54 protein-coding genes and 3 tRNA genes (1 of these 57 running past the window's edge) are annotated in these 54,665 nt (G+C 70.1%); 42 read left to right on the top strand and 15 right to left on the bottom strand.

The genetic code is table 11. From position 1 onward, the window contains the following. Nucleotides 1–682, bottom strand: the 5' portion of a protein-coding gene (locus M0L44_RS15845) for an AraC family transcriptional regulator (RefSeq protein ID WP_252770783.1). 173 nt of this gene lie to the left of the window's left edge; 682 of the gene's 855 nt are visible here — the first part of the coding sequence; the start codon lies at nucleotides 680–682; its stop codon lies off the left edge, out of view. A gap of 40 nt (nucleotides 683–722) precedes the next feature. On the opposite strand from M0L44_RS15845, the gene M0L44_RS15840 reads away from it, so the two are divergent. The 4 genes from M0L44_RS15840 (at nucleotide 723) to M0L44_RS15825 (ending at nucleotide 4,420) form a co-directional block, all read left to right on the top strand. Beyond that, on the top strand, nucleotides 723–1,514 hold the full coding sequence (locus M0L44_RS15840; RefSeq protein ID WP_252770782.1) for an ABC transporter ATP-binding protein: 792 nt from the start codon (nucleotides 723–725) through the stop codon (nucleotides 1,512–1,514). Next, a complete protein-coding gene (locus tag M0L44_RS15835) occupies nucleotides 1,507–2,298 on the top strand; it encodes an ABC transporter permease (protein WP_252770781.1) in 792 nt (263 codons plus the stop codon). The genes M0L44_RS15840 and M0L44_RS15835 overlap by 8 nt, the downstream gene beginning before the upstream one ends. Nucleotides 2,299–2,410: 112 nt before the next feature. Next, entirely contained in the window at nucleotides 2,411–3,262 is an 852-nt protein-coding gene (locus M0L44_RS15830) for an SDR family oxidoreductase (protein WP_252770780.1), read from the top strand. A 96-nt stretch (nucleotides 3,263–3,358) separates the two neighbouring features. Beyond that, a complete protein-coding gene (locus M0L44_RS15825) occupies nucleotides 3,359–4,420 on the top strand; it encodes an ABC transporter substrate-binding protein (protein ID WP_354004135.1) in 1,062 nt (353 codons plus the stop codon). A 42-nt stretch (nucleotides 4,421–4,462) separates the two neighbouring features. Here M0L44_RS15825 and M0L44_RS15820 read toward each other — a convergent pair whose 3' ends face one another. From M0L44_RS15820 to M0L44_RS15810, 3 genes are all read right to left on the bottom strand, one after another. Continuing rightward, the gene (locus M0L44_RS15820) at nucleotides 4,463–5,728 is read right to left on the bottom strand and encodes a hypothetical protein (RefSeq protein WP_252770779.1); all 1,266 of its coding nucleotides are present in this window, start codon (nucleotides 5,726–5,728) and stop codon (nucleotides 4,463–4,465) included. Nucleotides 5,729–5,941: 213 nt separating this feature from the next. Continuing rightward, nucleotides 5,942–7,216, bottom strand: a complete 1,275-nt coding sequence (locus tag M0L44_RS15815) for a TolB-like translocation protein (protein WP_252770778.1) — start codon at nucleotides 7,214–7,216, stop codon at nucleotides 5,942–5,944. A 296-nt stretch (nucleotides 7,217–7,512) separates the two neighbouring features. Next, nucleotides 7,513–10,314, bottom strand: a complete 2,802-nt coding sequence (locus M0L44_RS15810; protein ID WP_252770777.1) for a TonB-dependent receptor domain-containing protein — start codon at nucleotides 10,312–10,314, stop codon at nucleotides 7,513–7,515. A gap of 331 nt (nucleotides 10,315–10,645) precedes the next feature. Between M0L44_RS15810 and M0L44_RS15805 the strand changes: the two genes are divergently transcribed. Genes M0L44_RS15805 through M0L44_RS15765 form a run of 9 tightly spaced genes read left to right on the top strand, consistent with a single transcriptional unit; the run spans nucleotide 10,646 to nucleotide 19,273 of the window. Continuing rightward, entirely contained in the window at nucleotides 10,646–11,935 is a 1,290-nt protein-coding gene (locus M0L44_RS15805) for a cyanophycinase (RefSeq protein ID WP_252770776.1), read from the top strand. 45 nt (nucleotides 11,936–11,980) lie between these two features. Further along, nucleotides 11,981–12,760, top strand: a complete 780-nt coding sequence (locus M0L44_RS15800; protein ID WP_252770775.1) for an ABC transporter substrate-binding protein — start codon at nucleotides 11,981–11,983, stop codon at nucleotides 12,758–12,760. Nucleotides 12,761–12,787: 27 nt separating this feature from the next. Continuing rightward, nucleotides 12,788–13,474, top strand: a complete 687-nt coding sequence (locus M0L44_RS15795; RefSeq protein ID WP_252770774.1) for an ABC transporter permease — start codon at nucleotides 12,788–12,790, stop codon at nucleotides 13,472–13,474. A gap of 13 nt (nucleotides 13,475–13,487) precedes the next feature. Then, on the top strand, nucleotides 13,488–14,177 hold the full coding sequence (locus M0L44_RS15790) for an ABC transporter permease (RefSeq protein WP_252770773.1): 690 nt from the start codon (nucleotides 13,488–13,490) through the stop codon (nucleotides 14,175–14,177). A 19-nt stretch (nucleotides 14,178–14,196) separates the two neighbouring features. Then, the gene (locus M0L44_RS15785; protein ID WP_252770772.1) at nucleotides 14,197–15,327 is read left to right on the top strand and encodes a succinylglutamate desuccinylase/aspartoacylase family protein; all 1,131 of its coding nucleotides are present in this window, start codon (nucleotides 14,197–14,199) and stop codon (nucleotides 15,325–15,327) included. 10 nt (nucleotides 15,328–15,337) lie between these two features. Continuing rightward, nucleotides 15,338–16,114, top strand: a complete 777-nt coding sequence (locus M0L44_RS15780) for an ABC transporter ATP-binding protein (RefSeq protein WP_252770771.1) — start codon at nucleotides 15,338–15,340, stop codon at nucleotides 16,112–16,114. A 12-nt stretch (nucleotides 16,115–16,126) separates the two neighbouring features. Further along, nucleotides 16,127–17,218: a GlxA family transcriptional regulator gene (locus M0L44_RS22210; RefSeq protein ID WP_252770770.1), complete on the top strand. Its 1,092-nt coding sequence runs from the start codon at nucleotides 16,127–16,129 to the stop codon at nucleotides 17,216–17,218. Next, on the top strand, nucleotides 17,199–18,278 hold the full coding sequence (locus M0L44_RS15770) for an arginine N-succinyltransferase (protein ID WP_252770769.1): 1,080 nt from the start codon (nucleotides 17,199–17,201) through the stop codon (nucleotides 18,276–18,278). The genes M0L44_RS22210 and M0L44_RS15770 overlap by 20 nt, the downstream gene beginning before the upstream one ends. After that, the gene (locus tag M0L44_RS15765) at nucleotides 18,275–19,273 is read left to right on the top strand and encodes an arginine N-succinyltransferase (protein ID WP_252770768.1); all 999 of its coding nucleotides are present in this window, start codon (nucleotides 18,275–18,277) and stop codon (nucleotides 19,271–19,273) included. Before M0L44_RS15770 ends, M0L44_RS15765 begins: the two co-directional genes overlap by 4 nt. Here M0L44_RS15765 and M0L44_RS15760 read toward each other — a convergent pair whose 3' ends face one another. Continuing rightward, entirely contained in the window at nucleotides 19,274–20,263 is a 990-nt protein-coding gene (locus M0L44_RS15760) for an NAD-dependent epimerase/dehydratase family protein (protein WP_252770767.1), read from the bottom strand. Nucleotides 20,264–20,361: 98 nt separating this feature from the next. Here M0L44_RS15760 and M0L44_RS15755 point away from each other — a divergent pair, with 98 nt between their 5' ends. Beyond that, complete coding sequence (locus tag M0L44_RS15755; protein ID WP_252770766.1) at nucleotides 20,362–21,276, top strand: LysR family transcriptional regulator; 915 nt, start codon at nucleotides 20,362–20,364, stop codon at nucleotides 21,274–21,276. Here M0L44_RS15755 and M0L44_RS15750 read toward each other — a convergent pair. Further along, nucleotides 21,237–24,869 carry an indolepyruvate ferredoxin oxidoreductase family protein gene (locus M0L44_RS15750; RefSeq protein WP_252770765.1) on the bottom strand — a complete coding sequence of 1,211 codons (3,633 nt, stop codon included), beginning with the start codon at nucleotides 24,867–24,869 and terminating at the stop codon, nucleotides 21,237–21,239. The genes M0L44_RS15755 and M0L44_RS15750 overlap by 40 nt on opposite strands. A gap of 199 nt (nucleotides 24,870–25,068) precedes the next feature. Between M0L44_RS15750 and M0L44_RS15745 the strand changes: the two genes are divergently transcribed. From M0L44_RS15745 to M0L44_RS15735, 3 genes are all read left to right on the top strand, one after another. Beyond that, entirely contained in the window at nucleotides 25,069–25,596 is a 528-nt protein-coding gene (locus M0L44_RS15745) for an Lrp/AsnC family transcriptional regulator (RefSeq protein WP_252770764.1), read from the top strand. 75 nt (nucleotides 25,597–25,671) lie between these two features. After that, a complete protein-coding gene (locus M0L44_RS15740) occupies nucleotides 25,672–26,841 on the top strand; it encodes a GGDEF domain-containing protein (RefSeq protein WP_252770763.1) in 1,170 nt (389 codons plus the stop codon). A gap of 77 nt (nucleotides 26,842–26,918) precedes the next feature. Further along, on the top strand, nucleotides 26,919–27,599 hold the full coding sequence (locus tag M0L44_RS15735; RefSeq protein WP_252770762.1) for a hypothetical protein: 681 nt from the start codon (nucleotides 26,919–26,921) through the stop codon (nucleotides 27,597–27,599). A 37-nt stretch (nucleotides 27,600–27,636) separates the two neighbouring features. Here M0L44_RS15735 and mltA read toward each other — a convergent pair whose 3' ends face one another. Further along, entirely contained in the window at nucleotides 27,637–28,779 is a 1,143-nt protein-coding gene (gene mltA, locus M0L44_RS15730) for a murein transglycosylase A (RefSeq protein WP_252770761.1), read from the bottom strand. A 49-nt stretch (nucleotides 28,780–28,828) separates the two neighbouring features. Here mltA and M0L44_RS15725 point away from each other — a divergent pair, with 49 nt between their 5' ends. Beyond that, nucleotides 28,829–28,966: a hypothetical protein gene (locus M0L44_RS15725; RefSeq protein WP_199899038.1), complete on the top strand. Its 138-nt coding sequence runs from the start codon at nucleotides 28,829–28,831 to the stop codon at nucleotides 28,964–28,966. A 15-nt stretch (nucleotides 28,967–28,981) separates the two neighbouring features. On the opposite strand, the gene tlpB is transcribed toward M0L44_RS15725, so the two are convergent. Together tlpB and apaG are read right to left on the bottom strand one after the other, a co-directional pair. Next, the gene (gene tlpB / locus M0L44_RS15720; protein WP_252770760.1) at nucleotides 28,982–30,976 is read right to left on the bottom strand and encodes a transporter-like protein TlpB; all 1,995 of its coding nucleotides are present in this window, start codon (nucleotides 30,974–30,976) and stop codon (nucleotides 28,982–28,984) included. Further along, nucleotides 30,976–31,350, bottom strand: coding sequence for a Co2+/Mg2+ efflux facilitator ApaG/CorD (gene apaG / locus M0L44_RS15715; RefSeq protein ID WP_252770759.1), 375 nt, complete (start codon nucleotides 31,348–31,350; stop codon nucleotides 30,976–30,978). Before apaG ends, tlpB begins: the two co-directional genes overlap by 1 nt. Before the next feature lie 73 nt (nucleotides 31,351–31,423). Here apaG and rpe point away from each other — a divergent pair, with 73 nt between their 5' ends. Further along, nucleotides 31,424–32,107, top strand: a complete 684-nt coding sequence (gene rpe / locus M0L44_RS15710; RefSeq protein ID WP_252770758.1) for a ribulose-phosphate 3-epimerase — start codon at nucleotides 31,424–31,426, stop codon at nucleotides 32,105–32,107. Nucleotides 32,108–32,126: 19 nt separating this feature from the next. Here the strand turns inward: rpe and yfiB are convergent, their stop codons facing one another. The 4 genes from yfiB to M0L44_RS15690 form a co-directional block, all read right to left on the bottom strand. Further along, on the bottom strand, nucleotides 32,127–32,639 hold the full coding sequence (yfiB, locus tag M0L44_RS15705) for an outer membrane lipoprotein YfiB (protein WP_252770757.1): 513 nt from the start codon (nucleotides 32,637–32,639) through the stop codon (nucleotides 32,127–32,129). A 20-nt stretch (nucleotides 32,640–32,659) separates the two neighbouring features. Further along, a complete protein-coding gene (gene dgcN / locus M0L44_RS15700) occupies nucleotides 32,660–33,889 on the bottom strand; it encodes a diguanylate cyclase DgcN/YfiN (protein WP_252770756.1) in 1,230 nt (409 codons plus the stop codon). Further along, nucleotides 33,886–34,458 carry a regulatory sequestration protein YfiR gene (gene yfiR / locus M0L44_RS15695; RefSeq protein ID WP_252770755.1) on the bottom strand — a complete coding sequence of 191 codons (573 nt, stop codon included), beginning with the start codon at nucleotides 34,456–34,458 and terminating at the stop codon, nucleotides 33,886–33,888. Before yfiR ends, dgcN begins: the two co-directional genes overlap by 4 nt. A 151-nt stretch (nucleotides 34,459–34,609) precedes the next feature. Next, nucleotides 34,610–35,017, bottom strand: coding sequence for a hypothetical protein (locus tag M0L44_RS15690; protein ID WP_252770754.1), 408 nt, complete (start codon nucleotides 35,015–35,017; stop codon nucleotides 34,610–34,612). A gap of 245 nt (nucleotides 35,018–35,262) precedes the next feature. On the opposite strand from M0L44_RS15690, the gene M0L44_RS15685 reads away from it, so the two are divergent. From M0L44_RS15685 to gph, 4 genes are all read left to right on the top strand, one after another. Continuing rightward, nucleotides 35,263–35,640: an aldehyde dehydrogenase family protein gene (locus M0L44_RS15685; RefSeq protein WP_252770753.1), complete on the top strand. Its 378-nt coding sequence runs from the start codon at nucleotides 35,263–35,265 to the stop codon at nucleotides 35,638–35,640. 22 nt (nucleotides 35,641–35,662) lie between these two features. Continuing rightward, nucleotides 35,663–36,058, top strand: coding sequence for a hypothetical protein (locus tag M0L44_RS15680; RefSeq protein WP_252770752.1), 396 nt, complete (start codon nucleotides 35,663–35,665; stop codon nucleotides 36,056–36,058). Then, a complete protein-coding gene (locus M0L44_RS15675) occupies nucleotides 36,055–36,699 on the top strand; it encodes a hypothetical protein (RefSeq protein ID WP_252770751.1) in 645 nt (214 codons plus the stop codon). Before M0L44_RS15680 ends, M0L44_RS15675 begins: the two co-directional genes overlap by 4 nt. Before the next feature lie 77 nt (nucleotides 36,700–36,776). Then, a complete protein-coding gene (gph, locus tag M0L44_RS15670; protein WP_252770750.1) occupies nucleotides 36,777–37,478 on the top strand; it encodes a phosphoglycolate phosphatase in 702 nt (233 codons plus the stop codon). A gap of 15 nt (nucleotides 37,479–37,493) precedes the next feature. Here the strand turns inward: gph and M0L44_RS15665 are convergent, their stop codons facing one another. Then, complete coding sequence (locus M0L44_RS15665) at nucleotides 37,494–38,456, bottom strand: energy transducer TonB (protein WP_252770749.1); 963 nt, start codon at nucleotides 38,454–38,456, stop codon at nucleotides 37,494–37,496. A gap of 346 nt (nucleotides 38,457–38,802) precedes the next feature. Between M0L44_RS15665 and trpE the strand changes: the two genes are divergently transcribed. The 10 genes from trpE to M0L44_RS15615 all read left to right on the top strand — a co-directional run bounded on the left by trpE (nucleotide 38,803) and on the right by M0L44_RS15615 (nucleotide 48,643). Continuing rightward, nucleotides 38,803–40,278: an anthranilate synthase component I gene (gene trpE, locus M0L44_RS15660; protein WP_252770748.1), complete on the top strand. Its 1,476-nt coding sequence runs from the start codon at nucleotides 38,803–38,805 to the stop codon at nucleotides 40,276–40,278. Nucleotides 40,279–40,437: 159 nt separating this feature from the next. Next, complete coding sequence (locus M0L44_RS15655; protein WP_252770747.1) at nucleotides 40,438–41,439, top strand: AraC family transcriptional regulator; 1,002 nt, start codon at nucleotides 40,438–40,440, stop codon at nucleotides 41,437–41,439. Nucleotides 41,440–41,635: 196 nt separating this feature from the next. Continuing rightward, nucleotides 41,636–42,193: a DUF6160 family protein gene (locus M0L44_RS15650; protein ID WP_252770746.1), complete on the top strand. Its 558-nt coding sequence runs from the start codon at nucleotides 41,636–41,638 to the stop codon at nucleotides 42,191–42,193. 133 nt (nucleotides 42,194–42,326) lie between these two features. Further along, entirely contained in the window at nucleotides 42,327–43,136 is an 810-nt protein-coding gene (locus M0L44_RS15645) for a hypothetical protein (protein ID WP_252770745.1), read from the top strand. Continuing rightward, nucleotides 43,136–44,014 (top strand): hypothetical protein, encoded by an 879-nt coding sequence (locus tag M0L44_RS15640; protein WP_252770744.1) that lies wholly within the window; start codon nucleotides 43,136–43,138, stop codon nucleotides 44,012–44,014. The genes M0L44_RS15645 and M0L44_RS15640 overlap by 1 nt, the downstream gene beginning before the upstream one ends. 1 nt (nucleotide 44,015) lies before the next feature. Further along, on the top strand, nucleotides 44,016–44,501 hold the full coding sequence (locus M0L44_RS15635; protein WP_252770743.1) for a hypothetical protein: 486 nt from the start codon (nucleotides 44,016–44,018) through the stop codon (nucleotides 44,499–44,501). A gap of 28 nt (nucleotides 44,502–44,529) precedes the next feature. Further along, nucleotides 44,530–45,294, top strand: coding sequence for a C39 family peptidase (locus M0L44_RS15630; RefSeq protein ID WP_252770742.1), 765 nt, complete (start codon nucleotides 44,530–44,532; stop codon nucleotides 45,292–45,294). Then, nucleotides 45,291–46,346 carry a transporter gene (locus tag M0L44_RS15625; RefSeq protein ID WP_252770741.1) on the top strand — a complete coding sequence of 352 codons (1,056 nt, stop codon included), beginning with the start codon at nucleotides 45,291–45,293 and terminating at the stop codon, nucleotides 46,344–46,346. The genes M0L44_RS15630 and M0L44_RS15625 overlap by 4 nt, the downstream gene beginning before the upstream one ends. A gap of 19 nt (nucleotides 46,347–46,365) precedes the next feature. Next, the gene (locus M0L44_RS15620; RefSeq protein WP_252770740.1) at nucleotides 46,366–47,967 is read left to right on the top strand and encodes an OmpP1/FadL family transporter; all 1,602 of its coding nucleotides are present in this window, start codon (nucleotides 46,366–46,368) and stop codon (nucleotides 47,965–47,967) included. A 37-nt stretch (nucleotides 47,968–48,004) separates the two neighbouring features. After that, a complete protein-coding gene (locus M0L44_RS15615; RefSeq protein ID WP_252770739.1) occupies nucleotides 48,005–48,643 on the top strand; it encodes a DUF2059 domain-containing protein in 639 nt (212 codons plus the stop codon). Between the two features lie 31 nt (nucleotides 48,644–48,674). Here the strand turns inward: M0L44_RS15615 and M0L44_RS15610 are convergent, their stop codons facing one another. Continuing rightward, nucleotides 48,675–49,091, bottom strand: coding sequence for a hypothetical protein (locus tag M0L44_RS15610; RefSeq protein ID WP_252770738.1), 417 nt, complete (start codon nucleotides 49,089–49,091; stop codon nucleotides 48,675–48,677). Between the two features lie 452 nt (nucleotides 49,092–49,543). On the opposite strand from M0L44_RS15610, the gene M0L44_RS15605 reads away from it, so the two are divergent. The 9 genes from M0L44_RS15605 to M0L44_RS15565 all read left to right on the top strand — a co-directional run. Further along, nucleotides 49,544–50,143, top strand: coding sequence for an aminodeoxychorismate/anthranilate synthase component II (locus M0L44_RS15605; RefSeq protein ID WP_151125702.1), 600 nt, complete (start codon nucleotides 49,544–49,546; stop codon nucleotides 50,141–50,143). After that, a complete protein-coding gene (ltaE, locus tag M0L44_RS15600) occupies nucleotides 50,140–51,234 on the top strand; it encodes a low-specificity L-threonine aldolase (RefSeq protein ID WP_252770737.1) in 1,095 nt (364 codons plus the stop codon). Before M0L44_RS15605 ends, ltaE begins: the two co-directional genes overlap by 4 nt. A gap of 21 nt (nucleotides 51,235–51,255) precedes the next feature. Continuing rightward, nucleotides 51,256–52,293 (top strand): anthranilate phosphoribosyltransferase, encoded by a 1,038-nt coding sequence (gene trpD, locus M0L44_RS15595; RefSeq protein ID WP_252770736.1) that lies wholly within the window; start codon nucleotides 51,256–51,258, stop codon nucleotides 52,291–52,293. Beyond that, on the top strand, nucleotides 52,290–53,090 hold the full coding sequence (gene trpC / locus M0L44_RS15590) for an indole-3-glycerol phosphate synthase TrpC (protein WP_252770735.1): 801 nt from the start codon (nucleotides 52,290–52,292) through the stop codon (nucleotides 53,088–53,090). The genes trpD and trpC overlap by 4 nt, the downstream gene beginning before the upstream one ends. A gap of 4 nt (nucleotides 53,091–53,094) precedes the next feature. Further along, the gene (locus tag M0L44_RS15585) at nucleotides 53,095–53,925 is read left to right on the top strand and encodes a uracil-DNA glycosylase (protein WP_252770734.1); all 831 of its coding nucleotides are present in this window, start codon (nucleotides 53,095–53,097) and stop codon (nucleotides 53,923–53,925) included. A gap of 45 nt (nucleotides 53,926–53,970) precedes the next feature. Then, nucleotides 53,971–54,056: transfer RNA gene (locus tag M0L44_RS15580), tRNA-Tyr, on the top strand. A 31-nt stretch (nucleotides 54,057–54,087) separates the two neighbouring features. Beyond that, nucleotides 54,088–54,161 (top strand) — tRNA-Gly (locus M0L44_RS15575). 97 nt (nucleotides 54,162–54,258) lie between these two features. Further along, nucleotides 54,259–54,333: transfer RNA gene (locus M0L44_RS15570), tRNA-Thr, on the top strand. 47 nt (nucleotides 54,334–54,380) lie between these two features. Continuing rightward, nucleotides 54,381–54,665 (top strand): GTP-binding protein (locus M0L44_RS15565; protein ID WP_252770733.1); only part of this gene is annotated, 285 nt, incomplete at its 3' end.

Genomic DNA, 54,665 nt, shown 5'->3' with positions numbered 1-54,665 from the left:
CCATCAGCCACTGGTGGGGGCTGACCTGGTGGCAGGCGCTGAAGCTGCGCTGGAAGTGGCTGGGGCTCATGCCGGCCAGGGCCGCCATCTCCGCCAGGCGCCAGGGGTGGGCCAGCGCTTCGCGCAGGCGGGCCTGCAGGCGCGCGAAGCCGCCGCGTTCGACGGGCGGCGGCGCGGCCTGGGTCAGCGGAGCCAGCAGGCTCAGGCAATGCGCCAGGGCGGCCTCCTGGGCGGGGTGATCGCCTTCCTCCTGGGCGGCCCACAGCGCGCCCAGCCCGCGGCCGAAGTGCCGGGCCCGCGCGGCGTCCCCGTGCACGGCGGTGCGGAAGTGCCACAGCGGCGCGTCCTCGCCCAGGTGCTGGCGCAGCACGGCCTCGTCGAGGTAGAGCATGCGGTAGGTCCAGCCCTGCGCGCAGGCCGGCGCGCCAGTGTGCAGCTCGCCGGGCTGCATCAGCACCAGGGCCCCGGCCGGAGCCTCGTGTTCGCGGCCCCGGTAGCGGAAGCGCTCGGCGCCGGCCTCAATCACGCCCAGGCCATAGCCCTCATGGGCATGCGGGTCGAAGCAGTGGCGCACGATGCGCGCGCGGTACAACTCCACGCCGGGCAGCGCGGCCGGGCGGCGAAAGCTGGCGCGATCGCTCGCGTGGGGGAAGTGGTCGGGCACGACCTCCAGGGTGGGCATCGGCGGCCATCTTCCCATGTCGCGTACAGTCTCGCCCGTGATGTCTGTTTCTCCCTTGATCGAACTGAAGGCGGTTGACCGCCGCTACGAAACCGGCCTGCAGGCCTTGCAGGGCGTGGACCTGCGGATCGCGCCGGGTGAATTCGTGAGCCTGCTGGGGCCTTCGGGCTGTGGCAAGAGCTCCCTGCTGCGGGTGCTGGCCGGGTTGGACCCGATCAGCGCGGGCCAGGTGCTGCGCGCCGGCGAGCCCACGCGCGGGCCGGTCCGCGACACGGGCTTCGTGTTCCAGGAACCCACGCTGATGCCCTGGGCCGATGTGCAGAGCAATGTCGAGCTGCCGCTGCGCCTGCAGGGCGTGGCCGCCGAGCCGCGGGCCGAGGCGGCGCGGGCCGCGCTGGCCCGGGTGGGCCTGCAGGACTTCGCGCAGTCCATGCCGCGCGAACTCTCGGGCGGCATGAAGATGCGGGCCTCCATCGCCCGTGCCCTGGTCACCCAGCCGGCGCTGCTGCTGCTGGACGAGCCCTTTGCCGCGCTGGACGAGATCCACCGCTTTGCCCTGAACCAGGCGCTGCTGGACCTGTGGCGGCCCGAGGGCGCGGCCCGGCCGGCCTTCACCGCCGTGTTCGTCACCCACAGCGTCTACGAGGCGGTGTTCCTGAGCCAGCGGGTGCTGGTGATGAGCGCCCGCCCGGGGCGCATCGTCGACGAGGTGCTCGTCGAGGGCCCCGCGCACCGCACCGCGGCCTTCCGCCAGAGCGAGTCCTTCACTGCGGCCTGCGCCCGCCTGAGCGAGTCGCTGGCCCGCGCCGCCGGCGAGCCGGCGCTTGGCTGAGGCCACGCCACCGCGTGGACCGGGGCGCTGGCTGGCGCCCACACTGGCCGTGCTGCTGGCGCTGGCGGCCTGGCAAGGCGCGGTGTGGTTCTGGGACATTCCGCCCTATCTGCTGCCCGGCCCCTGGCGGGTGCTGCAGGCCCTGCACCAGGACTTCGGCTCGCTGATGGCCAGCTGGTGGGTGACGGTGCGCATCACCGCCACCGCGCTGGCCCTGGCCTGTGTGGGCGGTGTGGGCCTGGCCACGCTGTTCTCGCTCTCGCGCTGGCTGGAATGGAGCCTCACGCCCTTCGCGGTGGTGCTGCAGGTCACGCCGGTGATCGCGGTGGCCCCGCTGATCATGATCCTCACCGACAGCGCCGAGGCCACCGTGCTGGTCTGCGCCTGGATCGTGGCTTTCTTCCCGCTGCTGGCCAACACCCTGGCCGGCCTGCGCAGCGCCGATGCGGGCCTGCGCGAGCTGTTCCGTCTGTATGGCGCCAGCCGCTGGCAGACCCTGCGCTTCCTGCTCATCCCCTCGGCACTGCCGTACTTTCTCACCGGGCTGAAGATCGCCGGTGGTCTGAGCCTGATCGGCGCGGTGGCGGCCGAGTTCACCGCCGGTGCGGCCGGTCGCAACACCGGTCTGGCCTCGCGCATCCTGGAGGCAGCCTTCCGCACCGAGATCCCAAAGATGTTCGCGGCCCTGGTGCTGGTGGCCGCCACCGGTGTGCTGATCCACCTGGGCTTCGAGGCGCTGGGGCGCCTGCTGCTGCGGCGCTGGCACGACAGCGAGCGGGGCTGAGCCCGCCGGACACGGCGCGATACCCACGGTGACTCCGGCGAAACCCGACAGCGGTCTGAACCCGGATGAGCTGTCATCTGGCCGGGCTAGCCTGCGGGCCACGATGAACACCATGCCCGACTCCCTTCCCCTGGCTGGCCAGGTGGCCCTGGTCACCGGCGCCAACACCGGCATCGGCCGGGTGATCGCCCGCGAGCTGGCCCGCCAGGGCGCCCGCGTCTTCCTGGCCTGCCGCAGCGCCGAGCGCACGGCCGAGGTGCAGGCCGAGATCGATGCCTTGCCGGGGGCCCGGTCCGCCACCTGGCTGCCGCTGGAGCTGGGGGACTTCGCCTCGGTGGGCGACTGCGCGCAGCGCTTTCTGGACCTGGGTCTGCCACTGCACCTGCTGGTCAACAACGCCGGCCTGGCCGGCGCGCGGGGGCTCACCCGTTCGGGCTTCGAGATGGCTTTCGGCGTGAACCACATGGGGCACTTCCTGTTGACCCAGCGCCTGTTGCCGGCACTGCAGCTCGGCGGGCCGGCCCGCATCGTCACCCTGTCCAGCCGCGCGCACCGGCGGGTGGACGGCATCCCGTTTGCGCAGCTGCGCCAGCCCACGCGCACGGCCACCGGCATTGCGGAGTACGGTGTGTCCAAGCTGGCCAATCTGCTGTTCAGCGCCGAGCTGGCGCGGCGGCTGGTCGGCACGGGCATCAGCACCTATGCCGTCCACCCGGGGGTGGTGGCTTCGGACATCTGGCGCACCCTGCCTGCGCCGCTGCGCCCGCTGTTCCACTGGCTGCGCCGCATGGTCACGGTGGAGGAGGGCGCCCGCACGCCTTTGCTGTGCGCCACCGCGCCGGCCCTGGCGGGGCAGAGCGGCCTGTACTGGAGCGATGGCGCGCCCGCCCAACCCAGTCCGGCCGGTCGGGACGAGGCCCTGGCCCGCACGCTGTGGCAGCACAGCGAGGACTGGACGCACTGAGATCGCGGCCAGGCCGCGGGCAAGGCCCTGCCCCGGCGCTGGCCTGCGGCTGCCGCTACCATGCGGCGCCATCAGGACCCTCTGAAGGATGCCGCGATGACGATGACGCGAAGGCGTGCCCACACCGTTCTGCTGCTGGCCACGGCCCTGGCCGGCGGCCTGGCGGCCGGCCCGGTGGCGGCGCAGGACAAGGTGGTGTTTGCCACCAACTGGAAGGCCCAGGCCGCGCACGGTGGCTTCTACCAGGCCCTGGCGGACGGCACCTACGCCCGCTACGGCCTGGCGGTGGAGATCCGCCAGGGCGGGCCGCAGGTCAACAACCGGCCGCTGCTGCCGGCCGGCAAGATCGACTTCCTGATGACCGGCAACCTGCTGCACAGCTTCGACAACGTGAAGAACGGCGTGCCGGTCATCACGGTGGCCAGCCTGTTCCAGAAGGACCCGCAGGCCCTGATGGCCCATCCCGGCCAGGGCTACAAGACCTTTGCCGACCTGAAGAAGGCGCCGGTGGCCTACATCGCCAAGGACGCGCAGTTCTCCTGGTGGGCCTGGCTCAAGGCCGAGCAGGGTTTCAAGGATGAGCAGCTGCGGCCCTACAACTACAACCTCGGCCCCTTCCTGGCGAACGCCAAGAGCATCCAGCAGGGCTATGCGGTGGAGGAGCCCATCAGCATCCAGAAGCAGGGCGGCTTCACGCCGCTGACCTTCCTGCTGGCCGACCATGGCTACAGCACCTACAGCACCACGATCGAGACCCGCGTCGAGACGGTGCAGAAGAAGCCCGACCTGGTCAAGCGCTTCGTCGAGGCCTCCATCCTGGGCTGGGTGCACTATCTGTACGGCGACCGCCGGGCCGCCGACGCGCTGATCCTCAAGGACAACCCCGAGATGGACCCGGCCACCATCGATCAGTCGGTGGCGCTGATGAAGTCGCTGGGCATCGTGGACAGCGGCGACAGCCTCACCCGGGGCATTGGTGCGATGAAGCCCGAGCGCATCCGCGACTTCTACGACAAGATGGTCCGCGCCGGTCTCTATCAGCCCGGCGAGGTGGACCTGTCCAAGGTGGCCACCTTCCAGTTCGTCAACCACGGCCTGGGGTTGGACGAGAAGAAGCGCCTGCTGCAGAAGCCCTCAGGGAGCCCGAAGGCCCCCTGAGGTCGCGCTTCGCCGTGGTCGGCCGGCTCGGCAGCAGCTGGCTCAGCGACTGAGCGAGCTGCCGATGACCGGCGGCCCCAGCTGGGTGTCCACCCGCCACACCCCGTCGGGCACGGGGCCCGTGTCGCTGGTCGCCAGCTGGTAGCGGTTGTAGTAGATGAACGGACCCTGGGCGGTGATGTAGTACTCGGGGTCCATCCGCACCCGCGAGGTCGTGGTGTCGGGCGTGAGGTTCACCAGGGTGCTGTTGTCCGGCAGGATGCCCACCATCCCGATCTGGGAGGGTTTGCTCATGTTGGAGGCGATGCTGGTCTTGTTCATCTGGAAGAAGATGTACGAGCGCCCGTTGTGCACGAAGTACTCAGGCGACCAGACGTAGGGGAAGCCCGTCGGCAGCGTGCTGCGCTGAATCACCTGCCAGGCGGGCAGCCCGCTGGCATCCGGCAGTTGACGGTAGACCACCAGCATCTTGCCGTTGAGCACAGCGAAGAAGACGTACTCGTTGTTGTACTCCGGGGCCTGCCACATCATGGCGCCGCTCACGTTGCCGTTCTCATTGGTCAGCTGCTGTGCCTGGCCGGAGTCGGTGTCGAACAGGAAGACCTGGTTGTAGCCCGAGGGCGCCTTGCCGGTCAGGATGACCTTGCCGGTGCCGGGCACCCAGCGGCGTGCGCCGGCCGAGTAGCCCTGGACGGCGATCGGATGTTCCACCGTGCCATCGGCCATCAGGCGCCAGAAGGTCTGGGTCTTGGTGACGTCCTGGTACTGGACCATTGCTGCGGGGTTGCTCTGGTCCAGCGTGGCGATCGGCGAGATGCGCTGCAGGCTGTCGTCGAGCATCTCGGGGGTCCAGAGCCCGTTCACCAGGGTGGCCACGCCGATGCCGGCCGTGGCATCGCTCGGGGGCTGATCGGGCAGGTACTTGGTGTAGACGAGCTGAGAGCCCAGGGCCGAGAAGGCCCATTCCGGGCCGTTGCCGTAGGTGGTGACCAGGGCGGTGTTGGTGTCCACCTTCACCCCGCGTCCGCTGGCGGGCACGAAGGCGCCGGTGGCGTAATCCACATTGGCCACCCAGAGGTTGAGCCGGCCATCGGTCCAGGCCAGCCGGGCGTTGCCGGCGCCCTGGTTGCAGGTGGGGCAGTTCAGGCCATCGCGGCCCCAGTCGAACTCGAAGTCGACGATGGCCGCATTGGTCACCAGGGTCTCAACACCCTGGGCCTGGGCGGACAGGCCCAGAGGCAGCAGACAGAGGGCAGCAAGCCGCTGCAGGCATTGCCGGAGGGAGGATCCGGCCGGGCGGAGGGTCATGGAAGGCTCCAGGTCAACAGTGGTCGCCCCAGCAACGGTGGGCGATACGGTGGCCTGGCTGCCGCCGAGCACTGCTTCCCGCAGCCCCAGGCACAGCCAGACGACTCGCCTGCAAATGCTCCAGACGCCCCGGTATCCTGAGGGAGGTATTTGCTTACCTCAAATACATCAACTTACTCATCTGTCCCGCCGGCTGAGGATGAGGCGGCGTTCTCACTGTCCCCGTTTGAAGGGACTGAGCGCCGGGCCCAGGCCGGTGTCCACCCGCCACACCCCTTCGGAGTTGCCGGGGGACGCCGGCCCCTGTGCCTGAAAGCGGTTGTAGTAGATGAACGGGCCCTGCGCGGTGATGTAGTACTCGGGGTCCATTCGCATCCGCACCACGTCGGCATCGGGGGTGAGGTTCTGCAGGGTGCTGTTCTCCGGGAGCACACCCACCATGCCGATCTGGGACGGGCTGTTGAGCGTCCAGGCCACCGGGTTCTGGTTCATCTGGAAGAAGATGTAGGAGCGCCCGTTGTGGACGAAGTACTCTGGTGACCAGACATAGGGGTAGCCCGTAGGCAAGGCCGTGCGCTGGATGGCCTGCCAGTTCAGCAGGCCATGGGCGTCTGGCAACTGGCGGTAGACCACCAGCGTCTTGGCATTCACCACGGCGAAGAAGATGCACGTGTTGTCGTACTCCGGGGCACGCCACATCATGGCGCCGCTCACGCTGCCCCTCTCCTGGGTCAGCTGCTGGACGGAGCCGGTGTCGGTGTCATAGAGGAAGACCTGGCTGAAGCCGGCCGCATCGTTGCCCGTGATGATGATCTGGTGGGTGCCCGGCACCCAGCGCCGCGCGCCTGCCGAGTAGCCCGGCACGGTGATCGGGTGTTCCTCCGACCCGTCGGCCAGCGGGCGCCAGTAAGTGTTGACCCGTCCGGTGTCCTGGTACTGGACCCGGGGCGCGGGTGAATCGAGGTCCATGGTGGCGATGGGGGACACGCGCTGCAGGCTTCCGCTCAGCAGTTCGGTGGTCCACTGGCCTCCCGCCATGCTGGCCAGACCCAGTCCGACACTGCTCTTGGTCGGGGCTTGGTCGGCGAGGTACTTGGAGTAGACCAGCTGGGAGCCTTGTGCCGAGATGGCCCATTCCGGGCCGTTGCCGAAGGTGGTGGCCGCGGCGGCGTTCTTGTCCACCAGCACGCCCTGGCCATCGGCGGGCAGGAAGGCACCGCTGTCCGGGTCCACATTGGCCACCCACAGCCTCTGGCGGCCATCACTGAACGCCAGCCGTGCATTGCCGGCGCCCTGGTTGCAGCTGGCGCAATAAACGCCATCGCGCCCCCAGTCGAACTCGAAGTCGATGACGAAGGACGGGGTGACCTGCACCTCCGGCCCGCTGGCGTGGGCCAGGGGGACATGAAGGGACAGGCCCAGGGCGCCGGCCAGCAGCCAAGGGGTGAACAGGCCGCGGCGGCGCAGCGGCAGGAAGGGGGTTTTCATGCGTTCAGATCCGGGAGGGCATCCCGGTGCGGGGCCCGCCGGGCGTGCGTGTCATGACAGGCGCGGCAAGGCCGATCCCCGGAGGTCCGGCGCACTGTCTCGGGAATCGCCTGCAACTGCTCCAGACGCGGCAGCATCGTGCGGCAGGGAGCTGCCCTATGCGAATACTCAATTCTGCGGAGGTGGGCGGGAGGCGCGAAAGGAGCCCAGCCCCCGTTTCCGGGCCCCAAAAGAAAGGCCCCGCAGGGCATGCGGGGCCGGGGCGAGGGGCGAAGGCAGCGGTGCCCCGCGACAGCTCACTGGAACTTGTACTGCATGCCCACGTAGACAAAGCGGCCACGGGGATCGGTGTAGCTCGGGTCGTAGCCCGAGATGAAGAAATAGGCCTGGTTGGAGAAGGGCGGCGAGGTGTCGAACAGGTTCTTCACGCCGCCGCGCACCGTGAGTTCCGGCGACAGGCTCCAGCTGCCGGTCAGGTCCCACAGCGAATAGGCCTTGACCCGGTTCTTGTCGACCACGGCGCCGGTGTCCGTGTCGATTGCGCTGTTCTGATCGGTGTAGGCCGACAGGTAGGAGTTGGTCAGCGTGGTGGTCACTTCGCCGATCGTCCAGTCCAGGCTCAGCGTGTGGCGCCAGCGTTGCACCACACCGTCGTTCACGAACTGGCCCAGGTTGCTGTAGTAGGGCGTGTCGTTGGCGGTCTGCTGCTTGGATTTCAGGGTCCAGGTGCCGTTGAGCCGCGCGGCGAAGGTGCCGATGCCGGTCTGGATGTCGGAGACGCTCAGCCCCAGATCCAGGCCCGACATCAGCTGGCGGCCCCGATTCTCCTTGCGCAGCTCGATGTAGCAGATGTCGATGCTGCCGGGGTCGTATTCGCACAGGCCTTCGTTTTCGCCGTAGCGGTGGACCAGGTTCTCGTACTTGTCCAGGTTGTTCAGGATGACGTCGGCACCGATGTTGCTGATCAGGTTCTTCTTCTGGATGCTCCAGTAGTCGAGGCTGATGTTGGTGTTGCGCGTCGGGGCCATCACCGCGCCCAGCGAGAACTGGCGGGAACGCTCCGGCTTGAGCTTGGCGTTTGAATAGCTGCGGGTGGTCCAGTTCCAGGCGCAGTAGGTCAGGTCGTTGTCGTTCGCCGCCATGCAGACCGGGTCGGCCAGCGTGGCTGACTCGTTCTCGGTCACGGGACGGTACAGGTCCGAGAGGGTGGGAGCGCGGAAGCCGGTGCCAGCCGAGGCGCGGAACAGCAGATCGGGCGTAGCCATGTACTTCAGCCCGACCTTGGGGCTGGTGGCGCCGCCAGTGGCCTGGTAGTACTCGTAACGCGCCGCCAGGCTCAGGTCGAGCTGCTTGGTCACCGGGGCGTCCAGTTCAGCGAACACGGCCGCGACCTTGCGGCTGTGGCCGAAGTCGGCGTCCGGTCCCTGGGAGGTCTCTCCCATGATGATGTCGTCGACCAGGGCCTGGGACTGGTGGTAGTTCTGGCGTTCGCGCCGAAACTCGCCGCCCAGCGCCAGGGCCAGGTCGCCTCCGTCGAGCTTCATCAGGCCGCGGCTGACCTTGCCATCGATGCTGTCCATGAAGCCGACGGCCCGGCGGACCTCGCCGCGGATTTGCGCGGCCGACAGCACGGCCAGCCCGGCGGCATCGGATGGGCCGAAGGCGTTGACCACGCCGTTGGCGATCGCATCGGCCACCATCGGCTCGTTCAGATAGCCCTGGTAGTCCCGGTCGGAGACGGTGCTGCTGCTGTGGTTGAGGGCCACCTCGTAGTCCCAATCCGAGACCACGCCGGTCAGGCCCATCACATAGCGCTGGCCGTTGGACACCAGCTGGCTGGTCCGGTTGCCGGCTTCGGTCAGGCGCACGCGCACCGTGACCATCCGGTTCTCGTCGTTGGAGGGCAGGCCGGCGAGCACGGATCCCGCCAGCGCCGGGATCTTCGAGACGTCCACCTCCACGTCATCACGGTTGGCGGTGCCGGTGTAAAAAGTGGTGGCGCGGGCCAGCGAGGCCTCGGCAAAGAACTGGTGGCCGCTGCCCAGGTCCAGCACGCCGCGGGTGAACAGGCTGGTCTTGTCCGACTTGGGGTACAGCTCGATGTCCCGCATGTAGTCGTAGGTGCAGCCATCGACGCCGCCGATGCCGGACGGCAGGTAGAGCGAGGCCGGCGGGTTGCAGCCGGTGGCGGCAGACGGGTTGATCGTGCGGGTGCTGATCGGATCCTTGCCGTTCGTGCTGAAGCCGCTAGCGCTCAGCAGATCGCGCTGGTCTGTGGACAGCCGCAGGTTGGCGGGGAAGGTGGCGCTGGACAGCAGGTAGGGCAGCCGACCGGGGATGTTCAGGTCGGTGATGAACTGGCGCTGGTTGGCGTTCAGGCTGTCGGTCTGCTGCACATCCAGCACGGCAAAGACGTTGAAACCGTCACGACCGTAGTCGCCGAAGCCGCCGGCCAGCGAGGCGGTGCGCTTGCCGGCGCCGCCCTCGGTGGTGTCGCCAGCGCTGACATTGACCTCGGCCCCCTGATAGTCGCGCCGGGTGATGAAGTTGATCACCCCGCCGATCGCGTCGCTGCCATAGAGGGAGGATGCGCCGTCCAGCAACACCTCCACCCGCTGGATGGCGGCGGCCGGGATGGTGTTGAGGTCCACGCCCGCGGCATCGCCGGGCGAGGCGAAGTTGGCCATCCGCCGGCCGTTGAGCAGCACCAGGGTGGACGAGGCACCCATGCCGCGCAGATTGGCGGCATTCAGGCCTGTCTGGTCGTGAAAGCCGCCCGTGCCGATGCTCCCGCCATCGGTCAGGTTGGCCGCCGACGCGCTCAGCCGTGCCACGATTTCAGCCGCCGTGGTCAGCCCCGCCTTGTCGATCTGGTCCCGGGTGATGACCTGCACCGGCAGGGCCGTCTCGCCGTCGATGCGCTTGATCGCCGAGCCGGTGATTTCGATGCGCTGCGGCGTGTCGGGGCTGGTCTGGGCCTGACCGGTCAGCGGCATGGCCGCCAGCGTCAGCAGGGCGGCCTGGACGGCCAGAACGCCAGCGCGCGGGCGCAGGGCAGGGGAGCGTTGGCGGCGGTCTGCCGACACGTATCGGGCCATGGAATCCCTCCGGAGGCTGTGTGAAGCCGGTATTGCTGTGGATGTGGCTGTGGGTTGCTGCGAGTCTAGGAAGCATGGACAGGGATGCCACAGGACCTTCATCAAGCCGTCGCGAAAGCGCAACTTGGCGTCGCGCTGTGACAACTGCGTGTGGCAGACAGACCCCGGCCCGGTCGCCTAGCCCCTGGGGATGGATCGCCTGGGGCGAGGGTTTGCAGGCAAGCGACATTCTTTTTTGCAATCGCACCGCTTTGCCCGATTCGGGGTGGCCGGGCTCCGCAGGCGGTGCCAAGATGCATCCAGGCTCCTTCCGGTGACAGCCCATCCATCCATGCGCCCTTCTTCCCTGATCGAACGCCTTTCCCGCCGGCAAGCCCTGGCCGCGCTGACCCTGACCTGCGCCACCTGGTTGGCCCAGGCCGCGCCGGTTTCCAAACCCGTCACGCCGGCTCAGGGCTATGCGGTGGTCATTGGCGGGGCCCTCAAGGCTGACAACGACGAGGTCTGGAGCCGCATGGTGGCCTTGTCCGGCGGCAAGGGCTCGCACTGGATCGTTTTTGCCACGGCGTCCGAATCGCCCGACAAGACCGGCCGCCGCCTGTCCGAGTTGCTGGAACACCATGGCGCCAATGCCGATGTGCTGCCGGTGGCCCCTGCACTGAAGTGGGTGGACCTGAACCGGGCGGTGCGTGACAAGTCCCTGCTGGACATGGTCAACAGCGCCGACGGCATCTTCTTCTCGGGGGGCGCCCAGGAGCGCATCGTCGACACCTTCGCGCCAGGCGGCCAGTCCACCCCGATGCTGGAAGCCATCTGGGACGTCTACCGCCGTGGCGGCGTGGTGGCTGGCACCTCGGCAGGGGCGGCCATCATGAGTGCCGTGATGTTCCGCGACGCGCCCAGCGTGATCGGGGTGATGAAGGGGCAGCTGCGTGACGGCAAGGAAGTCGACCGCGGGCTGGGCTTCGTCGGCTCCAACCTCTTCGTCGACCAGCACTTCCTCAAGCGTGGCCGCTTCGGCCGCATGATCCCGCTGATGCTGGCCAAGGGCTACAAGCTGGGCCTGGGCGTGGACGAGAACAGCGCGGCCATCGTGCACGGTGACGACATTGAGGTCATCGGCGCCAAGGGCGCGCTGCTGGTGGACCTCAACGATGTGCAGACCAACGACAAGATCGATGCCCTGAACGTGACCGGTGCCCGCCTGACCTACCTGGACCGGGGGGACAGCTACAACGTCGGCAGCCGGCGCGTCACGCCTTCTGAATGGAAGCAGCGCGGCACCCAGCTGGATCCCCACGCCAAGGGCTACAAGCCGGAGTACGCCACGCCGCTGTACTACACCGACATGCTGGGCGACACCGCCCTGGTCAATGCCATGGGCTACCTGATCGACAGCACCCAGCAGGAAGTGCGCGGCCTGACCTTCGACCCGTTGGCGCCGTCCTCGGACAAGCGGGCCGACCTGGCCTTCCAGTTCCGCCTCTACAAGGGGCCAGATACGGTGGGCTGGTACTCTGACGAGCTCGGTGGCGACGACTACAGCGTGTCCAACCTGTACCTGGACATCATCCCGGTGCGCATGGCGCGTCCGTTCACGACGCCCTGGGCGCCGCACTGACCCTCGCCTCGGCCCGTTCCCGCCCTCCAGGAGAAGTCTTTCACCATGCAACGCCGTCACCTCCTCACTGCACTGATGCTGGCCGCCGCCAGCTTGGCCGCCTCGGCCCAGGCCCCGGACTGGAAGAAGATCCGCATCGGGGTGGAGGGGGCCTACCCCCCGTTCTCCGAGGTGGGCACCGATGGCAAGCTCAAGGGCTTTGACATCGACATCGCGCTGGCCCTGTGCGCCGAGATGAAGGCCGAGTGCACCCTGGTGCAGCAGGAGTGGGACGGCATGATCCCGGCCCTGCAGGCGCGCAAGTTCGACGCCATCATCGCCTCGATGGCCATCACCGAGGAGCGCAAGAAGTCGGTGCTCTTCAGCGAGAAATATCAGAACACCCCGCCCTGGATGATCGGCAAGGGCGGCCTGCCGCATGACATCTCGCCGGCCGCGATGAAGGGCAAGAAGATCGGCGTGCAGCGCACCTCCATCCACGACCGCTGGGCCACCGCCACCTACAAGGACAGCGAGATCGTCCGCTACAGCAAGCAGGACGAGGTCTTCCTGGACCTGGCTGCCGGCCGCATCGACGCCACCGTGTGCGACTCCGTGGCCGCCAACCTGGGCTTTCTGAAGACCCCGGCCGGCAAGGGCTTCGCGGTGCTGGGCACGCCGCCGGACGATCCGGCCTTCTTCGGGGCCGGGGCCGGCATCGCGGTGCGCAAGAACGACGCCGCGCTGCAGCAGAAGTTCAATGCCGCGATCCAGGCCATCCGCGCCAACGGCACCTACAAGAAAGTCGAGTCCAAGTACTTCGACTTCGACATCTACGGCAAGTAAGCGCCGCGGCCAGGGAGGGGACGGACGATGCTGCACGGCTACGGTGCCAGCCTGCTGCAGGGGACGCTGCTGACCTTGGGGGTGGCCCTTGGCTCACTGGTCATTGCCCTGGTGTTGGGGCTGGCCGGGGCGCTGGCCAAGCTCTCGCGCTGGCGCCTGCTGCAGTGGCCGGCCACTGTCTACACCACGCTGATTCGATCCGTGCCAGATCTGGTCATGATGCTGCTGGTCTTCTACGGCGGACAGATGGCAGTCAACGCCATCGCGGATGCGCAAGGCTGGGGCTACGTTGACATCGACCCCTTCATCGCCGGGGTGCTGACCATCGGCTTCGTCTTCGGCGCCTACCTGACCGAGGTGCTGCGTGGCGCCTTCCTGGCTGTGCCGCCCGGCCAGCGCGAGGCGGCCCTGGCCTACGGCATGAACCGCCGCCAGGTGCTCACCCGCGTGGTCGGCCCGCAGATGCTGCGCCACGCCCTGCCGGCCCTGTCCAACAACTGGCTGGTGATGATCAAGAGCACAGCCATCGTGTCAGTCGTGGGGTTGCCGGAGCTCCTGAGCCGGGCCGGTCAAGCTGCTGGCGCCACGCGGGAGCCGTTCCTGTTCTATGTCGTCGCTGGGCTGATCTACCTGGCCTTCACCACCCTGTCCGAGCTGGGCTTTGCCTGGCTGGCGCGCCGCCTGTCCATGGGCGTGCGCCAGGTGGCGCTCTGACGAGGCGGCGGCCATGGATTTCCAAGCCATCCACGACAGCCTGCCGCAGTACGTCCACGGTCTGGGGGTGACCCTGGAGCTGCTGCTGGCCGCCCTGCTGGCTGGCGGGCTGTGCGCGCTGCCGCTGGCCATGCTGCGCAGCCTGCCCATCGCCTGGCTGTCGCGGCCGGTGTGGGGGTTCACCTATGTCATCCGCGGCACGCCGATGCTGGTGCAGCTCTATCTGCTTTACTACGGCCTGGCCCAGTTCGAGGCCGTGCGCAACAGCCCGGCCTGGCCCTGGCTCAGCTCGGCCTGGTTCTGCGCCATCGCGGCCTTCGCCATCAACACCTGCGCCTACACCACCGAGATCCTGCACGGCGCCATCAAGGCCCTGCCGGCCGGCGAAATCGAGGCGGCCAAGGCCATGGGCATGTCGCGCTGGGTCACCTTCCGGCGCATCGTCATCCCCTCGGCCTTGCGGCGGGCCCTGCCGGCCTACGGCAACGAGGTGGTGCTGATGCTGCACGGCACCTCGCTGGCCAGCGTCGTCACGCTGGCGGACCTGACCGGGGCCGCCCGCGAGATGAACTCCACCTACTACCTGCCTTTCGAGGCCTTCCTCACCGCGGCCGTGTTCTACCTGGCCATCACCGTGGTGCTGGTGGGCCTGTTCCGCGCGGCCGAGCGCCGCTGGGTCGCGCCGCTGCAAGGCCGGCACTGACCGCTGTTCACCTGCTTTCATGCACATCGTCCGACACCCCCTCGCCTCCGCCACCCCGGGCACCACCCATGAGCTGGTCAGCCTGCACTACGGCACGCCCGGCCAGGGCCCCAAGGTGACCATCCAGGGCTCACTGCATGCCGACGAAGTGCCCGGCATGCTGGTGGCCCACCACCTGCGCAACCACCTGGATGCCTTGGAGGCGGCTGGCCGCCTGACCGGCGAGGTCGTGCTGGTCCCCATGGCCAACCCATTGGGTGTGGGCCAGTGGGTGCTGCGCGGCTTCCAGGGCCGCTTCGAGCTGCACAGTGGCGAGAACTTCAACCGCCATTTCACCGACCTCACCGGCGCGGTGCTCGACCGCGTGATGGACCGGCTGGGCGCGGACGCTGCCGAGAACGTGTGTCTGGTGCGCGGCGCGCTGCGCGAGGCGGTGGCCGCCCTGGTGGCCACGTCTCCGCTGGAGAGCCTGCGCAAGACCCTGCTGGGCCTGGCCATCGACGCCGACGTGGTGCTGGACCTGCACTGCGACGGCGAGGCCCTGCTGCACCTCTACACCACGCCGCAGACCTGGCCGGGCGATGGCCAGCTGCTGGCCCGCTGCGTCGGTGCCGAGCTGGCCCTGCTGGCCGAGCGCTCCGGGGGCGAGCCCTTCGACGAGGCCTGCTCCATGCTCTGGCCCCAGCTGGCCGAGCGCCTGGGCCCGGCCAAGCCGCTGCCACCGGCCTGCATGGCCGCCACCATCGAGCTGCGCGGCGAGGCCGATGTGCGGCACGACCTGGCGGCGGCCGATGCCCAGGGCATCGTCGACTTTCTGATTCAGCGCGGCGTGGTGGCCCCCGAGGGCGGCATCCTGCCGGCGCTGCCACCACTCAAGCGCGAGGCCACGCCGCTGGCCGGTTCCATCCCGGTGGTGGCGCCCACCGGCGGCATGGTGGTCTTCCTGCAGGTGCCCGGCACCGCGGTGGTGGCCGGCCAGCCGCTGGTGGATTTGATCGACCCGCTGACCGGCCAGGTGACCACGCTGGGCGCACCGGTCGATGGCCTGTTCTTCGCCCGCGACCTGCGCCGCTTTGCGGTGGCCGGCATGTCCCTGGGCAAGGTGGCCGGGCGCGAGGCCACCCGGGCCGGCGCGCTGCTGTCGGCCTGAGGGGCACGCGATGACCAGCACCCCCCACAGCCTGAAGGTCGAGAACCTGCACAAGCGCTTCGGCGAGCGCGAGGTGCTGCGCGGCGTCTCGCTGCAGGCCCAGCCCGGCGATGTGGTCGCCATCATCGGCTCCAGCGGCTCGGGCAAGAGCACGCTGCTGCGCTGCCTGAACCTGCTGGAGCAGCCCCACGAGGGCACGCTGAGCCTGGGCGACGAGACCCTGCGCCTGGTGCGCGACCGCGATGGCAGCCTGCGCGCGGCCGACGCGGCCCAGCTGCGCCACTGGCGCAGCCGCCTGGCCTTCGTGTTCCAGAACTTCAACCTCTGGCAGCACCGCACCGCGCTGGAGAACGTCACCGAGGCGCCCATCCACGTGCTGGGCCGGCCCAAGGCCGAAGCCATCGAGCGCGCCAAGGCGCTGCTGGCGCGGGTGGGTCTGTCGCACCGGCAGGATGTTTACCCGGCCCAGCTCTCCGGCGGCGAGCAGCAGCGCGTGGCCATCGCCCGTGCGCTGGCCATGGACCCGGAGGTCATGCTCTTCGACGAGCCCACCTCCGCGCTGGACCCGGAGCTGGTGGGCGAGGTGCTCAAGGTCATGCGCGGCCTGGCCGAAGAGGGCCGCACCATGCTGGTCGTCACCCACGAGATGGAGTTCGCCCGAGAGGTGGCCAGCCATGCCATCTTCGTGCACCAGGGCCTGATCGAGGAGGAGGGCAAGCCGCGCGAGGTGCTGGTGCAGCCCCGCAGCGAGCGCCTGCGCCAGTTCCTCTCCGGCGGCCTGAAGTAGGGGCCGGGTCCGGTGGACGGCGGCCGCGCATCCTGGCGCTTCGGCCTGGTGCTGCAGCCGGGCTTCGGCCTGATGGGCCTGGCCGGCGTGCTGGAGACGTTGCAGGCCGCCAACCGCCTGCTCGAACAGCCGCTCTATGACACCGTGCTGCTGGCGCGCGGCGCCGGCCCGGTGAGTTCGGCCGAGGGCGTGCCGGTGCTGGCCCATGCCATGAGCCAGGCCGGCTGGCTGGACGCGGTGCTGGTGCACGCCGAAGGCCCCTGGCATGGCGAGCCTGATCTGGTGGCACCGCAGCTGCTGTGGCTGCGCCAGCGCGCGGCCCAGGGCTGCCTGATGGGCGGGGTGGGCACCGGAGCGGCCTGGCTGGCCGAGGCTGGCCTGCTGCGCGGCCACCGGGCCACCGCGCAATGGCCGCACGGCGCGGTGCTGGCCGAGCGCCATCCGGAGCTGGTGGTCTCGCAGCAGATCTACGAACTCGACGAGCAGCGCATGAGCTGCGCCAGCCACCAGGCCAGCCAGGACCTGCTGATCGCCTGGCTGATCCAGCGCCATGGCGAGCGCCTGGGCCCGTCGCTGCTGTCCGCGCTGGGCCGCGAGCGCCAGCGCCCGCGCGAGGAGCGCCAGCGCCTGCCCCTGGTCACGCCCCTGGGCGGCGGTTCGGCCAAGCTGGCCGAGGCCGTGGCGCTGATGGAGGCCAACCTCGGCGAGCCCCTGCCCACCGAGGAGATCTCCCGCCTGGTGGGCGTTTCGCGCCGGCAGCTCGAGCGCCTGTTCAAGCAGCACCTGGACGCGCTGCCCTCGCGCTGGTACCTGGAGCTGCGCCTGGACCGGGCCCGCGACATGCTTCGCCAGACCCACCAGTCCATCCTGCAGATCGCGCTGTCCTGCGGCTTCGCCTCCGGTCCGCACTTCTCCAACGCCTACCGGGCCCGCTACGGCCACACCCCGCGCGAGGAGCGCAGCCCGCAGGCCGTGGCCTGGCGGGCGGCCCAGGCCGGGGTGTCGCTGGCGCCGGCCGCGCCCGGGCAGGCCTCCGTCCTTGATGTCCCTGATGTCCCTGTCGGGAGTCCCGATGAGCAGAATCGTGAAATCCCCGGCCGCTGACGCGGCCCCGCCGGCGACCGTCCCGGGTGAGTCGGGCCGCTACCTGCTGCGGCCGGCCGCCCTGGCCGATCTGCCGGCGCTGGAGCGACTGGCCCAGGCCAGCGCCATCGGCATCAGCTCCCTGGTGCCGGACCGCGCCCTGCTGCGCGACAAGCTGGAGCGCTCGCTCAAGTCCTTTGCCGCCGACGACGACGTGAGCGGCGAGGAGCATTACCTCTTCGTGCTGGAGGACCGGGCCCAGGGCGGTGCCCTGGTGGGCACCAGCGGCATTGCCGCCAGCGCCGGCTTCCACGACCGCTTCTACAGCTACCGCAACGAGTACGTGGTGCAGGTCAGCCCCGAGCTGGAGGCACGCAACCGCATCCACACCCTGCACCTGTGCCACGACCTGACGGGCGTGACCCTGCTGACCGGCTTCCACATCGACCCGGCCCATGCCGCGGGCGTGGCGCCGCAGCTGCTCTCGCGCGGGCGCCTGCTCTTCATCGCCCAGTTTCCCGACCGCTTCTCCGACCGCATCGCCTCCGAGCATCCCGGCCTGGCCGACGACAGCGGCCGCTGCCCCTTCTGGGACGCGGTGGGGCGGCGCTTCTTCCACATGGACTATCCCGCCGCCGAGCAGCTGGCCAGCGGCCCGCAGCGCACGCTGATCGCCGAGCTGCTGCCGCAGTCGCCCATCTACGTGCCGCTGCTGCCCGAGGAGGCGCAGTGGTCGCTGGGCCAACTGCACCCGGTGGCCGAGCTGCCCTTCCAGATCCTGCTGGACGAGGGCCTGGACGCCGACACCTACCTCAACCTGTTCGACGGTGGTCCGACGATGGAGGGCCGGCTGCCCTTGCTGCGCAGCGTGGCCGGCCGCCGGGTCTTTGCAGACGCCCAGGAAGCCGGGCGGGGCCTGCGCCAGGGGACCTGGCTGGTGGCCAATGCGCAGGTGCAGGACTTCCGCGCCAGCGTGTGCGCCGGGCCGCTGCAGCCGGATGACCTGGCCCTGCTGGCCGCCGATGGCGATCCGCTGGCCGCCGTCCCCCTGCCGGCCAGCCTGGGAGGAGCGACGCGATGAACCCATCCTCACGAGAGGCCCCGGTGGGGGGGCTGCCCGGCCCGGGCGGGGCCTGGCGCCTGCGCCCGGTGACCGACCACGACCTGCCCCGGCTGAGCCTGTGGCTGCCGACGACGGCCGACCGCCGTCTGCCGGCCCCCCACGCCGCCGAGCGCTGGTGGCTGCTGGAGACGCCGGAGGGCCCGCGGGCCTGCGTGCGGTTGCGACCGGTGATCGGCCGCGACCGCCTGCGCCACTGGTACCACGTGGGTTGCGTGGTGCATGCCGCGCCATCCTTGAGCCTGTTCCACCAGCAGAACACCCTGCTGCTGGGCAACGACCACACCGGCGCGGCCGAGCTGGCCGACCTGGCCTGGGACCCGGACCTGGATCTGCCGGAGCAGGCCGCCGCCCTGCAGCACCTGCTGCGCGCGGCCCTGCTGCTGCTGGCCCGCGACCGTGCGCAACTGGGCGCCCAGCTCATCGTCGAATTGCCCGGTCTGCGCGACGAGGCCGGCCGTTCGCCCTTCTGGGAGGGGCTGGGGCGCCACTTCTATGCCGGAGAGCCGCAGGAGGCCCTGCACCGTTTCGGTCCGGCCTGGCGCAGCCACGTGGCCGCGCTGCTGCCGCGCCAGCCGGTCTATGTGTCCTTCCTGCCGGGGCCGGCCCAGGCCGCCATCGCCCAGGTGCCGCTGGCCTGCCACCCGTTGCTGGGCGTGCTGGCGGCCGAAGGCCTGCGCTACGGCCACCACATCACCATCGACGAGGGCGGCCCGGTTTTCGAGGCCCGGCTGGACACCCTGCCGGCGGTGCTGCAGGTGCGCCGGCGCAACCTGGTCGAGGCCCGGCCGCGCGGCGAATGGGCCTCGACCACCTGGCTGGTGGCGGCCGACGAAGGCGACGAGGTGCTGGCCCTGCGGGCACGCGGCACCTCGCCGCAGACGCTGGCCGTTCCGGCCGACTGGACGGCTGCCGGGCTGAGCGGGCCGCGCTGGACCCTGCCGCTGGCGGTCTGATCAAGCCGCCAGCGGGGGCACGACGGCCGGTGCCGGCAGGCAGCCCAGGCCTTCCAGCGTGGCTTCCACCGCCGCGTCCCATGGCGTGTGCGGCTCGGTGCCCAGCAGGGTGCGCAGGGCCTGGTTGTCCAGTTGCACGGGGCGCTCCCACAGGTAGCGCATTTCCAGCAGCTCGCGCAGGGTGGGCACGAAGGGGGCGGCCAGCCGCACCTGCCACCAGGGAAAGGCCCGCACCCGTGGCAGCCTGCCACCATGCCGGCCGACCACGTGCACGATGCTCTGGACCATCTGCGTGCCGTCGGCATCCCAGTGGCCTCCCAGGTGAAAGCGGGCGAAGGGTTCCAGCGTGTGGCGCCGGGCCAGCAGGGCCACGATGCTGCGGGCCACATCCGGCAGGTAGGCCCACTGGTGGCCCACGCCTGCCCGGCCGGGCTGCCGCACCTGGGTGACCGGCCGACCCGGCTGCACCAGGCCCTGGGCGAACCAGCTGTTGCCGCAGCGCGGGCCGAAGAAGTCGCCGGCGCGCACGATCAGCACCCGCCCGCCGGCGGCCGCGAAGTCCTGCAGCCGTTGCTCCATCGCCACCCGGATGGCGCCTTTGCGCGTGAGCGGGTGCTGGGGGGCAGCTTCGCCCAGCAGCGCACCGGCATCGGGGCCGTGGTTGTAGAGCGTGCCGGGCAGCACGACCAGCGCCCGCTGGGCTCGGGCCGCGGCCAGCGTGTTTTCCAGCATGGGCAGCACCCAGTCGCCCCAGTGCCGGTAGCCCGGCGGGTTCACGGCGTGCACGATCACCCGGCAGCCCTGGGCGGCGGCCATCACGTCGGTGGCGTTCAGGGCGTCGCCCCGCACCCAGGACAGGCCGGCCTCGGCCGGCGGCCTGCCACGGCTCAGGGCCCGCACCGGCCAGCCGGCATCGCGCAGCTGCCGGGCCACTTCGCCGCCAATGCCGCCGGTGGCGCCCAGCACCAGCGTGCTGTGTTCATGTTCCATGGTGTCTTCCTGGAAAGAGTGTGGACAGGTGGCGATTCTGGGTAACGGGTCAGTGAAACAGAATTGGCGATCTTTGTGCATCAGCTATACATTCATGCATGACTTCATCGATCAGCTGGGAGCTCTACCGGACCTTTCTGGGGGTGCTGGAGCATGGTTCGCTCTCGGCCGCGGCCCGGGCCCTGGACCTGACCCAGCCGACGGTCGGGCGTCAGCTGGCCGCGCTGGAACAGGCCCTGGGGCTGACCCTGTTCACCCGCTCCCCCACCGGCGTGCAGCCCACCGAGGCGGCGCTGGCCCTGCGGGCACCGGCCCAGGCCGTGCAGCACGCGGCCCGGGCGCTGGAGCGCACGGCCGCCAGCCAGGGGGCGGGTGTGCAAGGGGTGGTGCGGGTGACGGCCAGCGAGGTGGTCGGGGTGGAGGTGCTGCCGCCCATCCTGGCGGCGCTGCGGGCCCGTCACCCGGGGCTGACCGTGGAGCTGGCCCTGTCCAACCGGCTGCAGGACCTGCTGCAGCGCGAGGCCGACATCGCGGTGCGCATGCAGGCACCGCAGCAGGGGGCGCTGCTGGCCCGGCGGGTCGGGGCCATCGACGTGGGCATGCATGCCCATCCGGACTACCTGGCCCGGCATGGCACGCCGCAGGACTGGGCCGATCTGGCGGGGCACAGCCTGATCGGCTTTGACGCGGTGACCGCCTACATCCGCCGGGCGGGTGCGGCTTGGCCGGCCCTGCGGCGCGAGCGCTTTGCGCTGCGCACCGACAGCGACGTGGCCCAGCTGGCCCTGATCCGCGCGGGGGCCGGCATCGGCCTGTGCCAGGTCGGCCTGGCCCGGCGCAGCTCGGCCCTGGTGCGGGTGCTGCCGGCGCAGTTCGCCCTGCCGCTGGACACCTGGGTGACCATGCACGAGGACCTGCGCCACAGCCCCCGCTGCCAGGTCACCTTCGAGGCCCTGGTCCAGGGCCTGCTGGATTACCTCAGCAGCGCGGCGGCACCGACCCCGGCCGGCTGAGCCTCGCCCGCGGGCTCAGCGCTCGGCCCCTGGGACCAGCGCTGCATCAGCGCCGCCCACTTGGGCCGCACGGTGGCCAGGTGGCGGGCCTTCACATGGCCGTAGCCGCGGATCTCCTCCGGCAGGCGGGCGATCTCCAGGGCCAGCGGCAGGCGCTCGGCGCTCAGGTCCTTCAGCAGGGTCTCGATGCCGGCGCGGTACTCGGCGATCAGGGCCCGCTCGGTGCGCCGCTCCTCGGTGTGGCCGAAGGGGTCCAGCCAGCGGCCGCGCAGGCCCTTGAACTTCGCCAGCACGCCCATCACCGGCCGCACCCAGGCGCCGAAGGCGGTCTTGCGCGGCTGACCATCGTCCCCGCGGCGGGCGAACAGCGGCGGCGCCAGGTGGTGCTGCAGCTTGACCGGACCGTCGAAGGTGGCGGCGATCTGGGCGGTGAAGGCCGGGTCGGTGTGCAGGCGGGCCACCTCGTACTCGTCCTTGTAGGCCATCAGCTTGAACAGGTAGCGCGCCACGGCCTCGGTCAGCCGGGTGCTGCCGGCCGGGGCCACCGCGGCCTCGGCGGCGCGCACCTTGTCGACGAAGGCGCGGTACTGGGCGGCGTAGCCGGCGTTCTGGTAGGCGGTGAGGAACTCCACGCGGCTGCCGACCAGCGCGTCCAGCGCGGGGCGCTTGAGCAGCTGGATCACCTGGGCGGTCTGCGTCAGGGCCTGCACGGCGGCCAGGTCATGGGCGCAGCGGCGGCCCCATTCGAAGGCAGCCTTGTTCTTGTCGATCTGCACGCCGTTGAGCTCCATGGCCCGCATCAGCGATTCGCGCGTCAGCGGGATGCGGCCCTTCTGCCAGGCGTAGCCCAGCATCATCGGGTTGGTGTAGATCGAGTCACCCAGCAGCTTGACGGCCAGGGCCTCGGCGTCGAAGGCGCCCAGGTGCCCGCTGCCCACCGCGCGGCCGATGGCCGCTTCGCAGGCCTCGTTGGGGAAGACCCAGTCCGGGTCGGTGACGAAAGCCGCGGTGGGGGTGCGGTGGGTGTTGAGGGCGACGTAGGTGCGCTCGGGGTGCATCACCGACAGCGTGGTCTTGCCGGCGGTGACGATGGCCTCGCAGCCGATCACCAGGTCGGCCTTGGCGGTGTCCACCTTGGTGGTGTGGATGGCCTCGATGCTGTCGGCGATCTGCACATGGCTCCAGGTGGCGCCGCCCTTCTGGGCCAGGCCCGCGGCGTCCTGGGTGATCACGCCCTTGCCCTCCATGTGGGCCGCCATGCCCAGCAGCTGGCCGATGGTGATGACGCCGGTGCCGCCCACGCCGGCCACCACGATGCCCCAGGCGCTCTGGGCTTCTGGCAGCACCGGCTCGGGCACCGGGGGCAGGGTGGCGGCCTGGCCGGCCACCGGGGCGGGCTTCTTCAGCGTGCCGCCGGTGACGGTGACGAAGCTGGGGCAGAAGCCCTTCACGCAGGACAGGTCCTGGTTGCAGCTGCTCTGGTTGATCTGGCGCTTGCGGCCGAACGGGGTTTCCAGCGGCTCCACCGAGACGCAGTTGCTCTTTTCCGAACAGTCGCCGCAGCCCTCGCAGACCAGGGGGTTGATCACCACCCGGGTGTCGGCGCCGGCCAGGGTGCCGCGCTTGCGACGGCGGCGCTTCTCGGTGGCGCAGGTCTGGTCGTAGATGATGATGGTGGTGCCGGTGAGCTCACGGAATTCGCGCTGGATGCGGTCCAGCTCGTCGCGGTGGTGCACCGTCACGCCAGTGGGGAGGTCCACCCGGGCGTACTTGTCCGGCGTGTCGCTGACGATCACCAGCTTGGCCACGCCTTCGGAGAGCAGGCTGTTCATGATCTGCAGCACCGAGTGGCCCTCGGGCCGCTCGCCCACGCGCTGGCCGCCGGTCATGGCCACCGCGTCGTTGTAGAGGATCTTGTAGGTGATGTTCACCCCGGCGGCGATGCTCTGGCGGATGGCCAGCAGGCCGGAGTGGAAGTAGGTGCCGTCGCCCAGGTTGGTGAAGATGTGCTGTTCGTTGGTGAACGGCGCCTGGCCCACCCAGGGCACGCCCTCGCCACCCATCTGAGTGAAGGTGGCGGTGTTTCGGGTGGGCATCCAGCTGACCATGTAGTGGCAGCCGATGCCGGCCACCGCGCGCGAGCCCTCGGGCACGCGGGTGCTGGTGTTGTGGGGGCAGCCCGAGCAGAACCAGGGTACCCGGTCGCCGGTGGTGCCACTGGCCGCACCCGCGCTGGCCAGGGCGGCCAGCTCGCGTTCCTTGGCCTCGATGACCGAGACGCGCTGGTCCATGCGGCGGGCGATGTCCTCGGGCACGCCCAGCTTCTTCAGCCGCTTGGCGATGGCCTTGGCGATGATGGCCGGCGTCAGGTCGGCCTTGGCGCGCAGCAGCCAGTTCTCGCTGGGGTTCGGGCGGCTCCATTCGCCGCCGGAGAGGTCGGCGTCATCGCCTTCCTCGAACTTGCCGATCACGTTGGGCCGCACATCGGCGCGCCAGTTGTACAGCTCCTCCTTGAGCTGGTACTCGATGATCTGGCGCTTCTCCTCGACGACCAGGATCTCCTGCAGACCCAGCGCGAACTCGCGGGTGATGTGGGCCTCCAGCGGCCACACCACGTTGACCTTGTGCAGCCGGATGCCCAGGCGGTGGCAGGTGGCCTCGTCCAGACCCAGATCGGCCAGGGCCTGGCGGGTGTCGTTGAAGGCCTTGCCACTGGAAATGATGCCGAAGCGGTCGTGCGGGCCTTCGATGACGTTGTAGTTGAGCTTGTTGGCCCGCACATAGGCCAGCGCGGCGTACCACTTGTGGTCCATCAGCCGGGCTTCCTGCTCCAGCGGCGGGTCCGGCCAGCGGATGTGCAGGCCGCCCGGGGGCATGGGGAAGTCCTCGGGCAGGACGATCTTGACCCGGTCGGGCGAGACGTCCACCGTGGTGGCCGACTCCACCACCTCCTGGATGGTCTTCATGCCGGTCCACACGCCCGAGAAGCGCGACAGCGCCCAGGCGTGCAGGCCCATGTCCAGGATGTCCTGCACGCTGGAGGGGAAGAAGGTCGGGAAGCCGCAGGCCTTGAAGACGTGGTCGCTCTGGTGCGGCGCGGTGGAGCTCTTGCTCACGTGGTCGTCACCGGCGATGGCGATGACCCCGCCGAAGCGGCTGGTGCCGGCCATGTTGGCGTGCTTGAAGACGTCGATGCAGCGGTCCACGCCCGGGCCCTTGCCGTACCACAGGCCGAACACGCCGTCGTACTTGGCCTTCTCGGGGAACAGGTCGAGCTGCTGGGTGCCCCAGACCGCGGTGGCGCCGAGCTCCTCATTCACGCCGGGCTGGAAGACCACGTGCTGGGCCTGCAGGTGCTTCTTGGCCTGCCACAGGGCCTGGTCATAGCCGCCCAGCGGCGAGCCGCGGTAGCCGCTGATGAAGCCGGCGGTGTTCAGCCCGGCCATCGCGTCGCGGGTGCGCTGCAGCATGGGCAGACGCACCAGGGCCTGTACCCCGCTCATGAAGGCCCGCCCGGTGGGCAGGGCGTACTTGTCGTCCAGCGAGACCTTCTCGAGGGCCTGACGGACGGCGTCGGTCAGCGGGGCATTCATGGTGCGGCTCCTGGGCCCGAGGGCCGTTGGGAAAGGCCGTGCGGCACCCGGGGCGGCTTGTGGCCGCGCCGGGGCCGTGCGCACGGCGGGGATGGAATCAGTGTAGGAAGTTCGGCCCGACAGGTGCTTGCTTTCGCTTGCGGAAATGGAACCCCGGCGGCAATATCCTTTCTTGAAATCCTAAACACAAGGTGATGTCTTGCCGGAAAACGAAGAATTCGGGATAACCCGCAGCGCCGGCGCACCCAGCCTGGACCGCTACGACGTGGCCATCCTGGAGGCCCTGCAGCGCGATGCCCGGCAGTCCAACGCGGAGCTGGCCGCCCGCATCGGCCTGTCACCGGCGCCCACCTGGCGCCGGGTGCGCCGGCTGGAGGAGCTGGGGGTCATCACCGGCTACCGCGCCGAGATCGACCGCCGCAAGATCGGCCTGGGCGTGCTGGCCTTCGTGCGGGTGGACACCGAGCGCGACAACGGCGAGGCCATCCATGCCCTGGAGGACGCGATCCGCGGCCTGCCCGAGGTGATCGCTTGCCACTACATCAGCGGCGCCGGCACCTTCGAGCTGCAGGTGCTGGTGACCGACCTGGACGCCTATTCCCGCTGGACCCGCGACACCCTGTTCGGCCTGCCCAATGTGAAGGACCTGCACACCAGCTTTTCGCTGGGCGAGGTCAAGGCCGGGGCGGCCCTGCCGCTGGACCACCTGCAGCCGGTGGTGCGTTGATGCAGGACAAGAGCCCGGCCCTTGCGGAGGAATGCACAGCTTGCGCACCCGCGTTGGCTTGAGCCCGGGGTCGCAATGGCCGATGCTGAAGACACCATGATGGTGCGTTTCGCTCCCCTCACACACGTCCTGCTGGGCCCGCCCGGGCCGCAGCGGGTGCGGGTATCGCAGTCCCTGCTGGTGCTGGCCCTGTACCTGGGCTTTGCCCTGGTGCTGCAGGTCGAGGTGCATCTGGGGCTGACCTCTGAGCGTCTGAGTCTGCCGCTCACCCTGTTCGGCCTGATGGGTTGCATCGGCTTCTACAGCACCATCCGAAGCGGACTCAATCTGCGGCTGAGTGAGCCCTCGCTCACGCGTCCGCAGATGTTCTACAGCATGGTCGCCGTGGCCTGGGCCTTTGCCGTCAGCGGCCCGCCGCGCGGCGCCACTGTCGTGCTGATGCAGGTCATCCTGATGTTCGGTCTCTTCGGCCTGCCCCCGCGGGAAGGGCGCCGCATGGCCGGCATGGGCTTTCTGATGCTGGCGGCCGTCATCGCCTGGCGGTCCTGGACCCTGGCGGACCCGGCCGAAACACGGCTGGACCTGGTCTATCTGATGTACGCCGGCATCGTGTTCACCGGGGTGGCCATCATCTCGGTGCGCCTGGGGCAGATCCGCGAACGGCTGCGCCACCAGGCGGCCGAGCTCAAGCTGGCGCTGGCGCGCAACCAGGAGCTGGCCACGCGCGACGTGCTGACCGGCCTGACCAACCGCCGCGCCATGCTGGAGCAGATGGCCATCGCCGCCCGCGAGATCGAGCGTCACGGCCAGCCGCTGGCGCTGGTGCTGTTCGACCTGGACCACTTCAAGCAGATCAACGACAGTCGCGGCCATGCCGCGGGCGACCGGGTGCTGCAGCGCTTCGGCGAGGTGGCGCTGGCCGAGATCCGTGCCGGGGACGTGCTGGCCCGCTGGGGTGGCGAGGAGTTTCTGCTGATGCTGCCGCGCACCGGGCTGGAGGAGGCCTGGCGCTGCGCCGAGCGCATCCGGGCCCGCCTGGCCGCCCTCAAGCTGGAGGGGGGGCAGGCCGGCATGCCGCTCACTTTCTCGGCCGGCGTGTCCTCCTGCCGGCGCATGGATCAGCTGGACGCAGCCATCGAGGCGGCCGACCGCGCGATGTACCTGGCCAAGGCCACCGGCCGCAACCGCACCGAACTGGTGGCCGGCCCGGGGCTGACCGAGGTCGGGCAGGGGGCAGCAGCGTGAACGTGTGGAACGGAGGACCCTGGCGCGCCGCAGGCGTTCGGCAGGCTCGGGCCTGGGCCTGGAGCTGCGTTGCCGGCTTGGGATTGGCCACGGCCGTGCAGGCCGCGCCGCCGGCCGTCAACCTGCGCATCGAGCTGCGCTGGCGTCAGGAGCCCGTGGCCGAGGGGCCGCCCGGCACCGTGATCGTCCGCAGCGACGGCAGCCGCGTCGATCCGCGGGGGCCCGGCCAGGTCTGGCGGACCGCGCCGTCACCGGGCGAGGACCTGTCCCCCGGCGGCCGCCTGCCCCTGCTGACCGTGCGCAATGGCGCGGCCGTGCGGGTGGCCCTGACCCACTGGCGGCCGCAGTCCGACACCGAGTGGCGCTGGCGCAGCGACGTGACCACGCCTGCCGCTGTGGCGGCCTCGGGCGCCCAGGGCCGCGGGCAGGCGGAGCTGCGTGGACAGGGCGGCTGGCAGGCCGACACGGCCAGCCTGTCCCTGCAGCCCTCCTGGCCCGGTGGTCGCCAGCCGGTCAGTCTGCGCTACAGCCTGAGCCTGCCGCAGGTGACGGGCGGCGCGACGGCCGAGGGGCCTGCTGCGGTGATGGAGGGCGCCGGTGAACTGCTGCTGCCGCTGGGCCGCTGGACCCCGCTGGGCCAGTGGGCACCCTCGGTCGCCACCGGACGACGCGGCGATGTGACCTACAGCACCCGCGATGCGGAGTCGACCGCGGAGAGCGGGGGACGGTGGCTGGAAGTGCGCGTCACCCAGCCCTGAGTGCCCCTGAGCGCTGGCGCGCGCCTGCCGCGGCGCCTCACAGGCGCGGCCACAGCACCCACAGGCGCAGCGGCTGCTTCATCCGCCCGGCCTGGGCCTCGGCGTCGTCGCCCCAGCCCCAGAAATAGTCCACCCGCACGGCGCCCACGATGGCGCTGCCGGTGTCCTGCGCCATCACCAGGCGCTGCAACGGTCGGTCCGACAGCGGTTCGGTGGTGTCCAGCCAGAGCGGGGCGCCATAGGGCACGGCGGCCGGGTCCACCGCCACCGAGCGCCCCGGCGTCAGGGGCACGGCCTGCGCGCCCTTGGGCCCCAGGCTGGGATCGGGCAGAGGCTCTTCGCGGAAGAAGACGTAGCGCGGGTTCTGCCACAGCATTTCCTGCAGGCGCTTGGGGTTGCGCCGCGCCCAGTCCTTGATGCCCGGCCAGGAGGCCTCGCCGGGCTTGAGCTCGCCCTGGTCGATCAGCCAGCGGCCCACCGATTTGTAGGGCTGTTCGTTGTGGCCGGCGAAGGCCAGCCGCACCAGGCGCTGGCGGCCGTCGGGCTCGGTGATCTGCAGGCGGCCGGAGCCCTGGATCTGCAGGATCAGCGCGTCCAGCGGGTCCTCCACCCAGGCGATCTCACGGCCCTTGAGCGCGGCCTGGGCGGCCGGCAGGGTGTCGAGCTGCTGGCGGGTCCAGTAGGGCTTGCGCTGGCCCAGATCGGGCGGGGCGGTGTACAGCGGCACGCGGCGGATGGCCGTGGGCTTGCGGCTGGCCGCCACCAGCGGCTCGAAGTAGCCGGTCACCAGGCCGTTGGCCTCGCCCTCGGGCGACTCCACCCGGTAGACCTTGAGGTTCTGTTCCAGCCAGGCACGGGCCTCGCTGTCGCTGGCCGGATTGGCCAGGTGCGCTTGGGCACACAGCCGGGTCCACGGGGCAGGCGGCGTCTGGCAGCCCAGGCGCAGGGCCGGCCAGACCTCCAGGGCACGGTCCTGGCCCCAGCCCGGCAGCTCGGCAAAGCTGGATGGCACCCAGCGGGCATGGCTGCGTTCCAGCGTGCCCGGCGGTGCCGGGACCGGGGCAGGGTGAGCGGGGGTCGGCGTGGGCGCGGGGGCCGAAGGCTCCAGCGAGACGCTGCTGCAGCTGGCCAGCAGCACGGCCGTGGCCATCGCGGTCAGCCCCGATGCGAGGCGTGACACCGGGGACCAGAATGGGAAGACGCCCGCACCGCGGCGGATGGGAAACGACATGGGATGGTTTGTGTTCGAGGCCCTGGTGGCTGCCGGGGTTCTGCTCTTCATGGTGTGGTGGACGATGTTCTCGGGGCGGCGGCGCGACGAGCACCGCAGCGATGACGAGCCCCCGGGCCCGCCGGGAGCGGGGTGAACGCGCTGCGAATTGTCACCCCCGCGGCGGGAAGAAGAAGCTGCCGGGCGCCGTGCGCCAGCGCTGGCGCAGCGCCTGGTAGATGCGGCCGCGGTCCTGCAGTTTCAGCCCTTGGGACACCATGGCCAACCGGAAGGCCAGCGCGAAGCTCACCCCCAGGTTGAGCATGGCCGTGACGGGAATGGCCGCCACGCACCACCAGAAGGCCGGCTCGTGCAGCAGGGGCAGGCCCAGCGTGCCCAGGGCCGCGGCGATCTGGCCGGTGGACAGGGTGACGTGGCGCACTTCCAGCGGCAGGCCGAAGACCGAGGCCAGGGCCGGCACCAGACCCAGCATCAGGCCCAGCGAGACGTTGGCCGCCAGGCCCGAGATGTTGTCGCGCCACCAGCGGGCCCAGCGCTGGGCCCGGGTCTCGCCCAGCCAGGCGATGGAGCGCGGGTTCCAGGCGATGGCGCTGTCCAGCCGGTGGAAGACGAACCAGTTCTCGACCCAGCCGGCGATCAGGCTGGAGGCGAACAGCAGCACCCCGGTGAAGGCCGCGAACAGCGCGGTGGGCCCCAGCAGGGTGGTGCTGTGCAGCACGTAGTCGGCCTGGGCCTGGCCGATCAGCGGCTTGCCCGCCAGCCACCAGGACAGGCCCTGCAGCGCCAGCACCACCGGGGCCACCGCCACCAGGTTGCCGATGATGCCGGCCATCTGCGAGCGCAGCAGGTGGGCCACCTCGTCGACGAAGCGGCCCAGGGCCACATCGCTGGCGATGCCTTCGAGCTTGCGCGCCATGCTCGGCGCGGTCATGGCCGGCTGCTTGGTGGCCACCGTCCAGTGCAGCAGCTGCACGATGACGAAGCTCAGCGCGTAGTTCAGGCCGGCGCCCAGGCCGTTCCAGAACACCGGCAGGGCCAGCGCGGTGATGGCGAACTTGATCAGCGTGGTGAAGCCGATGATGCCGCCACCCCCCAGCGCCATGCCCAGCATGTGGCGGTACTCGTCGCGGTCGCGGGTGATGTAGTGCTCACCCGTCTCGGCGCTGCGCTCGGTCACCTTGCGGGCCAGCAGGGCGTAGTGCTGGATGAACAGCGCCCGCACGCTGCGCCGCTCGGCACTGGCGCGGGCCAGTTCCAGCAGCAGGTGGCGCAGATCGGGCAGGGGTTCGGGGCTGATCAGGCAGGCCAGCAGGTTCTCGACCCGCTCGGCCCGGGCCCGCAACTGGTCCAGCTGGAACACCAGGTCCACCGAGATGCCGTACTCGTCCAGGTGGCCGCGCACGCTGGCGGCAGCCTTCAGGCAGGCGTCCAGCACCGCGCGCAGGTACTGGGCGCGCTGCTGCAGCTGCGCCATGCTCGCCCCGTCGGCCAGATCATGCCGCAGCGCGGTGGCGGCCTCGACCACCTGGTGGAAAGGGCGGTCCCCCAGGCCGGCCGGGTCCATGCGTTGGCGCAGGGCCGAGGAGAGGGCGCTGGCGCGGATCTGGCTGGCCAGCAGCTCGATGGAGTCGATCAACGCGTGTTGCCAGGGCAGGCGCGCCGGGTCCTCGGCGCACAGGGCCAGCAGGCGGCGCATCGTGCGGTCGTCGATGGCGGCGATCCATTCCGGGTCGCGTTCGTCGTCGAAGATCAGCAGGAAGAGCTCACCCAGGTCGCCGGTCTCCGGCGTGCCGGGCAGGAAGTTCAGGCGCAGCCGGTCGGCCAGCTCGCTGAAGAAGCCGTGCCGGGGGGCGAAACCGAAGTCGGCCAGCAGTCCCGGGGCGTCCAGCTCGGACAGCGTGCCGCGCAGCAGCGCCGACACGCGCGCCTGGTGCTCGGGGTGGCGGTCCAGCACATTGAGCAGGTGGCGCAGGCGGCGCACCGGCCAGGGGGTGCCGGCGGCACCGGGCTCGCCCTCCGGGGTTTCGCCGCTGTCATGCCGCAGCCACTCCAGCAGATGCACCAGCCACAGGTGCCGCTCCACCCGGCTGCCCGGGGCCTGGGCGGCGTTGAGCAGAGCGGTCAGATCCCAGCGGATACCGGCCATCAGTGCAGGGCCCTCGCCTGGACCAGGTCGAAGGGGCCGACCGGGGTCTCGAACCAGTGGGCGTCCTCGCTGATGCAGAAGAAGGTGCCGGCCATGCGGCCCTGCGGCGTGGCGATCTGGGCCCAGCTGCTGTACTCGAAGGTCTCGCCCGGCTTGAGCAAGGGCTGGTGGCCGACCACGGCCAGGCCCCGCACCTCCTGGGTGTGGTCGTGGCCGTCGGTGATGCGCCAGTGGCGGCCCACCAGCTGCGCACTCACCGGCCCGGTGTTGCGGATGGTGATCGTGTAGGCAAACGCGTAGCGGCCCTCGCTGGCCGAGGACTGCTCGGGCAGGTACTGCGTCACGACGGTACAGGTGAACTGGGCTGGCGTCATGCGGTGATCCTAGCAAGGCTCCTTAAAATCCGGGGTTTTCACGGCTTAGGCCCCTTTGGCGGGCACCAGTTCCATGGCACCGACCTACCGCATCGCCCCGAGCATCCTGTCCGCCGACTTTGCCCGCCTGGGCGAGGAGGTCCGCCACGTGCTGGCCGCTGGCGCCGACTGGATCCACTTCGACGTGATGGACAACCATTACGTGCCCAACCTGACCTTCGGCCCGATGGTCTGCCAGGCCCTGCGCTCGCACGCCGTCCAGCCCGATGGCACGCCCGCGCCGATCGACGTGCACCTGATGGTGCAGCCGGTGGATGCGCTGGCCCAGGCCTTCTGCCAGGCCGGTGCCGACCTGGTGAGCTTCCACCCCGATGCCTCGGCCCACGTCGACCGCACGCTGCAGCTGATCAAGGCCGAGGGCAAGCAGGCCGGCCTGGTGTTCAACCCGGCCGAGCCGCTGGACGTGCTGGAGTGGGTGATCGACAAGGTCGACCTGGTGCTGATCATGAGCGTGAACCCCGGCTTCGGCGGGCAGAGCTTCATCGACGCGGCCCTGCGCAAGCTGGAGAAGGCCCGCAAGATCATCGACGCCAGCGGACGCGACATCCGCCTGGAGGTGGACGGCGGCGTCAAGGTGGACAACATCCGCCGCATCGCCGATGCGGGCGCCGACACCTTCGTGGCCGGCAGCGCCATCTTCGGCAAGTCCGATTACAAGGGCGTGATCGACGCCATGCGCGCCGAACTGGCGCGCTGAACCACCCGGCCCGGCGCCCTCAGAGCGCCGGGACGATCAGCACGACCCGCCGGTTCTGCGACTGGCAGGCGTCGGTGTCCTCGGTGCACACCGGGCGCTCCTTGCCCCGGCTGCGCACCGTGAGCTGGGCACCCGAGAGTGCGCTGTCGTGCAGCACCTGGGCCACGGCCTCGGCCCGCCGCTGCGAGAGCTGCAGGTTGTAGCCGCTGCCGCCCTTGAGGTCGGTGTGGCCCTCGATGCGCAGCTGGCCGATGCCGAGCCCGGCCAACGAGTTGCCCAGATCCAGCAGGTGCTGGCGCTGTGTGGCGTCCAGCGCATCGGAATCGAAGGCAAACAGCAGCTTGCTTGACAGGTTCAGGGTCCAGCCATCGTCCGCCGGGGCGAAGCCCAGGGCCTGCAGCCGGGCTTCCCGGTCGGGGGCTGGTGCGGGAGTTGCCGGAGTCTGGCAGCCGGACAGCAGCAAGGCGGATGTCGCGGACAGCCAGGCGAGGGCCAGGATCACGGCGTGGCGCCGGGGCGACAGCGAGGGCATGGGAGATCTCCTTGGGGTGTTCAGCGCCGTTCGCGTGCGTCCGCTCCCGGCTTGCGCCGGTACATCTGGCGGTCGGCTTCCCGCAGCAGGGCTTCGGGGCTGTTGCCATCGTCGGGAAAGACCGCCGTGCCGATGCTGACGCTGGGCAGCCGGCGCTCCGGCAAGTCCAGATCCGCGGGCTGGGCCAGGGCGCTGATGAGCTTGTGCACCAGCGTGGCCAGGTCTTCCCGCTGACGCAGCGGGTCGATCAGCACGACGAACTCGTCCCCGCCCAGGCGGGCCACCAGGTCGCTTTCGCGCACGCAGCCGCGCAGGCGGCCGGCCACGGCGGCCAGCACCCGGTCACCGGCCTCGTGGCCGTGAACATCGTTGATGCGCTTGAAGTCGTTGACGTCGATGAACAGCACCGCCATGCGCTCGTCCAGTGGCCGGGGGCGGCTCATGGCCACGGCCAGGCAGTGCTCGAACCAGGCTCGGTTGGCGATGCCGGTGAGCGGGTCGAGCCGGCTCTGGTGCGCGAGCTGGTCGTGTGCGCTCTGCAGCGCGACATGGCGCTGCGTCAGCTCCTGCCGCTGTGCCTGGACCTGCGCCAGCAGCGCATTGAAGTCGCGGGCCAGGGCGTCGATCTCGGTCACGGTGGCCGAGGGCACCCGGCGGGAGAAGTCCTGGGCTTCCCGGATGGCCCGGGTTTGCGCGGCCAATGCCAGCAGCGGGGCTTCGACCTGCTCGGCCAGCCCGTGGGCCGCGCGGCGCACCGCCCACAGGATGGCTGCCGCGCCGGCCAGCAGCCCCAGCAGGCCCCAACCGGCAGCCTGCACCAGCAGCCAGGCCTGTGCACGCACCCGCAGCGTGCCCTGGGGCTGGCCATCGGCCACCACCGGCAGCGCCACCTCGAAGGCCGGCAGCAGACTGGCCACCCGGTCGGCCAGCCCCGCCGGGGGCGGGGCCTGGTAGCGGGCCAGCGCCCGTCCGTCGCGCAGCACGAGCTCGGCTCGGGCCAGATGCTCTGCGCGGCCCACCTCGGCCAGGATCTCCCTGGCCGCCTGGGCGTCGCGGAACACCACTGCGGCGTCCACCGTGTAGGCCAGCGAGCGTGCGACCAGGTCCAGATGGTGTTGCGCGCTGGTCCGCAGCAGCAGGGCCGAGGCCAGCATCAGCAGGCCGCCAACCACCCCCGTGGCGATGGCGGCCACCCGCAGCTGCGCCCGGTGCAGAACACGCCGCAGCGGCTCGGGGGCGGTGGTGGTCATCCGGATCTCCCCCCGGGTCGGGCCAGCCGGAGCACCTGGGGGTGGATGCGCAGGCCGCTGCGGGCCACGGCATCCAGGTTGACCTCGAAGCGTGTGCCGTCGCCGCGGGTCTCCAGGCAGAACATGCCGCCGTCGCTGCAGAACTCGGCTCCCCGGCCGATGGTCAGCACGGGGCGGCTGGCCAGTGCCTGCAGGGCGGCCTGCTGGCGCGCCAAGGTCCAGCCGGCAAAGAACACCAGGTCGCAGCCGGCTGGCACGGGGGCGTCCGGTGCGATGTCTCGCGCCAGTACCGGGCGCGTGGATTCGGGGGTCTGCAGGCGCGCGAGCAGGGCGGCCGTGTCGTCTGCCTGGCGGCTGATGCAGGCCAGCAGGGGCCGTGGCTCACCGGGCCAGCGCGTGTAGGCCAGGATGCGGCTCACCACCTCGACCGGGGCGAACTCCGACTCGGCCGCCGCCAGGGGGGAACCCGCCTGGGCCAGACGGGCCGCTCCGAGCAGGGCGGCCCCCAGGGTCATCCAGCGCCAGCAGGGCAGGGCGGACGGCAGGAGGGTGGGGAGCGGAGGGCGCATGGGCACAGCAACGGCGGGGACGGACCCCTGTGGCCGATTCTGTGAGGCCGTGCGCCGGCCTTGAGGCTGCGCCGGGCGGTGACGGTCGTGCCAGACCGCGCAACCGTGCGCTCGTGACGGTGACTGTGGGGAATTTGCCGCAGCGGGCGGGTCAGCCGGCGAAGCCGTACAGGGCGTACCAGCGCTGGTTCACCTGGATGGACAGGCGGCGCGGGGTGGCGCCGGTGCTCTCCCAGCTGTGGGTGTTGCGGTCGATCGCGGCCAGTGCCGCATCCTTCAGTGCCGACAGCAGCGGCTGATCGTCCCGGCAGTGCACGCGCGGGATGACCAGGGACACCTCCATCGGGGGCGTGTCGCCGGCAAAGTCCACCTGCGCCCGCAAGACGATGGATTTGTGCGTGCTGAAGGCAATGTCCAGCTCGCCTGCCACGGTGGCGTCCGGACCGAAGGGGATGGCATCGATGGCCAGCGCGGCGGGGGCTGGAAGCGGCGGGGGGGCATTCCAGGCCTCGGCATGGTGGGGCTCATGCGCGGGGGGATGCTGCAGGGTCGGGCTCATCGCAACTCAAAAGACTTCTCAACAGGCCTGCATGCTGTCTGCAAGTCCAGGGGCTGTGTGTAGGAACTTGCCCCTTCTTCCCAAGGCCGTCCGCATGGCGTAGGTCGGCCGATGCCTACACCGTCAGCGCCGGGTGGCCGACAGGCGGACGGGGCTCCGGCTGGTGGAACCCTGGGCCCGCACATCCCACACTGGGTGGACGAACTTGATCGACATCACGTCTTCATTTGCACAGGAGATTGCCCATGACCGCAAAGACTGCCGCTGCCCTGGATCAACAGGTGGACCGTGCCGCCGACCTGGCCGAGCGCGCCATCGAAGGCACCCGACGCGCTGCCGGACGCGCCCTGGACCAGATCGAAGCCGAGGTGGAGGACGCCCGCGACGAAGCCGCCTTCTCGCTGTCGCGTGCCGTCGGCAAGGTGGAGGCCCTGGCTGCCCGCACCCGCGACCAAGCCCGCGATGCCAGCCACCGGGCGCGCGAGCGCCTTGAGGAGGCCGGTGACCAGACCCGGGCCTACATCCGTGACGAGCCGGTAAAGTCGGTGTTGATCGCGGCGGCGGCTGGTGCGGCCCTGGCGGGCCTGATCGGCTGGCTGGCCCGCTCGCGCCGCCAGACCTGACCCTCTGTCGATCGGCCCCGCCATGCTCATCCACCCCTTCTTCCGCACCCTGGCCAGCCGGCCGGATCTGCTGGCCGACCACGCCGGGGCTTACGCCGCCCTGGCCCAGGCCGAACTGGGGGAAGCGGCGCGGCGCTGGCGTCAGCGCCTGTTGTGGATGACCGTGGCCGCGGTGCTGGCGCTGCTGGCCCTGGGGCTGGCTGGGGTGGCCCTGCTGCTGGTGGCCGCCCTGCCGGTGGCGCAGATGCCCGCGGCCTGGGTGCTGGCGGCGCTGCCGGCCACCCTGGCCACGCTGGCCCTGGGGCTGTTGCTGTGGCAGCTGCGCAGCGGCCGTGGCCAGACGGTGTTCGATGCAGCGCTCTGGCGTGAGCAATGGGCGCAGGACCAGGCACTTTGGCAAGAGGCGTCGGGGTCATGAGCCCCGCGCAGCAGAGTCCCGCGCCGGTGGCCACTCCCGAATCTGGCGCGAACGGCGGGGCCGCGGTGACGGCCAGGCAGCAGGCCCTGGCGCGGCTGACCGCCTCCCGCTCGCGCCTGCGGGCGCAGGTGGTGCCTGCGAGGCATGCCGGCAGGGCGGGCGACGCTTCAGACGGCCTGGGGCTGCGCATCTGGTGGCGCTTTCTGAGGCGCGAACTGGGGCAGACGCCGGTCGGTCTGGCGGCGCTGTCCTGGATCGAGCGCTGGTGGCAGCGCCAACCCCTGTCCACGGCGGCAGAGCTGGGGGCGGCGGAGCTGCGCGCAACGGTGCTGCCCGTGGTGCGGCGCCATCCCGTGGTCGCGCTGGCCGGCGCCGCCCTGCTGGGAGGCGCCCTGGTCGCATCCAGGCGCTGGCTGTGGTCCTGGGCCGGTCGTCGGGCCGGTGCCTGGCGGGGCAGCCTGGGCGCCTGGGTGTGGCGGCAGGCCCGTGATCCTGCCGTCCAGCTGCTGGTGATGGCCTGGCTCCAGCAGATGGCCGCGGCCCGGCCCCAGGCGGGGGGCGCGCCGCCCGAGGCCGGCGCACAGGATGCTGTTCAGGCGGCTGCAGCGGCGCAGGCGCCACCATCGGGGCCTGACGTCTGAGCCCTTGGGCCGTGGTGTTGCGGTGGGCGCGGCGACAATGTCCTGCCACGTTGTTCCCCACCCAGACGAGTCTCACCATGTCCCTTGACACCGTCCTCGCGGCCCCACCGCACCCCTGGCAAGCCGCCATCGTCGACCTCGACGGCACCATGGTCGACACCCTTGGCGATTTCGAACTGGCGCTCAACCGCAGCCTGGCCGAACTGGGCCTGCCGGGGGTGGACCGGGCCTTCATCGAGCACACCGTGGGCAAGGGCTCGGCCCACCTGCTGCGCAGCACGCTGGCCCATGTGCAGGCCGATGCGGCGCACTACGACGCGCTGTGGGCGGCCTACCAGCGCCACTACCTGGCGATCAACGGGCAGGCCTCGGTGGTGTACCCCGGGGTGGTGGAGGGCCTGACCCGCCTGCGCGAAGCGGGGCTGCGCCTGGCCTGCCTGACCAACAAGCCCACCGCCTTTGCCCGGCCGCTGTTGCAGGCCAAGGGACTGGACGGCTTCTTCACCCACGTCTTTGGTGGCGACGCCTTTGCGCGGACCAAGCCGGACCCGTTGCCGTTGCTCAAGACCTGTGAGGCTCTGGGCAGTGCACCCGCTGTCACGCTGATGGTGGGCGACTCCAGCAACGATGCACGTGCTGCGCGCGCCGCCGGCTGTCCGGTGGTGCTGGTGGCCTATGGCTACAACCACGGCGAGCCACCCGAGTCGGCCCAACCCGATGCCGTGCTGGCGCGGCTGGATGCGCTGGAACTGGGCGCCTTGCGGCCCCGCGGCGGCTGAGCGGGGCGCCGGCGTTCAGCTGTCCAGATCGAACCCGAACTGGATGACCGCCGAGGTGGGGCGCGACACCGGCTGAAAGTGGGCGGCCTTGATGGCGTCCAGCGCCGCCTGATCCAGCCTCGGGTGGCTGCTCTGCACGATGGTGGCGTCCATCACGCTGCCATCGGGAGCCACCTGCACCCTCACTTCGACCGAGCCGCGGCGCATGCGGCGCATCAGGCTGTCGGGCAGGGCCAGGGATTCGCCCGGGCGGAGCACCAGCGTCTCGGCCACGGGCGAGGGCGGCGGAGCCGCTGGCTCGGGATGGTGTTCTGGCGTGGTCATGGCCACATCGGTGGCACTGGCGCGGTCGGGTGCTGGCGCGTCCGACTCCGTGGACGGGCTGGCGGCGTGGGCCACGGGCACGTCGGCTGCGGATGCGCCCGTGGTGGCGGGCTCGGCGCTGGCCAGCGCTGGTGCTGGCGCTGGCGCTGGACGAGACGGTGCCGCATCCGAGGCACTGGTTGGGCTGGGCCGCGCGGTGTCCCGGGTGGCCAGTGCGGGGGCTGGCGTCGTGGGCTCCGGGGGGGCCGGGCGTGGCGCAGGTGCCTGCTTCTCGGGCTTCTCGGTGCGGGCCGCGCGGGCCGCCCGCTCGGCAGCGGCCTTCTCGCTGGCCAGCTTCTCAGCGGCGTTCTGCCGCTCGGTCGCGCTCCGTTCCTGGGTGGCCTTGTCCTGTCCGGCGGTCTGCTCGCCCAGACGCCGAATCCAGTACATCGGACGCTCCGCGTCCCGCTTCACCCGGTCGCTGATCTCGATGCCCTGCGTGTCCGGCACCGGCACCGGGGCCGGTGGGGCGGACTGCGCCCAGCTGGCTGCGCACAGCGGCCAGAGCAGGATCGTGCGGACCAGTTGCCGCTGCAACGGCCGCACCGCAGGCGCAGCCTTCCCCCCCAGGCCGAGCGCGATGGCATCGGCCTGCCTCACCCAACGACGCCCCATGGCGATGGCCCCTGTTGTCGTGTGATGTCAACCCGTTGCCTGATGGGCAACCACTGAAGCGGCGAGTGTGACGACAGAGTGACCGCTTGTCCATGGCCTGGGCGCCCTTCGACGACTTCAATCCGGGGGGATGCCGTCGAGGCGCTGCTACACTCTTTGGCATATGTTCACCTCGCGCAAACGGCTGTCGTTCACGCACGACCGGGGAGCCTGGCCCTGGCGCCGCTGGTTCGCCTGAATCAGATTCCGTCGCGGCGCTGTTGCGTGCCGTGACCCCCGAGAACATGCCCGCCGCCCAGGCCCCACGGGGCCTGACCCTCTCAGGCGCGGGACGAGGAGAACGACTGTGATCACCGAACTCGAATTCAAGAGCCAGGCCGCTCAGGGCTACAACCGCATCCCCCTGATCACCGAGGCCTTTGCCGACCTGGAAACCCCGCTGTCGCTGTACCTGAAGCTGGCCGGTGGCCAGCCGCACAGCTTCCTGCTGGAGTCGGTCGTCGGCGGCGAGCGCTTCGGCCGCTATTCCTTCATCGGCCTGCCCGCGCGCACGTTGCTGCGCGCCACCGGCCCGCGCACCGAGGTCGTCACCGACGGCCAGGTGGTGGAGGTGCACGAAGGCAACCCGCTGGACTTCATTGCCGAGTACCAGGCCCGCTTCAAGCCGGCGCTGCCGCCGGGGCTGCCGCGCTTCTGCGGCGGGCTGGCGGGCTACTTCGGCTACGACACGGTGCGCTTCATCGAGAAGAAGCTGGCGCACACCACCAAGCCCGGCGGCATCGGCACACCCGACCTGCTGCTGCTGCAGACCGAGGAACTGGCCGTCATCGACAACCTGTCGGGCCGGCTCTACCTGATCGTCTGGGCCGATCCGTCGCGCCCGGAGGCCTTCTTCAACGCCAAGCGTCGCCTGGCCGACCTGACCGACAAGCTGCGCTACAGCGTGACCGCGCCGGCCGTGAAGCGTGGCCCCAGCTACGCGGAGGAGCGCGAGTTCGCCAAGGCGGATTTCGAGGCCGCGGTGCAGAAGGCCAAGGACTACATCGCCGCGGGCGACTGCATGCAGATTGTCGTCGGCCAGCGTCTGCAGAAGCGCTACACCGAGAGTCCGCTGAGCCTGTACCGCGCGCTGCGTTCGCTCAACCCCAGCCCCTACATGTATTTCTACGACATGGGGGACTTCCAGATCGTCGGCTCCTCGCCGGAGATCCTGGTGCGTCACGAGCACACGCCCGAGGGCGAGAAGGTCATCATCCGCCCGATCGCCGGCACCCGGCCGCGCGGTGCCACGCCCGAGGCCGACAAGGCCCTGGAGGCCGAACTGCTGGCCGACCCCAAGGAGCGTGCCGAGCACGTGATGCTGATCGACCTGGCGCGCAACGATGTGGGCCGCATCGCCAAGACCGGTTCGGTCAAGGTGACCGAGGCCTTCGCGATCGAGCGTTACTCGCACGTGATGCACATCGTCAGCAACGTCGAGGGGCTTCTCAAGGACGGCATGAGCAACCTGGACGTGCTCAAGGCCTCCTTCCCGGCGGGCACGCTCAGCGGCGCGCCCAAGATCCGCGCGATGGAGATCATTGACGAGCTGGAGCCCGTGCAGCGCGGCATCTACGGCGGTGCCTGCGGCTACCTGAGCTTTGCCGGCGACATGGACGTCGCCATCGTCATCCGCACCGGCATCGTCAAGAACCAGACGCTGTACGTGCAGGCGGCTGCCGGCGTCGTGGCCGACTCGGTGCCCGAGATGGAATGGCGCGAGACCGAGGTCAAGGCGCGCGCCTTGATCCGCGCGGCCGAGTTGGTCGAAGAAGGCTTCTGACCTCTTCCTTTGTTCGTGGGATGCGGCGGGCCGCCCCGGGGTAACCCTGGGTGGCCGGCCTGTTGCCGCTTTGTTACTGTAGAGGACTGAAAAAAGCACGCCCGTGCTTTTTTTGGCCCGCCGTGATGTTGGCGGCGGGTGGCGTCTTCCGGAGTCGGCATGAACACCCTTCCATTGCGGCAGCTGTGCGCTTATCGCGCCATGCATGATGGCTTCTCCCGCTGTGGTCTGGATCTGGACGCCTTTCTGCTCGGAGAGGGCGGCATGGGCTCGCTGGACGCGGTGCTGCCGGCCGAGACCCTGGCCGATCTGTTCGACGCCGCCTGGCGACACGCGGTGGCCCGCACCCAGGACCCGGCCATCGGCCTGCGCATGACACCCCGCCAGCCCATGATCGGGCTGGGCGGCATGGCGCACCTGGTGATGGCTGCACCGGACATCCGCACTGCACTGCAGCGGCTCGAGCGCTTCACCGGCGTCATCTCGCCCACCACCGCGATGAGCGTGCAGCTCACCGAGCACCAGGTGCGGGTGGGCGTGGAGGTCTCGCCCGGTGCGCGGCCGGCAGCCTCGCAGCGCTATGACTTCATGGCCTACACCGTGCTGCAGGGCATCTGGTGGCTGCTGGGCCAGCAGATGCTGCCCGAGCAGGTCAGTTGCCCCTTTCCCGCTCCCGCCGACACCGGTCCCTGGGAGAAGGCCTACGGCGCGCCGGTGCAGTTTGGCGCGGCGGTCTATGCCATGGACTTTCCGCGCCGCCTGCTGGACATGCCGGTGCCCACGGCCGACCCGATGATTGCCGACCTCAGCGAGCAGTTGGCCGAGCGGCTGATCGCGCAGCAGGGCGGCAGCCTGGTGGCGCGTGTGCGCGAGGTCATTGCCCGACAGCTTTCGCGCGGTGATCCGCGGCGCGAGCAGGTGGCCGCCGAGCTGCGGATGAGCGAGCGCACGCTGCAGCGCCATCTGAGCGACCAGGGCACCTCTTTCCAGGACCTGGTGGACGAGACCCGGCGCGAGACCGCACGCCGTCTGCTGGAGGCCGGTGGCGCCACGCCCACCGAGGTCAGCTTCGCGCTGGGCTTTGCCGATCCCAGCACCTTCTACCGCGCTTGCAAGCGCTGGTTCGGCTGCTCGCCCAGCGAGTTCCGCTGCGCGCCCTGAGGGTGCGCGCTCCTTGGTAGCAACCCTCTCGGGACCTTTCCCAATGGGTCGTTGAAGCCATGAGCTTGGCCGCTGCGGCCAGTGCAGCGCAGGGGCTGCGCGCCGAAGATCAACTCCGCGATTTCGACAGGCCAACACCCCGGAGTTCTGGCGAGATTGGCGACCTGATCCCACAACGCATATTTAGGAGACAAGCATGAAATTCGCACTGCGCGCGGCCGCCCTGGCCACCACCCTGTCGGCCCTGGCCCTGTCCGCTTCGGCCATGACCGCCATCGAAGACGACGCCCTGTCCACCGTCAGCGGCCAGGACGGCGTGTCCATCGCTGGTGACCTGAACATCAACATCGGCAGCTTCCAGTACACCGACACCGACACGACCGGCGGTTCCGTGTCCTTCAACAACATCGGTGTGAAGGGCATGTTCGTCATGACCATCGACATCCTGAAGGCGGGCGATGCCGGCACCGCTGGCACCTTCGTCAACGCCGTCGCCACCTCGATGGCCAAGTACATCGCGCCGGCCGATGTCGGCACCAACCTGACCAACCTGGTGACCAACGGCGTGTACGACGGTGCTTCCGACGTCGTTCAGTTCGCCTTCCCGAACGCCAACCTGGACAGCAAGCTGGCGCCGAGCGTGACCGTTGGCTCGATCACGATGGGCAACAGCGTGGGCAACAAGTCCTTCGGCTCGGTGGCCATCAACAACATCGACATGCAAGGCAGCAAGTTCTGGCTCTGGGCCCACTGATCGGTCTTCTGATCGGCTGAATCCAGTCTCCAGTTGCACCGCCGACACCGGGCCACTCGCCCGGTGTCGGCGGTGCCAGGCCCGCACGGTGAGCGCTGTGCGGGCGTGTTTTACATGGGGCGAGGCGTTTGTGATGTCGAGTTGTCTCCTCAATGCAACAGCGTGTGTCGGGCGGCATGTGGTGGCCGGGCTGATGCTGGGCGTGCTGGTCTGCGGGCCGGCGCTGGCCGCCGAGCCCCTGGACGATGCCGCCTTGTCGGACACCTGGGGCCAGGCCCTGCTGAGCCTCGCCACCACCAACTACCAGGGCATGGACTTCACCCGGCTCACGCTGGGGGCAGACATCTCCCTGTCGGCCAATTTCAACGGCCTGCGTCTGGGCGAGTACGCCAGGTCTCCGCGCAACGCCACGGGGGCTGACATCGACATCGGCACCCTGCGCTTTGGCCGCAGCGACGGCACGGCCGCGCAGCGCACGGTCAGCATCACCGACCCGTACTTCGAGTTCGTCACCTCCGGCAGTGGCAGCAGCCAGCAGGTGGTGGGCATGCGCTTCGGTTTTGGCGGCATCAGCGGCGATGTGGGCACCACGATGAACGTGGTCAGCGGCAGCCTGCTGATCGATGCCGGTGCGGCCGGCACTGTCGACTCGCGCAACGACACGCTGGGCGGCAAGCGCTGGGACGGCACCACCTGCGTCAGCAGCGCCAGCTGCACCCTGGCCCTGTCGCAGATCGGTGGCCTGCATGCCGGCACGGCCGATGGAGCCAGCCGCGACTTCTTCCTGGCCATCCAGAACCAGGCCGTCAACTACCCCAGCCTGGTGGCGGGCCTGGCGGCGCCGGACACCGCACAGGCCGGCGTCTGGCTCAACTGGCGCGACCGCCTGAGCGCGTTGAACACGACCGGCACCGTGCCGCCCAACACCGGCAAGGGGCCGTGATGCTGTCGCGCTTGCCGTTTGCCCTGCTGGGGATGTTCCTGGCCCTGTGCGGCCAGGCCCCTGCCTTGGCCATGGAGGCGCTCAGCGAGCGCGACCTGGCCGCCGTGCAGGGGCGCGACGGCTTCTACTTCAATCTGCAGAACTTCTCCCTCTCCGGCCAGCTGAGCCTGACCTACCGCTCGCCGGACGGCTCGACCCTGAAGCTGGGCGATCTGGCCCTGTCGCGCTCGGACGATCCCGACCATCTGCTGGACGATCCGTATGCCCTGTGGATCCAGCGGCGGGGCAATGGCCTGGCCGACGTGCTGCATCTCGACTTGCCGCAGAACGCGGCAGGGCTGCAGCGTTGGCAGGCGGCGGCCGATCTGTCGGTGACGCCCGCCGGGGGCAACACGCAGGCGCTGGGGGCGCTGGTGGTGCAGGACCTGGCGCTGTACGGCGGGGGCGTGCAGATGAGCACCGAACCGGGCAGCGGCAGCGGCTCCGGCGTGTTGCTGGGCGTGGCCTTGCGGGCCGACCTGGGTGCGCTCTCCTGGCGGGCCCGCGGGCGGGACGATGGCAGCGAAGCGCTGACGCTCAGCGGCATCCATCTGGGTGCCGTGGACGACAACGGCAACTTCACCCAGCAGCCCTGGGCCCTGGCCGATGTCACCAGCCAGCCGGCCGTGCTGCAGGTCATCGGGGACGGGCAGGGCGGTCAGGTGCTGCAGCTGAAGGTGGACTGGAGCAGCGCCGAGGCCGGAGCCGCCAAGGCCGGTCTGCTGATCGACAACGTGCGCTTCGACAGCAACGTCAACGGTGCGATGGACCTGGGCAGCAGCCGCATCAGCAGCTTCCAGATCAACTACCTGGACATGCGGCTGCGGCCGGGGAACTGACATGGGCCGCACCCCGCTGCTGTTGCGCAACGGCCTGTCGACGGCCCTGCTGCTGACCCTGGTCGGCGTCAGCCGGGCCGCGCCGCTGGCACTGGACGATGCCGCCCTGTCGGAAGTGCGCGGGGCCGGCTTTGGCGTGGGCGTGCACCTCGAGCTCAACAGCAGCCTGCTCCAGGGGGCCACCCCCATGCCCAACCTGGCCGCCGCCTTCGGCGACGCGGCCCAACCCAGCTACCTGGTGATGTACGGCGTGGGCGGGATCATGGATCTGTACGCCGTCACGCTCAACGCCGTCACCGCATCGGATGGCACGAGCCAGCTGGCGCTGGGCCTGCCCAGCTTCGTGGGCTTCGACGACTTCGGTGTGCGGGCCATCTCGGTCCAGTCCGACCCGACCGCCCCGCTCAACACGGCCGCCAGCCTGGGCGGCATCACGCTCAATGGCAGCGGCGCAATGACCGGTCGGGTGCTGCTGTGGGCCCGGTGATCCTCAAGACGGAAGAGACGAGCGAACGATGTGGATGATTCTGTTGGGGGTGCTGGCCTCCGCCATCGCGGGCAGCGGGCTGCTGTCCCGCATCGAACCCCAGGACCAGCCCAAAGAGCAGGTGACCCTGCCGATGAACGCGGTGGGCGGCGGCGTGGCGCCTGAGCAGGTGGCGCTGCGGCCGCAGAGCGAATTCAAGTTCGACAACATCGTTCACCAGGCCTACGACTACAGCTGCGGTTCGGCCGCGCTGACCACGGTGCTGCGCTACCACCTGGGCTACGAGGTGACCGAGCAGCAGGCCATGGAAGGCATGCTGACCTATGGCGAGAGCGACAAGATCGTGGCCCGGCGCGGCTTTTCGCTGCTGGACATGAAGCGCTATGTCGCCACGCTGGGCAGCAAGAGCGCCGGCTTTCGAGGCGAGCTCTCGGACCTGGCGGCGCTGAAGGACCCGGCCATCGTGCCGATCGACTATGCGGGCTTCAAGCACTTCGTGGTCTTTCGCGGTCTGCGCGACGGGCGCGTCTTCCTGGCCGACCCCGCCATGGGACATCTGGTGCTGTCACAGGAGGAGTTCGCCTCGCTGTGGGACCGCAACACCCTGTTCCTCATCTACCCGCCCGGTGACGCGCCGGTGCCCCGCAAGCTGGCACTGACCGACACCGAGATGGGGGTCGTCGCCGACGACCAGATCCGCGAGTCCGTGCGACTCGGTCCCTCGCCCAACAAGGAAGCCCTGGAGCGCGCCGTGCAACAGGGCTTGGGCTCTCTCTTCCTCCGCCGTCCATGAACACTGCAGTCCCCCCCGCCCGCCGCACCGCCCGCGTGTCGTCCTCCGCCCTGCTGGGCCTGATGCTGGCCGGCCTGGCCGCTTCTGCTGTGGCGCAGTCCGAACCGCCGCCCCCGGCCACGCCGGCCTCTGGCGCTGACGCGGCCCGCGATGCCCTCAAGACCAAGGAGGGCGATGTCAGCCAGGACCAGTTGCTCAAGGAGACGCTGACGTCCGCCGAGAAGGCCTACTCGCTGCTCAAGACGGGGCAGACGGCGCTCACCTACGACCTGAACTACAGCTACATCGGCAGCGAGACGATCAACGTCAAGTTCACCGACAGCACCCTGACCCTGTTCGACATCCAGAACACGCGGGCCCACACCATCACCAACACCTTCGCGGTGGACTATGGGGTGCTGGACAACCTGACAGCCACCGCCTCCCTGCCGCTGATCAGCCGCTATTCGCAGAGCAACAACTTCAGCGGCCTGTCCAATGGCCTGGGGGACATTGCGCTGGGGGTGCGTTACCAGCCCTTCGAGCAGCGCCGCGACAGCGCCATCTTCACCACCACGGCCACACTGCGCCTGCCCACCGGCCGCAGCCCGTACACCACCATCGTCGGGCAGAACTTGGCCACCGGCTCGGGCAACACCGCACTGACGGTGGGGGTGAATGCCTCCCAGGTCTACGACCCGGTGGCGGTGTTCGGCTCGCTGAACTTCACCGGCAACCTGCCGGCGCGCAACCTCAGCCAGCAACGCGACGGCATGACCCTGACCGAGGTGCGGCCGGGCTCGAGCATCGGCTTCGGCATGGGCTTTTCCTATGCGCTGTCCTACAAGGTGTCCACCACCATGTCGCTGCAGGAAACGGTCTCGGCCCGCAGCACGCTGAAGTTTGCCGATGGCACCAGTTCCAAGACGGCGATGCAGACCTCGGGCATGTTGAACCTGGGTCTGGGCCTGCGGGTGTCACCCAAGACCACGCTGAACTTCACCGCGGGCGTGGGCCTGACCTCCGACTCCCCGGACTTCAGCCTCGGCATGAACATGCCGCTGAACTTCTGAGCGGGCCACGGAGATGGGGATGGTGCGTGCGTGGCGGCGGGCCGCCTGGGGCCTGCTGACGCTGTCGCTGCTGCCCGGGGCGCGGGCCGCGTTGACCGAGAACCTGGCGGTCAGTCCGGCGGCCATGTCCATGGGCAATGCGGTGACGGCCGATCCCCAGGGCCTGGATGCGGTGCACTTCAACCCGGCGGGCCTGACCCGGCTGGAGGGGCGGGTGCGCGAGGACACGGTCTTCGGCGCCAGCCTGCGCATGCGCAGCGAGTTCCATCAGCCGGAAGGCTATGACATTGGCGGCTTCACCCAGGATCCCCTGGATGGCATGGTGTCGGACCACAACCGCCAGACCCTGTTCCTGCCGCTGGCGGGTGTGCCCAACTGGCGCCTGCCCTTCGTGGCGGCGGCGGGCCTGGGCATCTCGCTGAACCAGCCCGGCTCGCCCTGGACCTTTGCCACCGCGGTCTACGTGCCGCAGGCCGTGGGCTTCGACCGCAGCAAGAACCCCGATGACCCGGGGCGCTTCCAGGGCAAGCGGGTGGTGATCCAGCGCCTGGTCTATGCCTCGCCCTCGGTGGCCTACAAGTTCTCGGACGAGTTCAGTGTGGGCCTCTCGGTGCCCATCGCCCACCAGGGCTTTGCGCTGGACACCGACATGCGCTTTCCGAACAAGCTGATCGGCATCTTCGGCAAGCTGCAGGATGCCTGGTGCGGCGACAACGGCAATCCGCTGGACGTCTTCGGTTTCGGCATTTGCGGCGGCGGCAAGGAAGGGCGGCTCAACCCCTACACCACCGCCGGATCCATGCGTTTCGAGGCGACGGCCCCGGCCGACCCCACCTTCAACGTAGGGGCTCTGTGGGAGCCGACCGACTGGTTCGGCCTGGGCGCGGTGTACCAGAGCGGCTCGCGCACCGTGCTGACCGGGCGCTACAACTTTCACGCCGAACCCATGTTCCGCAAGCTGGTGCAGGGCATGTATTCGTCGCTGCAGGGTCCCATCGTGGCGGCCACGCTGGGTTTTCCGACCAGCATCCCCGAAGAGCAGTCCGGCAACATGACGCTGGTGCTGCCTTTCCCGCCGCATGTTCAGGTGGGGGTCAAGGTCAAACCGGTGGAGCGGCTGCAGTTCAACGTGGACGCCAACTGGACCGACTGGGGGCAGTGGAAGGAGCTGACCTTCCAGTTCGACCAGCAGGTCCGCTTCCTGCAGATGGCCCGGCTCTTCGGCCAGGCCGATGCGAGCAAGCTTGTCATTCCGCGGGGCTACCGCAGCAATTGGCACTTCGGCTACGGCGCCGAGATCGAGGTCATGCAAGGACTGAAGTTGCGCCTGGGTTATGAGCCTCGCAAGAGCTCCATTCCGCAGGACAAGATCGACCTGATCGCGCCCCTGCCTGACATGAAGGTGCGCAGCCTGGGGCTGAACTGGACCACCGAGGACGGCACGCAGCTGATCGTGGCGGCCAGCCTGGCCAAGGGCCGCTACAACGTGCCTGCCGACGGCAGCTGCAACCTCAACTGCACCAACTTCTTCAACGTCATCTACAACCCGTACGCCGGACTGGATGTGTCCGGCGAGACCCGCTTGCGCTACTTCGGCGTGAGCGTCACCCGGCCGTTCTGACCCCGGTGGGAGCGGCCGCCTTTTTTGCAGTGCACCCATGTTTCTGACGCAGTATTCCTCTTCCCTGGCTTCTTCCCGACGTGTGGGGCGCGGGCTGGCGCTGGCCAGCCTGTTCCTGCTGGCGGCGCCGGCAGGCTGGGCCGCTCCCGCCAGTGCCACGGCTGGGGCGCCTGCCGGCGCGGCGTCGGCGGCCCCCCCGGTCGTCTCCGCGGCCAAGCAGGCCTTGATCGACAAGCTGCTGACCTTGTGGCACCCGGAGCAGGTGGCGCAGATGATGGTCAACCGCCCGGCGGCTGAAGCGGTGCAGCACAGCCGCATCGCCCTGCAAGGGCGGGTCAGCGCCGAGAAGCTGGAGTCGACGATGAAGGGCATCGCCGAGGACGCCAAGGCCTATGTGGACGCGGCCACGCCGCTGGCCGAAGCCGCGGGCAAACAGGCGGTCCGGACGACAGCCGTGCCGATGCTGGCCGACCAGTTCAGCGAGGAAGAGCTCAAGGCCCTGATCGTGCTGCTCGAATCGCCGGTGCGGCAGAAGTTCGAGAAGGCCGCGCCGGACATCGAGGGGGCGGTGGGGGCCGATGTGGCGCGCCGGGCCGGCCCGGCCATCCAGCCCCAGCTCGACAAGATGAAGCAGGAGGTGGCGGGCAAGCTGCGGGCCGCGGCGATGACGCGCTGAAGGCGCGCGTCCTCCTCGCCTTCCTGGCGATTCAGTGTGGGCTGGCGGGCGGCACGAAGAAGGCCAGCGGCAGCCCCACCACCGGGATCACCGATGGCATGACGTAGGCCAGCATCGGCAGGGCGGTCACCCGCCGGGCAGCGGCCAGCTGGGTTTGCAGCGCGACGCTGGCGCTGAATTGCTGCAGGGAGGCCGCCTGTCGGTCGACCTGCTGCAGTCCATCGCGGGAACTGGCTGGACCGGCAAGCTGTGAGACCGAAGCCAGGTCGCCCACCGACAGCGGCAGACCCGACCAGCCGGCCGCCTGCACCTCGGTCAGGGCGGCGTCGCCCAGGGCCTCCATCGCATGGGCGGGGCGGGCCAGCCACAGGCCCAGCAGGGGCAGCAGCGTGGCGGCCAGCAGGACGCGGGGACGGGGCAGGGCCTGAGAGCGGGTGGGGCGGGGCATGGGCGTCTCCTGTGGGGGTTCTCCCACCTGCTATCGGCGATGGCGGCGGCTCGATGAGGTCCGGTGAGGTCCGTTGTCTCCGGGGTGGGCGAATCCGTGACGGATGCCACGGCCCCGGCCGACAGGCCTGCAATGGCGCCAGGATGTGGATAATGGGCGGCAAACACTGCTTGCTGGCCATGTCCGAGAACGCCTCTCTCCGCCCGACCTCCGCGACCCTTGCCGTCGCGTCGTCGTGGCGTTGCGACATGGCCTGCGCCGTGGCCGGTCCCTGCGGGCGATGGCGTCGCCCGCACCACGGCTGATCGGCCAACCCGCGGGCAGGTGCTGACCGTGCCGCCCGATGCCGGCCTCCCATCCCTGGAGGTGCCTGGCCACCTCCATCCCCATCTGGTTTCCGGTGCCTGGCCGCGTGCGTGCGGTCCGTGCCCGTCCCCTGCGCGAGGTTCCTCATGCTGTTGATGATCGACAACTACGATTCCTTCACCTTCAACCTGGTCCAGTACTTCAGTGAGCTGGGCGAGGAAGTGAAGGTGGTCCGCAACGACGAGATCACCCTGGAAGGCATTGCGGGCTTGCGGCCCGACCGCCTGGTGCTCTCGCCCGGGCCCTGCTCGCCGGCCGAGGCCGGCATCTGCGTGCCGGCCATCCGGCACTTCGTCGGCAAGCTGCCCATCCTGGGCGTGTGCCTGGGTCACCAGAGCATCGGGGCGGCGATGGGTGGGCGCATCGTGCGCGCCGCCACCCAGATGCACGGCAAGACCAGCGTCATCACCACCGACCGCCGCGGCGTCTATGCCGAGCTGCCGGAGAAGTTCACCGTGATCCGCTACCACTCGCTGGTGATCGAGCGGGCCAGCCTGCCGGCCGAACTGGAGATCACCGCCACCTCCGAGGACGGCGAGATCATGGGCGTGCGCCACACCGAGCTGGCCGCCACCGATGCCCCGATGGAAGGCGTGCAGTTCCACCCCGAGTCCATCCTGTCCGAGCATGGTCACGCGATGCTGCGCAACTTCCTGGCCATGGGCCGCGTGAAGGAGGCTGCATGAGCACGGTGAGCAACCCGGCGCCCGCGGTCGACCTGCGCAGCGACACCGTCACCCGGCCCACCGCCGCCATGCGCGAGGCCATGATGGCGGCCGAACTGGGCGATGACGTCTTCGGCGATGACCCCACGGTCAACCGCCTGCAGGAGCATCTGGCCGCGCTGCTGGGCAAGGAGGCGGCGCTGTTCGTCTCCAGCGGCACCCAGAGCAACCTGCTGGCGCTGATCAGCCACTGCGAGCGCGGCGACGAGTACCTGGCCGGGCAGATGGCGCACTGCTACCGCTACGAAGGCGGCGGCGCGGCCATCCTGGGCAGCATCCAGCCGCAGCCCCTGCCGCAGCAGGCCGACGGCACGCTGGCGCTGGCCGACATCGCCGGCGCCATCAAGCCCATCGACCCGCATTTCGCCCGCACCAAGCTGCTGTGCCTGGAGAACACCTGGAACGGCCAGCCGCTGACGCTGGACTACCTGGACGCCGCCACGTCGCTGGCCCGCCAGCACGGCCTGGCCACCCACCTGGACGGGGCGCGCCTGTTCAATGCGGCGGTGGCCACTGCGGCGGGCGGAGACCCGTACGCCGCGGCCCGGCGCATCGTGGCCGAGTTCGATTCGGTCTCGGTCTGCCTCAGCAAGGGCCTGGGCGCGCCGGTGGGCTCGGTGCTGTGCGGCTCCAAGGCGTTGATCGAGCGGGCCCACCGCTGGCGCAAGGTGCTGGGCGGCGGCATGCGCCAGGTGGGGCTGCTGGCCGCGGCCGGCCTGCACGCGCTGGACCACCATGTGACCCGCCTGGCCGATGACCACGCCCTGGCCCAGCGCCTGGCCCAGGGGCTGGCGGGCATCGAGGGCCTGAGCGTGCGCAGCGCCTCGACCAACATCGTCTTCGTGGATGTGGCCGAGGGCCGCGGGGCCGTGCTGCTGGAGCATCTGGCCGCGCGCGGCATCCTGGCCACCGGGCTGATCGGCCTGCGCTTCGTCACCCACCTGGACGTGGATGCAGCCGGCATCGACCGCACGCTGGCAGCGGTGCGCGAGTTCTTCGCGCTGCCGGTGGGCGCCCATGCCCGCGCCACCACCGCCACGGCCCCTTACTGACCTTTCGCTATTTTCGACACCATGAGCATCAGCAACACCGACGCGCTGACCCGCGTCATCGAGCACCGCGAGATCTTCCACGACGAGATGCTGACCCTGATGCGGCGCATCATGACCGGCGAAATGTCGCCGGTCATGATTGCCGCGCTGGCCATCGGCCTGCGGGTCAAGAAGGAGACGGTGGGCGAGATCGCCGCCGCCGCACAGGTGATGCGCGAGTTCGCCACCCCGGTGCCGGTGGCCGACCGCCGCCAGCTGCTGGACATCGTGGGCACTGGCGGTGACGGTGCCCACACCTTCAACATCTCGACCGCCTCCACCTTCGTGGCGGCGGCAGCCGGCGCCCGCGTGGCCAAGCATGGCGGGCGCAGCGTGTCCTCCACCAGCGGCAGCGCCGATGTCATCGAGGCCCTGGGCGGCAATCTGATGCTGAGCCCGGCGCAGATCGCCCGCTGCCTGGAGGAGTGCGGCATCGCCTTCATGTATGCGCCCAACCACCACGCCTCGATGAAGCATGCCGCACCGGTGCGCAAGGAGTTGGGCGTGCGCACCATCTTCAACATCCTGGGCCCGCTGACCAACCCGGCCGGCGCGCCCAACACCCTGCTGGGGGTGTTCCACCCGGACCTGGTGGGCATCCTGGTTCGGGTGCTGCAGCGCCTGGGCGCCGAGCATGCCCTGGTGGTCTACGGCATGAACGGCATGGACGAGATTTCGCTCTCGGGCGAGACCCTCGTCGGCGAGCTCAAGGATGGCGAGATCCGCGAATACCGCGTCCACCCGAGCGACTTCGGCCTGCCGGTCTACGACAGCCGGGTGCTGAAGGTGGCGAACCGTGACGAGTCGGTGCAGTGCATCCAGCGCGCCCTGGCCAACGAGGATGGCCCGGTGCGCGACATCGTGCTGCTCAATGCCGGTGCGGCGCTCTACTGTGCCGGTGTGGCCGAGAGCATCGCCGACGGCGTCAGGCGGGCCCGCGAGGCCGTGGCCTCGGGCGCGGCCATGGCCAAGCTCAGCCAGTTCGTGGCGGTCAGCCACCAGCTGAAGGACGTCGTATGAGTAGCAGCACCCCCGACATCCTGCAGCGCATCGTCGCCGTCAAGCACGAGGAGGTGGCGGTCGCCCGCCTGGCCCGCCCGCTGGCGGACGTGTGCCGCGAGGCCGAGGCCCGGCGTGACACCCGCGGTTTTGCCGCCGCGTTGCGCGCCAAGGTCGCCGCCGGCCAGGCAGCAGTGATTGCCGAGGTCAAGAAGGCCAGCCCCAGCAAGGGCGTGCTGCGCGACCCCTTCGATCCCGCGGCCATCGCGGCCAGCTATGCCGCCCACGGCGCCGCCTGCCTGAGCGTGCTGACCGACGAGCGCTTCTTCCAGGGGGCCGTGGCCTACCTGCAGCAGGCGCGGGCGGCCTGTGCGCTGCCGGTGCTGCGCAAGGACTTCATGGTCGACGAGTACCAGGTGATCGAGGCCCGGGCCATCGGCGCCGACTGCATCCTGCTCATCGCCGCCTGCCTGGACGACGCCCAGATGGCCGACCTGGAAGCCACGGCGATGGGCTTGGGCATGGATGTGCTGGTGGAGGTGCATGACGGCGAGGAGCTCGAGCGCGCTCTGCGCCTGAAGACGCCGCTGCTGGGCATCAACAACCGCAATCTGCGGACCTTCGAGGTCTCGCTGGACCACACCCTGGCCCTGCTGCCGCAGGTGCCGTCCGACCGCCTGCTGGTGACCGAGTCCGGCATCCTGGCGCCGTCCGACGTGCAGCGCATGCGCGCGGCCGATGTCCACGCCTTCCTGGTCGGCGAGGCCTTCATGCGCGCGCCGGACCCCGGCGTGGCCCTGCAGGCCCTGTTCGGCTGAGACCATGGCCCGTCCTCGCAAGGTCCCCTCTGCGGACCGTCAGCCCGGCCTGTGGCCTGCCGATCCTTTGGCGCAGGCCCCCGGGGCGGGCGACAACCGGCTGACAGCGCCGGCCGACGTCTGGCTCAACGCCACGGCATCCGACTGGCAGCCGCTGGTGCAGGCCTGGCGCGACAGCCCGGCGGGCCAGGGCCTGCTGGCGCATCTGGCGGCCCGGCTGGCGGCCGGGGCCACCGTCTACCCGGCCTGGCCGCTGCGGGCGCTGGCACTCACGCCGCTGGCGGCGGTGCAGGTGGTCATCCTGGGGCAGGACCCGTACCACGGGCCCGGACAGGCCGAGGGGCTGGCCTTTTCGGTGCCGCTGGGGGTGAAGCCGCCCCCCAGCCTGCGCAACATCTTCGTCGAGCAACAGCGGGATCTGGGCTGGCCCATCCCGTCGCACGGCCACCTGGTGGCCTGGGCCGGGCAGGGCGTGCTGCTGCTCAACACCGTGCTCACGGTCGAGGATGGTCAGCCGGCGTCCCATGCCCGTCGGGGCTGGGAAGCTCTGACCGATGCCCTGATCGGCGCCGTGGTCACCCAGCCGCGTCGCATCGCCTTCCTGCTCTGGGGCGCGCATGCCCAGGCCAAGGCGGCGCTGATCGAGGCCCGGGCCCCGGGGCGGCATCTGCTGTTGCAGGCCAACCACCCCTCGCCGCTGTCGGCCCGACGTCCGCCGGTGCCGTTCATCGGTTGCGGGCACTTTTCCGAGCTTGCGAGGGCCGTCCCGGGGCTGGACTGGCGCCTCGATGGTGCCGGCGCGCCTGAAATTCAAAAGATCGTGCACACCCAGTAGCCAACTCCAAAAGTGCTGTGCTATAGTGCGTGGCTCTGCTGCTACGGAGGGGTGCCCGAGTGGCTAAAGGGGGCAGACTGTAAATCTGTTGGCTTACGCCTACGCTGGTTCGAATCCAGCCTCCTCCACCAAAGCGCAGAGACAACCGAAGAACGAATCCCGGCGGGAGTAGTTCAATGGTAGAACCTTAGCCTTCCAAGCTAATGACACGGGTTCGATTCCCGTTTCCCGCTCCAGGCTCTGGGGCCATCGGTTCGGTTGTGGGTGTGTGTAGAAGGATCTGTCGACACAGGTCTGGGAGTTCGGAAGTGCTGCTTCCAGTCCTGTGTCGATGCCCATGTGGCTCAGTGGTAGAGCACTCCCTTGGTAAGGGAGAGGTCGCGCGTTCGATCCGCGCCATGGGCACCACCCCTTCCCTGTCTTTTTTTTGATCTCGAACGCCGCAGGAGCGCAAGATGGCAAAAGGCAAGTTTGAACGGACCAAGCCGCACGTGAACGTGGGCACGATTGGTCACGTGGACCATGGCAAGACGACGCTGACGGCGGCGATCACGACCATCCTGTCGAGCAAGTTCGGCGGCGAGGCCAAGGCCTACGACCAGATCGACGCTGCGCCCGAAGAGAAGGCCCGCGGCATCACGATCAACACCGCGCACGTCGAGTACGAGACCGCCAACCGCCACTACGCCCACGTGGACTGCCCGGGACACGCCGACTATGTGAAGAACATGATCACCGGC

Origin of the sequence: Ideonella oryzae, from assembly GCF_024055665.1 — a bacterium.
GTDB lineage: Bacteria > Pseudomonadota > Gammaproteobacteria > Burkholderiales > Burkholderiaceae_C > Ideonella > Ideonella oryzae.
This window is presented reverse-complemented; position numbering and strand designations above follow the sequence as displayed.

What these genes read in the sequence shown, in the direction of transcription:
- M0L44_RS15755 (WP_252770766.1), top strand. Translation starts at nt 20,362, where the DNA reads ATGACTTCATCGATCAGCTGGGAGCTCTACCGGACCTTTCTGGGGGTG.
- M0L44_RS15765 (WP_252770768.1), top strand. Translation starts at nt 18,275, where the DNA reads ATGAACCCATCCTCACGAGAGGCCCCGGTGGGGGGGCTGCCCGGCCCG.
- M0L44_RS15810 (WP_252770777.1), bottom strand. Translation starts at nt 10,314, where the DNA reads ATGGCCCGATACGTGTCGGCAGACCGCCGCCAACGCTCCCCTGCCCTG.
- M0L44_RS15760 (WP_252770767.1), bottom strand. Translation starts at nt 20,263, where the DNA reads ATGGAACATGAACACAGCACGCTGGTGCTGGGCGCCACCGGCGGCATT.
- M0L44_RS15680 (WP_252770752.1), top strand. Translation starts at nt 35,663, where the DNA reads ATGCTCATCCACCCCTTCTTCCGCACCCTGGCCAGCCGGCCGGATCTG.
- ltaE (WP_252770737.1), top strand. Translation starts at nt 50,140, where the DNA reads ATGAGCACGGTGAGCAACCCGGCGCCCGCGGTCGACCTGCGCAGCGAC.
- gph (WP_252770750.1), top strand. Translation starts at nt 36,777, where the DNA reads ATGTCCCTTGACACCGTCCTCGCGGCCCCACCGCACCCCTGGCAAGCC.
- M0L44_RS15820 (WP_252770779.1), bottom strand. Translation starts at nt 5,728, where the DNA reads ATGACCCTCCGCCCGGCCGGATCCTCCCTCCGGCAATGCCTGCAGCGG.
- trpD (WP_252770736.1), top strand. Translation starts at nt 51,256, where the DNA reads ATGAGCATCAGCAACACCGACGCGCTGACCCGCGTCATCGAGCACCGC.
- M0L44_RS15665 (WP_252770749.1), bottom strand. Translation starts at nt 38,456, where the DNA reads ATGGGGCGTCGTTGGGTGAGGCAGGCCGATGCCATCGCGCTCGGCCTG.
- M0L44_RS15795 (WP_252770774.1), top strand. Translation starts at nt 12,788, where the DNA reads ATGCTGCACGGCTACGGTGCCAGCCTGCTGCAGGGGACGCTGCTGACC.
- apaG (WP_252770759.1), bottom strand. Translation starts at nt 31,350, where the DNA reads ATGACGCCAGCCCAGTTCACCTGTACCGTCGTGACGCAGTACCTGCCC.
- M0L44_RS15690 (WP_252770754.1), bottom strand. Translation starts at nt 35,017, where the DNA reads ATGAGCCCGACCCTGCAGCATCCCCCCGCGCATGAGCCCCACCATGCC.
- M0L44_RS15840 (WP_252770782.1), top strand. Translation starts at nt 723, where the DNA reads ATGTCTGTTTCTCCCTTGATCGAACTGAAGGCGGTTGACCGCCGCTAC.
- M0L44_RS15635 (WP_252770743.1), top strand. Translation starts at nt 44,016, where the DNA reads ATGGGCCGCACCCCGCTGCTGTTGCGCAACGGCCTGTCGACGGCCCTG.
- M0L44_RS15675 (WP_252770751.1), top strand. Translation starts at nt 36,055, where the DNA reads ATGAGCCCCGCGCAGCAGAGTCCCGCGCCGGTGGCCACTCCCGAATCT.
- M0L44_RS15825 (WP_354004135.1), top strand. Translation starts at nt 3,359, where the DNA reads ATGACGATGACGCGAAGGCGTGCCCACACCGTTCTGCTGCTGGCCACG.
- M0L44_RS15785 (WP_252770772.1), top strand. Translation starts at nt 14,197, where the DNA reads ATGCACATCGTCCGACACCCCCTCGCCTCCGCCACCCCGGGCACCACC.
- dgcN (WP_252770756.1), bottom strand. Translation starts at nt 33,889, where the DNA reads ATGACCACCACCGCCCCCGAGCCGCTGCGGCGTGTTCTGCACCGGGCG.
- M0L44_RS15750 (WP_252770765.1), bottom strand. Translation starts at nt 24,869, where the DNA reads ATGAATGCCCCGCTGACCGACGCCGTCCGTCAGGCCCTCGAGAAGGTC.
- M0L44_RS15640 (WP_252770744.1), top strand. Translation starts at nt 43,136, where the DNA reads ATGCTGTCGCGCTTGCCGTTTGCCCTGCTGGGGATGTTCCTGGCCCTG.
- M0L44_RS15650 (WP_252770746.1), top strand. Translation starts at nt 41,636, where the DNA reads ATGAAATTCGCACTGCGCGCGGCCGCCCTGGCCACCACCCTGTCGGCC.
- M0L44_RS15610 (WP_252770738.1), bottom strand. Translation starts at nt 49,091, where the DNA reads ATGCCCCGCCCCACCCGCTCTCAGGCCCTGCCCCGTCCCCGCGTCCTG.
- trpC (WP_252770735.1), top strand. Translation starts at nt 52,290, where the DNA reads ATGAGTAGCAGCACCCCCGACATCCTGCAGCGCATCGTCGCCGTCAAG.
- M0L44_RS15740 (WP_252770763.1), top strand. Translation starts at nt 25,672, where the DNA reads ATGGCCGATGCTGAAGACACCATGATGGTGCGTTTCGCTCCCCTCACA.
- tlpB (WP_252770760.1), bottom strand. Translation starts at nt 30,976, where the DNA reads ATGGCCGGTATCCGCTGGGATCTGACCGCTCTGCTCAACGCCGCCCAG.
- M0L44_RS15790 (WP_252770773.1), top strand. Translation starts at nt 13,488, where the DNA reads ATGGATTTCCAAGCCATCCACGACAGCCTGCCGCAGTACGTCCACGGT.
- M0L44_RS15605 (WP_151125702.1), top strand. Translation starts at nt 49,544, where the DNA reads ATGCTGTTGATGATCGACAACTACGATTCCTTCACCTTCAACCTGGTC.
- M0L44_RS15780 (WP_252770771.1), top strand. Translation starts at nt 15,338, where the DNA reads ATGACCAGCACCCCCCACAGCCTGAAGGTCGAGAACCTGCACAAGCGC.
- rpe (WP_252770758.1), top strand. Translation starts at nt 31,424, where the DNA reads ATGGCACCGACCTACCGCATCGCCCCGAGCATCCTGTCCGCCGACTTT.
- M0L44_RS15645 (WP_252770745.1), top strand. Translation starts at nt 42,327, where the DNA reads ATGTCGAGTTGTCTCCTCAATGCAACAGCGTGTGTCGGGCGGCATGTG.
- M0L44_RS15685 (WP_252770753.1), top strand. Translation starts at nt 35,263, where the DNA reads ATGACCGCAAAGACTGCCGCTGCCCTGGATCAACAGGTGGACCGTGCC.
- M0L44_RS15615 (WP_252770739.1), top strand. Translation starts at nt 48,005, where the DNA reads ATGTTTCTGACGCAGTATTCCTCTTCCCTGGCTTCTTCCCGACGTGTG.
- M0L44_RS15830 (WP_252770780.1), top strand. Translation starts at nt 2,411, where the DNA reads ATGCCCGACTCCCTTCCCCTGGCTGGCCAGGTGGCCCTGGTCACCGGC.
- M0L44_RS15585 (WP_252770734.1), top strand. Translation starts at nt 53,095, where the DNA reads ATGGCCCGTCCTCGCAAGGTCCCCTCTGCGGACCGTCAGCCCGGCCTG.
- yfiB (WP_252770757.1), bottom strand. Translation starts at nt 32,639, where the DNA reads ATGCCCTCGCTGTCGCCCCGGCGCCACGCCGTGATCCTGGCCCTCGCC.
- yfiR (WP_252770755.1), bottom strand. Translation starts at nt 34,458, where the DNA reads ATGCGCCCTCCGCTCCCCACCCTCCTGCCGTCCGCCCTGCCCTGCTGG.
- M0L44_RS15800 (WP_252770775.1), top strand. Translation starts at nt 11,981, where the DNA reads ATGCAACGCCGTCACCTCCTCACTGCACTGATGCTGGCCGCCGCCAGC.
- M0L44_RS15655 (WP_252770747.1), top strand. Translation starts at nt 40,438, where the DNA reads ATGAACACCCTTCCATTGCGGCAGCTGTGCGCTTATCGCGCCATGCAT.
- M0L44_RS15815 (WP_252770778.1), bottom strand. Translation starts at nt 7,216, where the DNA reads ATGAAAACCCCCTTCCTGCCGCTGCGCCGCCGCGGCCTGTTCACCCCT.
- M0L44_RS15620 (WP_252770740.1), top strand. Translation starts at nt 46,366, where the DNA reads ATGGTGCGTGCGTGGCGGCGGGCCGCCTGGGGCCTGCTGACGCTGTCG.
- M0L44_RS15625 (WP_252770741.1), top strand. Translation starts at nt 45,291, where the DNA reads ATGAACACTGCAGTCCCCCCCGCCCGCCGCACCGCCCGCGTGTCGTCC.
- M0L44_RS15725 (WP_199899038.1), top strand. Translation starts at nt 28,829, where the DNA reads ATGGGATGGTTTGTGTTCGAGGCCCTGGTGGCTGCCGGGGTTCTGCTC.
- M0L44_RS15805 (WP_252770776.1), top strand. Translation starts at nt 10,646, where the DNA reads ATGCGCCCTTCTTCCCTGATCGAACGCCTTTCCCGCCGGCAAGCCCTG.
- M0L44_RS15630 (WP_252770742.1), top strand. Translation starts at nt 44,530, where the DNA reads ATGTGGATGATTCTGTTGGGGGTGCTGGCCTCCGCCATCGCGGGCAGC.